The organism is Limnobacter sp. G6BE5S, assembly GCF_058448965.1.
This window is the reverse complement of sequence record NZ_JBZFLM010000005.1, coordinates 1-57671: the sequence shown is the minus strand read 5'-3', so window position 1 is coordinate 57671 and position 57671 is coordinate 1. Positions and strand designations below refer to the sequence as shown.

53 protein-coding genes, 1 other RNA gene and 1 pseudogene (1 of these 55 running past the window's edge) are annotated in these 57671 nt (G+C 52.7%); 13 read left to right on the top strand and 42 right to left on the bottom strand.

The window, feature by feature from the left end:
- Both ACVL1J_RS10035 and ACVL1J_RS10030 read left to right on the top strand, forming a co-directional pair.
- Positions 1–252, top strand: partial view of a hypothetical protein gene (locus ACVL1J_RS10035; protein WP_341236549.1) — the final stretch only. The gene continues 792 nt to the left of window position 1, outside the view; the window shows 252 of its 1044 coding nt (coding positions 793–1044); the start codon falls outside the window, past its left edge; its stop codon occupies positions 250–252.
- Positions 253–508: 256 nt separating this feature from the next.
- The gene (locus ACVL1J_RS10030; RefSeq protein WP_491665330.1) at positions 509–1123 is read left to right on the top strand and encodes a hypothetical protein; all 615 of its coding nucleotides are present in this window, start codon (positions 509–511) and stop codon (positions 1121–1123) included.
- Here the strand turns inward: ACVL1J_RS10030 and ACVL1J_RS10025 are convergent.
- From ACVL1J_RS10025 to ACVL1J_RS10000, 6 genes are all read right to left on the bottom strand, one after another.
- Positions 1104–1586 carry an Hcp family type VI secretion system effector gene (locus tag ACVL1J_RS10025; RefSeq protein WP_159572603.1) on the bottom strand — a complete coding sequence of 161 codons (483 nt, stop codon included), beginning with the start codon at positions 1584–1586 and terminating at the stop codon, positions 1104–1106. The genes ACVL1J_RS10030 and ACVL1J_RS10025 overlap by 20 nt on opposite strands.
- A 169-nt stretch (positions 1587–1755) precedes the next feature.
- On the bottom strand, positions 1756–2955 hold the full coding sequence (locus tag ACVL1J_RS10020) for a ribonucleotide-diphosphate reductase subunit beta (RefSeq protein ID WP_159572534.1): 1200 nt from the start codon (positions 2953–2955) through the stop codon (positions 1756–1758).
- A 118-nt stretch (positions 2956–3073) separates the two neighbouring features.
- Positions 3074–5998, bottom strand: coding sequence for a ribonucleoside-diphosphate reductase subunit alpha (locus tag ACVL1J_RS10015; protein WP_341236551.1), 2925 nt, complete (start codon positions 5996–5998; stop codon positions 3074–3076).
- A 227-nt stretch (positions 5999–6225) separates the two neighbouring features.
- Positions 6226–6789, bottom strand: coding sequence for a 1,6-anhydro-N-acetylmuramyl-L-alanine amidase AmpD (gene ampD, locus ACVL1J_RS10010; RefSeq protein WP_341236552.1), 564 nt, complete (start codon positions 6787–6789; stop codon positions 6226–6228).
- Between the two features lie 17 nt (positions 6790–6806).
- Positions 6807–7064 carry a PP0621 family protein gene (locus ACVL1J_RS10005; protein ID WP_138519428.1) on the bottom strand — a complete coding sequence of 86 codons (258 nt, stop codon included), beginning with the start codon at positions 7062–7064 and terminating at the stop codon, positions 6807–6809.
- Positions 7064–7903, bottom strand: coding sequence for a cytochrome C assembly family protein (locus ACVL1J_RS10000; RefSeq protein WP_341236553.1), 840 nt, complete (start codon positions 7901–7903; stop codon positions 7064–7066). The genes ACVL1J_RS10005 and ACVL1J_RS10000 overlap by 1 nt, the downstream gene beginning before the upstream one ends.
- A gap of 47 nt (positions 7904–7950) precedes the next feature.
- Here ACVL1J_RS10000 and ffh point away from each other — a divergent pair, with 47 nt between their 5' ends.
- Positions 7951–9348, top strand: a complete 1398-nt coding sequence (gene ffh, locus ACVL1J_RS09995) for a signal recognition particle protein (RefSeq protein WP_159572526.1) — start codon at positions 7951–7953, stop codon at positions 9346–9348.
- A 23-nt stretch (positions 9349–9371) separates the two neighbouring features.
- Here the strand turns inward: ffh and ACVL1J_RS09990 are convergent, their stop codons facing one another.
- Entirely contained in the window at positions 9372–10070 is a 699-nt protein-coding gene (locus ACVL1J_RS09990; RefSeq protein WP_236550911.1) for a lytic transglycosylase domain-containing protein, read from the bottom strand.
- A complete protein-coding gene (locus tag ACVL1J_RS09985) occupies positions 10039–11811 on the bottom strand; it encodes a proline--tRNA ligase (protein ID WP_159572522.1) in 1773 nt (590 codons plus the stop codon). Before ACVL1J_RS09985 ends, ACVL1J_RS09990 begins: the two co-directional genes overlap by 32 nt.
- A 140-nt stretch (positions 11812–11951) precedes the next feature.
- On the opposite strand from ACVL1J_RS09985, the gene ACVL1J_RS09980 reads away from it, so the two are divergent.
- The gene (locus tag ACVL1J_RS09980; protein ID WP_008250450.1) at positions 11952–12512 is read left to right on the top strand and encodes an RNA pyrophosphohydrolase; all 561 of its coding nucleotides are present in this window, start codon (positions 11952–11954) and stop codon (positions 12510–12512) included.
- A gap of 39 nt (positions 12513–12551) precedes the next feature.
- Here ACVL1J_RS09980 and ACVL1J_RS09975 read toward each other — a convergent pair whose 3' ends face one another.
- From ACVL1J_RS09975 to rplU, 5 genes are all read right to left on the bottom strand, one after another.
- On the bottom strand, positions 12552–13406 hold the full coding sequence (locus ACVL1J_RS09975; RefSeq protein ID WP_341236554.1) for an alpha/beta fold hydrolase: 855 nt from the start codon (positions 13404–13406) through the stop codon (positions 12552–12554).
- A gap of 19 nt (positions 13407–13425) precedes the next feature.
- A complete protein-coding gene (gene proB / locus ACVL1J_RS09970; protein WP_159572514.1) occupies positions 13426–14547 on the bottom strand; it encodes a glutamate 5-kinase in 1122 nt (373 codons plus the stop codon).
- A gap of 5 nt (positions 14548–14552) precedes the next feature.
- Positions 14553–15668: an Obg family GTPase CgtA gene (gene cgtA, locus ACVL1J_RS09965; RefSeq protein WP_159572512.1), complete on the bottom strand. Its 1116-nt coding sequence runs from the start codon at positions 15666–15668 to the stop codon at positions 14553–14555.
- Between the two features lie 132 nt (positions 15669–15800).
- Positions 15801–16061, bottom strand: a complete 261-nt coding sequence (gene rpmA, locus ACVL1J_RS09960; RefSeq protein WP_008250442.1) for a 50S ribosomal protein L27 — start codon at positions 16059–16061, stop codon at positions 15801–15803.
- A gap of 16 nt (positions 16062–16077) precedes the next feature.
- Entirely contained in the window at positions 16078–16389 is a 312-nt protein-coding gene (gene rplU / locus ACVL1J_RS09955; RefSeq protein WP_130558484.1) for a 50S ribosomal protein L21, read from the bottom strand.
- A 215-nt stretch (positions 16390–16604) separates the two neighbouring features.
- On the opposite strand from rplU, the gene ACVL1J_RS09950 reads away from it, so the two are divergent.
- The 6 genes from ACVL1J_RS09950 (at position 16605) to zapD (ending at position 23013) form a co-directional block, all read left to right on the top strand.
- Positions 16605–17597, top strand: coding sequence for a polyprenyl synthetase family protein (locus ACVL1J_RS09950; RefSeq protein ID WP_341236555.1), 993 nt, complete (start codon positions 16605–16607; stop codon positions 17595–17597).
- Positions 17598–17704: 107 nt separating this feature from the next.
- A complete protein-coding gene (gene pilB / locus ACVL1J_RS09945; RefSeq protein WP_341236556.1) occupies positions 17705–19402 on the top strand; it encodes a type IV-A pilus assembly ATPase PilB in 1698 nt (565 codons plus the stop codon).
- A 20-nt stretch (positions 19403–19422) separates the two neighbouring features.
- On the top strand, positions 19423–20661 hold the full coding sequence (locus ACVL1J_RS09940) for a type II secretion system F family protein (RefSeq protein WP_341236557.1): 1239 nt from the start codon (positions 19423–19425) through the stop codon (positions 20659–20661).
- Entirely contained in the window at positions 20658–21497 is an 840-nt protein-coding gene (locus tag ACVL1J_RS09935) for a prepilin peptidase (protein ID WP_341236558.1), read from the top strand. The genes ACVL1J_RS09940 and ACVL1J_RS09935 overlap by 4 nt, the downstream gene beginning before the upstream one ends.
- Before the next feature lie 7 nt (positions 21498–21504).
- A complete protein-coding gene (gene coaE / locus ACVL1J_RS09930; RefSeq protein WP_341236559.1) occupies positions 21505–22131 on the top strand; it encodes a dephospho-CoA kinase in 627 nt (208 codons plus the stop codon).
- 120 nt (positions 22132–22251) lie between these two features.
- Entirely contained in the window at positions 22252–23013 is a 762-nt protein-coding gene (gene zapD, locus ACVL1J_RS09925) for a cell division protein ZapD (protein ID WP_371717467.1), read from the top strand.
- Positions 23014–23022: 9 nt separating this feature from the next.
- On the opposite strand, the gene ACVL1J_RS09920 is transcribed toward zapD, so the two are convergent.
- The 5 genes from ACVL1J_RS09920 to ACVL1J_RS09900 form a co-directional block, all read right to left on the bottom strand.
- Positions 23023–23970 carry a Nudix family hydrolase gene (locus ACVL1J_RS09920; RefSeq protein WP_159572498.1) on the bottom strand — a complete coding sequence of 316 codons (948 nt, stop codon included), beginning with the start codon at positions 23968–23970 and terminating at the stop codon, positions 23023–23025.
- Between the two features lie 20 nt (positions 23971–23990).
- Entirely contained in the window at positions 23991–24857 is an 867-nt protein-coding gene (locus tag ACVL1J_RS09915; RefSeq protein WP_159572496.1) for an ATP-binding protein, read from the bottom strand.
- A 13-nt stretch (positions 24858–24870) separates the two neighbouring features.
- Positions 24871–26100: a bifunctional glutamate N-acetyltransferase/amino-acid acetyltransferase ArgJ gene (gene argJ / locus ACVL1J_RS09910; RefSeq protein WP_341236560.1), complete on the bottom strand. Its 1230-nt coding sequence runs from the start codon at positions 26098–26100 to the stop codon at positions 24871–24873.
- A 36-nt stretch (positions 26101–26136) separates the two neighbouring features.
- On the bottom strand, positions 26137–28902 hold the full coding sequence (gene secA, locus ACVL1J_RS09905; RefSeq protein ID WP_341236561.1) for a preprotein translocase subunit SecA: 2766 nt from the start codon (positions 28900–28902) through the stop codon (positions 26137–26139).
- 100 nt (positions 28903–29002) lie between these two features.
- Positions 29003–29980 carry a M23 family metallopeptidase gene (locus ACVL1J_RS09900; protein WP_159572490.1) on the bottom strand — a complete coding sequence of 326 codons (978 nt, stop codon included), beginning with the start codon at positions 29978–29980 and terminating at the stop codon, positions 29003–29005.
- Positions 29981–30092: 112 nt separating this feature from the next.
- On the opposite strand from ACVL1J_RS09900, the gene ACVL1J_RS09895 reads away from it, so the two are divergent.
- On the top strand, positions 30093–30500 hold the full coding sequence (locus tag ACVL1J_RS09895) for a hypothetical protein (protein WP_159572488.1): 408 nt from the start codon (positions 30093–30095) through the stop codon (positions 30498–30500).
- A 65-nt stretch (positions 30501–30565) separates the two neighbouring features.
- On the opposite strand, the gene lpxC is transcribed toward ACVL1J_RS09895, so the two are convergent.
- The 21 genes and pseudogenes from lpxC to ACVL1J_RS09790 form a co-directional block, all read right to left on the bottom strand.
- Positions 30566–31486 carry a UDP-3-O-acyl-N-acetylglucosamine deacetylase gene (gene lpxC / locus ACVL1J_RS09890; RefSeq protein ID WP_341236562.1) on the bottom strand — a complete coding sequence of 307 codons (921 nt, stop codon included), beginning with the start codon at positions 31484–31486 and terminating at the stop codon, positions 30566–30568.
- A 146-nt stretch (positions 31487–31632) separates the two neighbouring features.
- Positions 31633–32136 (bottom strand): peroxiredoxin, encoded by a 504-nt coding sequence (locus ACVL1J_RS09885; RefSeq protein WP_159572484.1) that lies wholly within the window; start codon positions 32134–32136, stop codon positions 31633–31635.
- Positions 32137–32319: 183 nt separating this feature from the next.
- The gene (gene ftsZ / locus ACVL1J_RS09880; protein ID WP_159572482.1) at positions 32320–33489 is read right to left on the bottom strand and encodes a cell division protein FtsZ; all 1170 of its coding nucleotides are present in this window, start codon (positions 33487–33489) and stop codon (positions 32320–32322) included.
- 64 nt (positions 33490–33553) lie between these two features.
- Entirely contained in the window at positions 33554–34786 is a 1233-nt protein-coding gene (ftsA, locus tag ACVL1J_RS09875; RefSeq protein ID WP_138519404.1) for a cell division protein FtsA, read from the bottom strand.
- Between the two features lie 25 nt (positions 34787–34811).
- The gene (locus ACVL1J_RS09870) at positions 34812–35591 is read right to left on the bottom strand and encodes a cell division protein FtsQ/DivIB (RefSeq protein WP_159572480.1); all 780 of its coding nucleotides are present in this window, start codon (positions 35589–35591) and stop codon (positions 34812–34814) included.
- Positions 35592–36563: a D-alanine--D-alanine ligase gene (locus tag ACVL1J_RS09865; protein WP_159572478.1), complete on the bottom strand. Its 972-nt coding sequence runs from the start codon at positions 36561–36563 to the stop codon at positions 35592–35594.
- Positions 36560–37960, bottom strand: coding sequence for a UDP-N-acetylmuramate--L-alanine ligase (murC, locus tag ACVL1J_RS09860; protein ID WP_341236563.1), 1401 nt, complete (start codon positions 37958–37960; stop codon positions 36560–36562). The genes ACVL1J_RS09865 and murC overlap by 4 nt, the downstream gene beginning before the upstream one ends.
- Positions 37957–39030 carry an undecaprenyldiphospho-muramoylpentapeptide beta-N-acetylglucosaminyltransferase gene (gene murG, locus ACVL1J_RS09855; RefSeq protein ID WP_159572476.1) on the bottom strand — a complete coding sequence of 358 codons (1074 nt, stop codon included), beginning with the start codon at positions 39028–39030 and terminating at the stop codon, positions 37957–37959. The genes murC and murG overlap by 4 nt, the downstream gene beginning before the upstream one ends.
- On the bottom strand, positions 39027–40250 hold the full coding sequence (gene ftsW / locus ACVL1J_RS09850) for a putative lipid II flippase FtsW (RefSeq protein ID WP_371717465.1): 1224 nt from the start codon (positions 40248–40250) through the stop codon (positions 39027–39029). Before ftsW ends, murG begins: the two co-directional genes overlap by 4 nt.
- 29 nt (positions 40251–40279) lie before the next feature.
- Positions 40280–41755, bottom strand: a complete 1476-nt coding sequence (gene murD, locus ACVL1J_RS09845; RefSeq protein ID WP_341236564.1) for a UDP-N-acetylmuramoyl-L-alanine--D-glutamate ligase — start codon at positions 41753–41755, stop codon at positions 40280–40282.
- A 16-nt stretch (positions 41756–41771) separates the two neighbouring features.
- The gene (mraY, locus tag ACVL1J_RS09840; RefSeq protein WP_008250398.1) at positions 41772–42926 is read right to left on the bottom strand and encodes a phospho-N-acetylmuramoyl-pentapeptide-transferase; all 1155 of its coding nucleotides are present in this window, start codon (positions 42924–42926) and stop codon (positions 41772–41774) included.
- The gene (locus tag ACVL1J_RS09835; protein ID WP_341236565.1) at positions 42916–44310 is read right to left on the bottom strand and encodes a UDP-N-acetylmuramoyl-tripeptide--D-alanyl-D-alanine ligase; all 1395 of its coding nucleotides are present in this window, start codon (positions 44308–44310) and stop codon (positions 42916–42918) included. Before ACVL1J_RS09835 ends, mraY begins: the two co-directional genes overlap by 11 nt.
- Positions 44303–45799: a UDP-N-acetylmuramoyl-L-alanyl-D-glutamate--2,6-diaminopimelate ligase gene (locus ACVL1J_RS09830; RefSeq protein WP_491665329.1), complete on the bottom strand. Its 1497-nt coding sequence runs from the start codon at positions 45797–45799 to the stop codon at positions 44303–44305. Before ACVL1J_RS09830 ends, ACVL1J_RS09835 begins: the two co-directional genes overlap by 8 nt.
- Entirely contained in the window at positions 45796–47514 is a 1719-nt protein-coding gene (locus tag ACVL1J_RS09825; RefSeq protein ID WP_341236577.1) for a peptidoglycan D,D-transpeptidase FtsI family protein, read from the bottom strand. The genes ACVL1J_RS09830 and ACVL1J_RS09825 overlap by 4 nt, the downstream gene beginning before the upstream one ends.
- Before the next feature lie 34 nt (positions 47515–47548).
- The gene (gene ftsL / locus ACVL1J_RS09820) at positions 47549–47830 is read right to left on the bottom strand and encodes a cell division protein FtsL (RefSeq protein ID WP_341236567.1); all 282 of its coding nucleotides are present in this window, start codon (positions 47828–47830) and stop codon (positions 47549–47551) included.
- Positions 47818–48789 carry a 16S rRNA (cytosine(1402)-N(4))-methyltransferase RsmH gene (rsmH, locus tag ACVL1J_RS09815; RefSeq protein ID WP_341236568.1) on the bottom strand — a complete coding sequence of 324 codons (972 nt, stop codon included), beginning with the start codon at positions 48787–48789 and terminating at the stop codon, positions 47818–47820. Before rsmH ends, ftsL begins: the two co-directional genes overlap by 13 nt.
- Before the next feature lie 2 nt (positions 48790–48791).
- Entirely contained in the window at positions 48792–49220 is a 429-nt protein-coding gene (gene mraZ, locus ACVL1J_RS09810; protein WP_159572460.1) for a division/cell wall cluster transcriptional repressor MraZ, read from the bottom strand.
- A 228-nt stretch (positions 49221–49448) separates the two neighbouring features.
- An RNA gene (gene rnpB / locus ACVL1J_RS09805) (RNase P RNA component class A) lies at positions 49449–49851 on the bottom strand.
- Between the two features lie 131 nt (positions 49852–49982).
- Positions 49983–50684, bottom strand: a pseudogene (locus ACVL1J_RS09800) (DUF3025 domain-containing protein); the annotation flags it as partial.
- Positions 50681–51802 (bottom strand): dihydroorotase, encoded by a 1122-nt coding sequence (gene pyrC, locus ACVL1J_RS09795; RefSeq protein ID WP_341236570.1) that lies wholly within the window; start codon positions 51800–51802, stop codon positions 50681–50683. The gene pyrC and the pseudogene ACVL1J_RS09800, both read right to left, overlap by 4 nt.
- Before the next feature lie 63 nt (positions 51803–51865).
- Positions 51866–53212: a glycerate kinase type-2 family protein gene (locus ACVL1J_RS09790; RefSeq protein ID WP_341236571.1), complete on the bottom strand. Its 1347-nt coding sequence runs from the start codon at positions 53210–53212 to the stop codon at positions 51866–51868.
- Positions 53213–53264: 52 nt separating this feature from the next.
- Here ACVL1J_RS09790 and ACVL1J_RS09785 point away from each other — a divergent pair, with 52 nt between their 5' ends.
- Positions 53265–54068 (top strand): class II glutamine amidotransferase, encoded by an 804-nt coding sequence (locus tag ACVL1J_RS09785; protein WP_341236572.1) that lies wholly within the window; start codon positions 53265–53267, stop codon positions 54066–54068.
- Here the strand turns inward: ACVL1J_RS09785 and ACVL1J_RS09780 are convergent.
- The gene (locus ACVL1J_RS09780) at positions 54063–55154 is read right to left on the bottom strand and encodes an aminopeptidase (protein ID WP_341236573.1); all 1092 of its coding nucleotides are present in this window, start codon (positions 55152–55154) and stop codon (positions 54063–54065) included. The genes ACVL1J_RS09785 and ACVL1J_RS09780 overlap by 6 nt on opposite strands.
- Before the next feature lie 106 nt (positions 55155–55260).
- Between ACVL1J_RS09780 and ACVL1J_RS09775 the strand changes: the two genes are divergently transcribed.
- Positions 55261–56442, top strand: coding sequence for a M20 aminoacylase family protein (locus ACVL1J_RS09775; protein WP_341236574.1), 1182 nt, complete (start codon positions 55261–55263; stop codon positions 56440–56442).
- Between the two features lies 1 nt (position 56443).
- Here ACVL1J_RS09775 and ACVL1J_RS09770 read toward each other — a convergent pair whose 3' ends face one another.
- Both ACVL1J_RS09770 and ACVL1J_RS09765 read right to left on the bottom strand, forming a co-directional pair.
- Positions 56444–57400 (bottom strand): transglutaminase domain-containing protein, encoded by a 957-nt coding sequence (locus tag ACVL1J_RS09770; protein WP_491665328.1) that lies wholly within the window; start codon positions 57398–57400, stop codon positions 56444–56446.
- The coding region (locus tag ACVL1J_RS09765) for a hypothetical protein (RefSeq protein WP_491665327.1) at positions 57381–57671 on the bottom strand (291 nt) is incomplete at its 5' end. The genes ACVL1J_RS09765 and ACVL1J_RS09770, both read right to left, overlap by 20 nt.

Here is a 57671-nt window from a genome sequence, read left to right as displayed (position 1 = left end):
TTGGACCAGCGATTCAACTTCACACAGTTTGGAGTTGATTCGGCCACAAACCAAACAGGAAACCTGATTTCCATGGCGGGTGGAGCAACAGCTATGGCGTTGGCTGTATTTATAGCGCCGGCAGCTGTGGCAGGGGCCCCGCTTGTACTGTTGGGGTTATTTGGTTCTGTGGTTGCCGGTGTCGTCTACAGCCTCTCTGGGGCGGACAAACAGGTAAACAAAGCGGCAAAAGACGCATTAGGGGTTAAATAAAGTGTTTACCGGTCGAGTAACTCGCAATCAGTTTTTTATATCCATTTTGCTATTCAGCTCACTTCTTTGGCTTGCCTTGGCATTCCCTATGCGCCATGCACTCAGCCATTCTTGGGGGCTTCTTGTTGCAGGCTTTCCGATAGTGCTGATTCTTTACTCAGGATGGGCTTATCACTTTCTGTTCAGATCAAGCCTATCCCCGAGGGTATACATCGTCGAGTCACTCATTGGAATTGTCAGTTACGCACCATTCACCATGCAACCCGATCTGCTGTTTGCTACAGCGAGTTCGCTATCTGCGACGCAAAACATCCCAACATTCTTCAATTCAATCTTTGCCGTGATGATTTTGTTGATCAGTTTCTTTTGGGCATACCGTAACGCCCATCATCACATACCCAGAGTTGGAAGTGGCAGCTCCACTGAGGCATCTTGGCTAACACTGGATCTGGACCTAGACGAACACGCCTTTCTTTCGCCGCCAGGCATGAAACGACTAACCCCCTTGTTTACCGCATTCTCCGCCCTCGGTGGCACACTGTTATTGCTGGCACTCGTGGATGTTGGCGACGTAAACAGCGACACACAGAAGGCTCTTATTGTCAGAACGTGCTCTATGGCAATCACGATTATTATCTATTCACTATTGGGTGCTTCATTGGCAGAGGCTCTCTGTCTGATTAAAATTGAAAAACACCAAGCCAAAGGGCCACTCCGGGTGTATGACTTCGATGAGCGCCTTAAATGGCGCCACGACTACGTGAAATATCACCTCCCCGCCCCAATCCGCAAACTGAACCTGCGCTTGTTCAATCAACATGTGGGGGCGTATGAACGCCTCCAGAACGAAGTTAAATCTTCACGCACTTAATGCAATTGAACCCGGCGGTGACAGCAGCGCCACCCGTGCCATCGCCGTTCTGCGGTTTGTATTCTTCCGTGTATTCCGTGAACGCAAAGGTGACCACTTCAAGGTCGCCATCGTCGCCAGCACCCAGCGAAATATCAATGTCGCTCACGATCACATCTTTGAAAGTAATGCGCAAATATTCCAAAGGCACAAGGCCCGACTTCCTTTTGGTCAATACCATGGTGTCGTAAAGCTGACCCACACAAGTTTGCGCGTGCAGCGTTGGGGAAGCCCGGTCAACCCGCTTTTCTACACGCAATCCTTTCACCTCAGCACGGCCTGCCGGGGCCAACACGCCACCGTTTGCCGCCACCGCCACATGCATACCCCAACGTGCTGTTAACAGCTCCATTTCGCCCGCATGCTTTAAGTCAACCGACTCACCTTTCACATTGCCCAATTTCAAAAACAGATCTGCTGACATGGCGTACCACTCTCAAGAATTTAAATAATCAAGAAGTGTAGTCAACCAGGCATAGAGGGTAGAAATTTACATTTCCGTCACCCACACAGGGTGATGCATTACAGGCCCAATAAAAAAAGCAGCCCGAAGGCTGCTTTCTTTTAGATCACTGCATGTATAACCGAGAAAATTAATCCCAGCTCAACGCACCACCGGTTTGGTACTCAGTCACACGGCGCTCGAAGAAGTTGGTTTCTTTCTTCAAGTCCATCATTTCGCTCATCCATGGGAATGGGTTGTTTGCGCCTTCGTACAAGGTGCCCAAGCCAATCTGGTTGGAACGACGGTTACAAATAAACTTCATGTATTCCATAAACTGGGCAGAATTCAGGCCCAACACGCCGCGTGGCATGGTGTCTACGGCGTAGGCGTGTTCAAGTTCAACAGCCTTGCGGAACATGGCCTTGATTTCTTCCTTGAATTCCGGAGTCCACAGGTGTGGGTTTTCCAGCTTCACGGTGTTGATCAAGTCGATACCGAATGTGCAGTGTGCCGATTCGTCGCGCAAAATGTACTGGAACTGCTCAGCAGCACCAATCATCTTGTTCTGGCGACCCAGCGCCAGAATTTGCACAAAGCCCACGTAGAAGAACATGCCTTCCATCACGCATGCAAAAGCGATCAGGCTTTTCAGCAATGTTTGGTCTGCTTCCAGCGTGCCGGTTTTAAATGAAGGATCGGTCAACACATCAATGAAAGGCAGCAGAAAATCGTCTTTCGCCTTGATGCAGGAAATCTCGTTGTAAGCGTTGAAGGTTTCAGCTTCTGGAATACCCAGGCTTTCAACGATGTACTGGTAAGCGTGGGTGTGAATGGCTTCATCAAACGCTTGGCGCAGCAAGAACTGGCGGCACTCGGGCGCTGTAATGTGGCGGTAGGTACCCAGCACAATGTTGTTGGCAGCCAGTGAATCGGCTGTTACAAAAAAGCCCAGGTTGCGCTTCACAATAAGGCGCTCGTCTTCGGTCAAACCATTGGGGTCTTTCCAAAGCGCAATATCGCGGTCCATATTGATTTCTTGCGGCATCCAATGGTTGGCGCACTGGCTCAGGTACTTTTCCCAAGCCCACTTGTACTTGAACGGCACCAACTGGTTCACATCGGTTGTGCCGTTGATCACGCGCTTGTCGGCTGCGTTCACGCGGCCTGCTTTTGCACCTTCAGCTGCGGGTTGTTGCACCGGGCGTGCAGCTTGCTGGTACAAGCCTTGGCTTGCTGGCGCTGCGAAACCGGAAGCCACAGAACCCATGGCTGGCGCAACAGACACAGCAGGCTTGGCTGCTGCTGTTTTGCCCATGGCTGAATCAAATTCATCGTCCCAAGACAGCATATTTTCTAACTCCTTAACCAATACACTGTATAAAGTCACAGTGCCATTATGTTCATTTTTATGGTGTTGGGCAAGTCTTGGTAACCTGCCCAACTCGCTGGTCTAAATTATTGGCCTTTTATTGGCACGCTTCGCATTCATCGAAACCTGCATCGCCAGGGCGCATGGTGCACACTTTGCCTTCAATTTCCTGCTCGGGCAGGTTGGGCACCAAACCGGTGGCTGGGGCCGACGTAAACGCTGCAGATGCACCACCTTCGGCATTCACTGAATTCAGCTCACCGCCTGCCAAGGTTGATTTCTCGGCGTGCGTGGCACCAATGGTGCGTAGGTAATACGTGGTTTTCAAACCGCGCAACCAAGCCAACTTGTACGTGTCGTCCAAACGCTTGCCGCTTACGCCAGCCATGTAAATGTTCAAGCTTTGGCCTTGGTCAATCCACTTCTGGCGACGGGCTGCGGCTTCAACCAACCAGCGTGGGTCCATCTCGAAAGCGGTTGCATACAGGCGCTTCAGGTCTTCCGGAATGCGGTCGATCTTCATCACTGAGCCGTCGAAATATTTCAGGTCAGAAATCATCACTTCGTCCCAAATGCCCAGGCGCTTCAAATCGCGCACCAGGTGTTCGTTCACGATGGTGAATTCACCTGAGAGATTCGACTTCACATACAGGTTCTGGAATGTGGGCTCAATGGAAGCCGCCACACCAATAATGTTCGAAATGGTGGCAGTGGGCGCAATGGCCACGCAGTTGGAGTTGCGCATGCCGTGCTGTTTGATGCGAGCACGCAGTGCATCCCAATCCATGCGGCTGCTTGTATCCACTTCCACGTAACCGCCACGCTCTTCTTCCAGCAGCTTCAGTGAATCCAAAGGCATGATGCCCTTGTCCCACAACGAACCCTTGAAGGTGCTGTAGGCACCACGTTCGGCAGCCAGTTCTGTAGATGCTTCGTAAGCGTAGTAGCAAATGGCTTCCATGCTTTCATCGGCAAATTCAACTGCGTCACGTGAAGCATAGGGTTTGCGCATCATGTGCAGCGCATCCTGGAAACCCATCATGCCCATGCCCACGGGGCGGTGGCGCAGGTTGGAATTACGCGCCTTGGCCACAGCGTAGTAGTTGATGTCGATCACGTTGTCCAGCATGCGCATGGCAACGCCCACAGTTTTCTGCAGCTTGTCGTGGTCCAGCACCAGCTCGCCGTTTTCGGCAGGCTTCAGGTGGCGGGTCAGGTTCACCGAACCCAAGTTACACACTGCAATTTCGTTCTCGTTGGTGTTCAGTGTAATTTCTGTACACAGGTTCGACGAGTGCACCACGCCCACGTGTTGCTGGGGGCTACGAATGTTGCAAGGGTCTTTGAACGTGATCCATGGGTGGCCGGTTTCAAACAACATGGAGAGAATTTTTCTCCACAGCTTGGCCGCTTCCACGGTCTTGAACAATTTCAAGTCGCCACGTGCAGCTTTTTCTTCGTAACCCACATAGGCTTTCTCGAAGGCTTTGCCGTACAGGTCGTGCAGATCAGGTGCGTCCGATGGGCTGAACAAGGTCCAGTTACCGCCTTCCATTACGCGCTTCATGAACAGGTCGGGAATCCAGTTCGCGGTGTTCATGTCGTGTGTGCGGCGGCGATCATCGCCCGTGTTCTTGCGCAGTTCCAGGAATTCTTCAATGTCCAGGTGCCAGGTTTCCAGGTAGGCACATACAGCGCCCTTGCGCTTGCCACCTTGGTTCACTGCCACTGCGGTGTCGTTCACCACTTTCAGGAATGGCACCACACCTTGTGACTTGCCATTGGTGCCCTTAATGTGACTGCCCAAGGCGCGCACGGGTGTCCAGTCGTTGCCCAAGCCGCCAGCGAACTTGGAAAGCAATGCGTTTTCCTTGATGCCTTCATAGATGTCATCCAGGTCGTCACCAATAGTGGTGAGGTAGCAGGAAGACAACTGCGAGCGAATGGTGCCGCTGTTAAACAGAGTTGGAGTCGAACTCATGAAGTCGAATGTCGACAGCACTTCATAAAACTCGATGGCACGTGCTTCACGATCTACTTCGTTCAGAGCCAAGCCCATGGCCACGCGCATGTAAAACGCCTGTGGCATTTCAATGCGGGTACCTTCCACGTGCAAGAAGTAACGGTCGTACAGGGTTTGCAGGCCAAGGTAATCGAACTGCAAGTCGCGTTCGTACTTCAGGGCTGCGCCCAGTTTCTTCATGTCGAACTGGGCCAGGCGGTTGTCCAGCAAGCCGGCAGCAATGCCCTTCTTGATGAATTGCGGGAAGTACTCGGGGTACACCTGCGCCATTTCGTCTTGCGCAATTTCGCGGCCAATAATTTCGCGGCGAATCGTGTGCAGCAACAGGCGGGAAGTGACCAATGTGTAGCTGGGTTCGTTCTCGATCATGGCGCGAGAGGCCAAAATCGCAGACTTGAACACTTCGTCGATTTTCACGCCGTCGTACAAATTCTTCAGGGTTTCTTTCTGAAGGTGTGCAACGTCAATTTCATTCAGGCCAACCGCAGCGCTTTCAATCAACGCTTTCAGCGCTTCAACATCGAGTGGGCGCTTCATGTCGCCATCGATCACGTTCAGCGCATGCTGCTCAGCTTGTTCAACTTGCTTGGCTGCACGTTCCTGTGTACGGCGCTCGCGGTACAACACGTAGGCGCGGGCCACTTCGGCTTCGCCTGAACGCATCAGGGCCAGTTCAACCTGATCCTGAATGTCTTCAATGTGGAAAATGCCACCAGAAGGCTGGCGACGCACCAGTGCGTTTACCACGCCGCTGGTCATCTGCTCAACCAGCTCGCGAATGCGGGCAGAGGCTGCGCCTTGGCCACCATTCACAGCCAAAAAGGCTTTTGTCATGGCCACAGCAATTTTGCTGGGCTCGAAACCAACCACGGCACCATTTCGGCGAATAATTTTGTAGTTTGCATACGCGCTGTCGACCACCGGCGCTGCGTTTGCAGGCTTGGCTGTAGACGTCGGCAAGTTTGTCGCCAAATCAGTGGATTCCTGGCTGGTTAGCATGCATCTTTCTCCTGGAATAATCTTTTCTTGAGGGTTTGTTTTTGTAGCGGAGGTAAAACCGGCAACCACTATATCTTGTGTTTTGTATGTGGCTTGGAACTAATTGTAGTGGTCGAAACACGATTTGGCAAACACTTTCTTATCCCCAACTTGTGCACAGAGTTATCCCCTGTGAACAACTTGTGGACAAGCTCTGGATAACTGCAGTGCAACAAAAAAACGGCCTTTTAAAGGCCGTTAATCTGAAGTTCGTAGGTGTTTGATTTGCGTAGACCTTTCCAGTCGAAGAAGGGTCCTGGATCGGTTTTTCGGGTAGGGGCTATCTCGCTGTGCGCCATTGCATATTTCAGTGGATAACGTGCTTGCAACTCCAAAGCCAGGCGCTTCAAGCTGGCGTACTGCGCCCCCTCGAATGGGGTGTAAATGTCACCCAGCAATTCAATGCCAATTGAAAAATGATTGAAATTGCTGCGGTACATGGCCGAGGAAATTCCGGCATGCCATGCACGTTTCTCACACGACACAAATTGGGTAATGGACCCGTCCCGATCAATCAGGAAATGCGAGGAAACATGCAGGCCGATTAGCTCACCGAACGAGGGGTGCGCATGGCAATCGAGCCGATTCAGAAACAGGTCGGTAATTAACGAGGTGTCGCGCCCACGCTCGGGCAGGCTAATACAGTGAACAACCAAGGTGTCGATCACTGTACCCATTGGCCGGGCATCCTGATTGGGACTTTGCAGGCGGTGAACCCAGTCTTCCTCTATCCAGCCCTCATCAAGCCACATGGCATGCCCCTTCGGTGTCAGTGAACTTTTTCCCCAGCCGCTTTGGCATGCTCCATGCCGCAATAAAAACGACCCTGCATCATCACGCCTTCCGACATGGGGCTGTATGCGCCGCAGTGTTGGCAAGGCATGATCTCTTCCTGTTTTTTACGGCCAAGATTGCCTTTTTGTTGAGTGTTCACACTGGGTTTTTCACCCAATTGTTTGCGCTGCCAGCTTTTGAAAAGAATCCAGGCCACCAATGCCAAGCCCAGAAAAAACAGAATACGCCCCATCAAACTGCCCTTTTCAAAATAAATTCGAGTACAAACTGGGTGCCGAAATACGCAAGTACCAACACGGCATAACTGCCCAAACACCAGCGCAAAGCGACCTTGCCGCGCCAGCCAAACACCACGCGCCCGCCCAGTAACACGGCAAATGAGCACCATGAAATGATGGCAAACAGGGTTTTGTGATCAAAACGCCAACTGCTGCCGCTCCATTCCTCAGAAAAGAGAAAACCGGTAATCAAGGTCAGCGAGAGTAAAACAAAGCCCGCCCACAATTGCCGGAACAAAATGGACTCCATGGTGAGCAAAGAAGGCAACTGATCCAGAAGGCGCTCACGCACCATGCGGTTTTCCTGAGTACTGGCAACTGGCTGATGCAGGGCTTTTTCCTGAAAAGCCATCACCACCCCATGGGCGGCAGCAATGCCCAGCAAGCTATAGGCAGCAAGCGCAATGAGCAGGTGCAGCTGAAACAAATGGTCTCCAGCCATGCGAATGGCGGCATCTTCACCCATCCACAAGGGCAGCAAAAAGACCACCGCACAAAGCGGAAACACAATTAATTCAAGTAAGGGCACTCGGTTGAAAAAACTTTCAACAAAGGCCACCAGCGAGGCCAGCCAGGCCACACACATCAAACCCAGCACAAAGCCGAAGTGCATGCCATCGGCTTGAAACAACAGGGAGCCCAGCAAATAACCCGACACCAACAGCGCCAAGGCCACCAACGCACGGTTCAGCCCGGCAGGTGCTGACCATTTGCCGAAAACGTTCAGCGCCGCCAATCCACCGGAGGCAGACAGCAGGGGCACTGCGAGCGCGTACAATATTGTGTTGTTCATACCAATCAGTTTACTCGATTCATAGCACGAGTCAGGGGCACCACACGATGTTTGAAAACCTCTCCGATCGCCTAACGCGCGTTGTCAAAAATATCAAAGGCGAGGCCCGCATTACCGAGGCCAACACGCAGGAAATGTTGCGTGAAGTTCGCCTTGCGCTGCTTGAGGCCGATGTGGCCCTGCCCGTGGTCAAAGAATTCATCAATCAGGTGAAGGAACAGGCGTTGGGCGAGGAGGTCTTGAACAGCCTGACCCCCGGCCAGGCGCTGGTGGGTATTGTTCACAAACAGCTAATCAAGCTGATCGGCGAGAAAACCGAAGAGATCAACCTGGCAGCCCAGCCACCGGTGGTCATTTTGATGGCGGGTTTGCAAGGTGCGGGTAAAACCACCACCACCGGCAAACTGGCCAAGTACCTGAAAGACAACCTGAAAAAGAAAGTGCTGACGGTGTCGGCCGACGTGTACCGCCCCGCCGCGATTGAGCAGCTAAAAACGGTCAGCGCGCAGGCAGGTGCCGAGTTTTTTCCTTCCGACATCACTCAAAAACCAGTCGATATTGCGCTGGCCGCGCTAAACCACGCCAAACGCCAGTTCTTTGATGTACTGATCCTGGACACGGCAGGCCGCTTGGGCATTGATGAAGCCATGATGAACGAAATCAAGGCCTTGCATGCGGCGGTAAACCCCACGGAAACCTTGTTTGTAATCGACGCCATGTTGGGCCAGGACGCAGCCAACACCGCCAAGGCCTTCAATGAAACCCTGCCCCTGACCGGTGTGGTGCTGACCAAAATGGACGGCGACGCACGCGGCGGTGCAGCTTTGTCGGTTCGCCAAATTACAGGCAAACCCATCAAATTCATGGGCGTGGGCGAGAAGCTGACCGGCTTTGAGAAGTTTCACCCCGACCGCGTGGCGGGCCGAATTCTGGGCATGGGCGACATTGTTTCCCTGGTGGAAGAAGCCAAAAAAGGCATTGACCAGCACGAAGCAGAAAAACTCGCCAAGAAACTAAAAAGCGGCAAGGCATTTGACCTGAACGACTTTCTGGCGCAAATCAGCCAAATGCGCAACATGGGTGGCCTGCAAGGCCTGATGGACAAGCTGCCCAGCCAGTTGATGAAAGGCGCAGGCGACGTAGACGCCACCGCCGCAGAAAAACAGATGAAGCGCACCGAAGCCATTATTTTCTCCATGACCATTCAGGAACGCACCAAACCAGACATTTTAAAAGCCTCCCGCAAGCGTCGCATTGCCGCCGGTGCGGGCGTGCAAGTTCAGGAAGTGAACCGCCTGCTAAAACAGTTTGAGCAAATGCGCGACATGATGAAGAGCATGCAGAAAGGCGGGCTTGCCAAATTGATGAAGAAAATGGGTGGCGGCGGCAAAGGCGGCTTTCCTGGTGGCGGCATGCCGCCGGGCGGTGGATTTCCCGGCATGTGATCAACTGCGGATTCAAGCTCAGCTCAAAAGTCACCCGCAATACGCGGTGCTGACTTCGGCGGTTCAACATAGCTGTAACCCCAGTTGCGGTCCAGCCGGTCGTACACCAGATTCGGGTAAGTCATTTTCCCAAGGCTGCCGTTGTAGCGCCCCAGCGCCCTGTCCAAGTCGCCTTTTTCAATGTCCAGGTAATGGCGCAGGATAAGGCAGCCATAACGGATATTCACCCGTGGTTCAAACAATTCCCGAGAACCTCCCCGCGACAACACATCGGTCCAGAAGGGCATCACCTGCATCAAGCCGATCGCCCCCGCGTGACTTACCGCATCTGCACGGAAGTTACTTTCCACTTCAATCAAGGCGAAAATAATTTGGGGGTCAATACCAACTCGCTGCGCTTCATAGCGAATCGTTTTAATCAGTTCTGTGCGCTCAGCAAAATCAGGCACTCTGCGCGCCAGGCGGCGCGACATTTCTGCCATCCAGTCAATGCGGTGGCTTACAGATTCAAAAATTGGACGGGGTGCAGCAGGAGCACTTAAGGCCGTGCGAAGTGCCAGACGCACATGGTCTGCCATGGGTTCATATTGCTGGCTGGCCAAAACAGGCGACCAAACCCCGACCAAAGCCAATACAAACCCAAGCAACACGAATACCCGGCGGGCAATATGCGCCAGCCGGGCCAAAGGATTACAAACTGACTTGCCTGTTGGCAAGCTCAACGCGCAACTGCTCAAAAATTTCCCCAACTTCGACATCGCGTTTTTCAACCTTGCCATCGCGCGATTGAAACTCCACTTTGCCTTCTTTCAAGCCACGGTCACCCAAAGTAACCCGCAGCGGCACACCAATCAACTCCCAATCTGCAAACATCACGCCGGGGCGCTCATCGCGATCGTCCAGCATCACATCCACACCCGCGTCCTTCAATTGCTGATACAGCTTGTCGGCCTCGGCTTTTACTTCTTCGCTCTTTCTGTAACCAATTGGGCACAACACCACTTCAAATGGGGCAATGCTGATTGGCCAAATAATACCGCGATCGTCGAAATTCTGCTCAATGGCCGCACCCAGAATGCGGGTGACACCGATGCCATAACAGCCCATTTCAATCACGGCAGGCTTGCCGTTTTCTTCCAGAAATTTGGCCTGCAAAGCTTCGGAATACTTGGTGCCCAAATAAAATACATGGCCCACTTCAATACCGCGGCACAGAGCCAGCACCCCCTTGCCGTCGGGCGAGGCATCGCCTTCCACCACATTGCGAATATCGGCCACTTCGGGCTCAAGCAAATCACGGCCCCAGTTCACACCTGCATAGTGGTAGTCTGCTGCGTTGGCGCCGCACACAAAATCACCCATGGCGGCTACGCTGCGGTCGGCAACCACGCGTACATCGCCACTCAGGCCCACGGGGCCCAGGTAACCAGGCTTGGTGCCAAAAACAGCCACAATTTCAGCCTCGGTGGCCAGCCGCAATTCTTGTACACCGGCCAGCTTGCCCAGCTTGATGTCGTTCACTTCGTGATCGCCGCGCACCAAGGCCAATATAATTTGTACCTTTTTGACCGGCTTGGTTTCATTTTTATCAAGTGCCTTGTCTTCCCACTCGTTGGCAAACACCACGCTTTTCACCGTGGCAGCCAGCGGCAAACCAAGTTGAGCGGCCACAGCCTCGCATGTAGAGTTCCCCGGTGTGTGCACTTTCTCCATGGCCTTGCTTGCAGCTGGGCGCTGGGCCGTACACACGGCCTCGGCCAACTCCACGTTGGCGGCATAGTCTGAACTCGGGCAGTACGCAATCGCGTCTTCGCCGGTGTCTGCAATCACGTGGAATTCATGGCTGCGGTTTCCACCAATTGAACCAGTGTCGGCATTCACTGCCCGGAAATTCAGACCCAAGCGAGTAAAAATACGGCGGTAAGCGTCGTACATCACGTCGTAGGTTTTAAGCGCAGCTTCCTGATTGCGATCGAATGAATAAGCGTCTTTCATCACGAATTCTCGACCACGCATCACACCGAAGCGGGGGCGGATTTCGTCGCGGAATTTCGTCTGGATTTGATACAGGTTCAAGGGCAGCTGGCGATAGCTTTTCACTTCCTTGCGAACCACGTCGGTAATCACTTCTTCGTGCGTGGGGCCGATCACGTAGTCGCGGTCGTGGCGGTCTTTCATGCGCAGCAGCTCAGGGCCGTACTTTTCCCAGCGTCCACTTTCCTGCCACAACTCGGCGGGCTGCACTGCTGGCATTAACAACTCCAGGGCACCGGCACGGTTCATTTCTTCCCGAACAATGTTTTCAACCTTGCGGATAGAACGCAAGCCCACGGGCATGTAGGTGTAAATGCCGCCCGCCAAACGCTTGATCATGCCAGCCCGCATCATCAGTTGGTGGCTGATCACTTCCGCATCAGCGGGGGCTTCTTTCAGGGTATTCAAAAAAAACTGGGTGGCGCGCATTTGCAAAAAACTCGTGAGTAATGAATTGGTTAGAACTGCGATTGTACTTTTATCCGCCCGCAGCGCGGATACCCTAGGTGTACAAACGCAGGCTGGTGCTTATAATGACTGTGAATTGTAAAGAAATCTGCGGGGCGCGTATGCTTGATAAAGAAGGCTACCGTCCCAACGTCGGCATTATTTTGACCAATTCCCGAAAGCAAGTCTTTTGGGGTAAGCGAATTCGTGAACATTCCTGGCAATTTCCGCAGGGCGGAATTAAGCATGGTGAATCGCCTGAACAAGCCATGTACCGGGAACTCCACGAAGAAGTTGGCTTGTTGCCAGAACATGTTGAAATTATAGGAAGAACCAGGAATTGGCTGCGGTACACCGTGCCCGATCACTGGATTCGACGGGAATGGCGCGGAAGCTACAAAGGCCAGAAACAAATCTGGTTTTTGTTGAAATTGGTTGGAAGGGATTGTGATGTCAGCCTGCGGGCCACAGAACACCCCGAATTTGATGCCTGGCGTTGGAACGAGTATTGGGTTCCACTTGAAAACGTAATTGATTTCAAACGGGAAGTGTACAAACAAGCATTGGGAGAGTTGGCCAAGCTGCTGTTTTCCAGAAATGACCCAAGGCGACTGCCTAGGGGCGATCACTGGGAACCTGCCGTAAAAACCGAGGAAACCCAAGAAAAACCTGAGTCGACATAAAAAAACGCGAACCACCTGGTTCGCGTTTTTTTTAAGGGCTCAGCACAATAGTGGTTTCAACGCAGCCAACACGGCAGTGGCGTCTTCAAGATGAGGGTAATGCCCCAAACCAGCCAGTCGAATGGTTTGTTTGCCAGGCACCAATTCTTCAAACCGCTGCACCATGTGTTCGCCGGAAATTGGGTCTTCAACGCCATCGATCAAGGTGAAAGGCATGTCGGCCTTTTGCAAAGCCTGCACCCAACGGTCACGATTTTCGCGCCTCTCGCGCATGTACTGAATCAACAGGTGCATGCACAAATTGCCTTTTTTGTGGGCCATTAATGTCCAGGCAGCGTCAATGTCAGCATCGCTCAAACCCTCGGAACACACGCTGCGCAAGCTGGCTGCCAGCTTTTCTTTTTTCATCAGCCGGGTGAACACAAAACCCATCGGGCTGAGCAACAGCTTCTGAACCAGAATGGCACGGTGAGTTTCTGGAAAAAGCCCGCCATTGAACATCACCACACGCTCCAGCCTGAAGCCCAACTGGCCTTCTGCATGGCGGGCCAGAATTTCTTGCCCCACAGTGTCACCCACGTCATGGGTAATCATCGTGCATGCGGAAATGCGTTTGCTTTTTAGCAGGGCTTCGGCAATGTCAGCCTGGTTAAAAATGGAGTGCTGCCAAGTACGGGGTTTGTCGGAATACCCATAACCCAGCATGTCGAAGGCAATTAAGCGATGTGATTCAGCCAGTTCAGGCCACATTAAATGGAAGTCGTAGCTGGCAGTTGGAAAGCCATGAATCAACAACAGCACTGGCTTGTTGGCCGCGCCGGTGTCTTGCACAAAGATAGAGTGGCCTTTCCAGTCAAAAAACTGCCCGCTGCTTTTCCACATCGACAGTTCCATAGGCGCACTCCAATTCGTGTTAGGCCAATATCACCATGTTGTCGCGGTGAATCAGCTCGGGTTCGTCCAAATAACCAAGGATGGACTCTATCGCGCTGGTGGGCTGCTTGGCAATTTTTTTAACCTCGGCAGCAGAATAATTAACCAGGCCACGTGCCACTTCCTCGCCTTCAGGGCTTAAGCATGCCACCACATCGCCGCGCTGGAAATTGCCCTGGCAACCCGTTACGCCAATTGGCAGCAGGCTACCCTTTTTCTTGCGCAAGGCCTCGGCTGCGCCTGCATCCAGCAACAGCGAGCCCTTCAATTTCAAATGGTCGGCCATCCACTGCTTGCGGGCGGCCAAGCGGCCCAAAGGCGCTTTCAGATAGGTACCCACAGGCTCGCCTTTCATCAGGCGCACCAGCACATTGGGTTCATGGCCGCTGGCAATCACCGTGGCTGCGCCGCTTCGTGCTGCACGTTTGGCTGCCAGAATTTTGGTAATCATGCCGCCTGTGCCCACGTTGCTACCGGCACCACCTGCCATTTTTTCAAGTTCAGGATTGCCCGCAGTTTCCTCAACAATGAACTTTGCATCCGGATTCTTGCGGGGGTCGGCGCTGTACAAGCCCACTTGGTCAGTCAAAATGACCAGGGTATCGGCTTCGACCAGGTTGGTGACCAGTGCACCCAAGGTGTCGTTGTCACCAAAACGGATTTCGTCTGTGACCACCGTGTCGTTTTCATTAATGATAGGTACAACCTTGTGACCCAACAAAGAGTACAGCGTGGACCGCGCATTCAGGTAACGTTCGCGGTCGGCCAAATCGGCGTGGGTCAGTAGCACCTGCGCGCACACCAAACCGTGTTCCGCAAAGCCAATCTCGTAGGCGTGCACCAAACCCATTTGCCCCACCGCCGCAGCGGCTTGAAGTTCGTGAATTTCGCGTGGGCGCTTGGCCCACTTCAAGCGTTTCATTCCCTCGGCAATTGCGCCAGATGAAACCAACACCACCTCACAACCTTGATTGGTTAGCTCAGCAATTTGAGCTGCCCAGGCGCGAATGGACTCCATGTCCACACCCTCGCCATTCTTGGTAACAAGGGAGCTGCCCACTTTGACTACTACACGTTGATTTGCCAGAGATTTCCCTGCCACGGAAGTTACTCCTGATCGTCGCCAGTTTTTTCGGGATTGATGAGTGTACCTGTGCTTTCGCGGAAACGCGCATCGGGCTCGGGCGGAAATTCCACCTGCATTTGCTGCACCAGGTTTTCGTAAACCGAGCGCATCAGGTTGGCCGTGTTTTCGCCGGTCAAGCTGGAAATGGGGTGAACCTGACCTTGCCATCCCGTTTTCTTCTGATAACGCTTCACAAAATCGTCAATTTTCGCTTTGCGGTCTTCTTCCGCAATCATGTCGATTTTATTCAACACCAACCAGCGGGGCTTGGCCCACAGGTCTTCATCGTACTTGCGCAACTCTTCTACAATGGCTGCAGCCTCATGCACTGGGTCTACGTTTTCGTCGAACGGGGCCAAATCCACCAGGTGCAACAGCACGCGCGTGCGGCTTAGGTGCTTCAAAAACTGGTGACCCAGGCCTGCGCCTTCCGCTGCCCCTTCAATCAAACCCGGCACGTCAGCAATTACAAAGCTTTGCGCATGGCCAATGCGCACCACGCCCAGGTTGGGGTGCAAAGTGGTAAATGGATAATCTGCAATTTTTGGCCGTGCATTCGATACCGCAGCAATCAAGGTCGACTTGCCTGCATTGGGCATGCCCAGCAGGCCCACATCGGCCAGCACTTTCAACTCGAGCTTGTAGCGGGCTGAATCGCCGTCTTTGCCTTTGGTGAACTGGCGCGGTGCGCGGTTCACACTGCTTTTGAAGTGGATATTGCCCAGGCCGCCATCGCCGCCCTTGGCAATCAACACTTGCTGACCGTGCTCGGTCAAATCAGCAACAACCAAGCCTGTTTCAGCATTCACAATCGTGGTACCTACAGGCATTTTCAACACAACGTCCAGGCCAGCCGCACCATAGCAATCGGACCCACGACCATTTTCACCGCCTTTGGCGCGGTGCTGTTTGGAAAAACGGTAATCAATCAAGGTGTTGAGGTTGCGATCAGCCTCGGCAAATACGCTGCCGCCTTTGCCGCCGTCACCACCATCAGGGCCGCCCTTGGGAATGAATTTTTCACGACGAAAGCTGCCCGAGCCATTGCCGCCCTTGCCTGCAAACACCTCAATTGTTGCTTCGTCGATGAATTTCATGCCTTGTCCCGAAAATTGTGCTGCTGAGTTTGCTTGTTTACTTAAAACTTGAATGTACTTGACCCAAAACGAAAATAGCCCTGCAATGCAGGGCTATTGGACCAAGCACGGTGTGCGGTGCAAACGAAGATATTAGCCTTCGTTGACCACGCTCACAGTTTTGCGACGCAAGGCGCCTTTCACTGAGAACTGCACCTGACCATCAGTCAGGGCGAACAATGTGTGATCTTTGCCCATGCCGACGTTGTCGCCAGCATGAAAACGTGTACCGCGTTGGCGAATGATAATGCCGCCGGCGTTGATCGCCTGACCGCCAAACACCTTCACGCCCAGTCGCTTGGCTTCTGAGTCACGTCCGTTGCGCGTAGAGCCGCCGCCTTTCTTACTTGCCATGAGTCATTCTCCTCTATCAAGCGTTGATGGCTTGGATCTGGATTTGAGTGTAGTTCTGGCGATGGCCTTGACGCTTTTGGTAGTGCTTGCGACGACGCATCTTGAAGATCTTCACTTTATCGTGACGACCGTGTGCCAAAACAACTGCCTTGACCGAAGCCCCTTGAACCAGTGGAGTGCCCACTTTAACTGTGTCACCGCTACCAACGGCAAGCACTTCGTCCAGAGAGATTTCTTGGCCAATGTCAGCAGGTATCTGTTCTACTTTAAGTTTTTCACCAGCGATAACTTTGTATTGTTTACCACCGGTTTTTATGACCGCGTACATAGTTGACCCTTAAATTTAACCAAAGTCTTTAATCAAACTTTCAAAGATTTGAACCCGAAAAAATTCGGATAGCCCGCAATTATGCTCGGAAAATTCAATGATGTCAAAGCCTTGTGCGCAAAGTTGGTACATTCTGTAAACCCTGTGCGGCTTTTCGCAAACACCCTCAAGTACAATATGCGCAACGCAATTAACCTACATATGCCTCAAAACCCATGCCTAGCCCTGCGCCCAGTGTGAAAAGTGTGTTGCTGCCCATTGCAGCCGACATGCAACAACTTGATCAAATCATTCGCACCAGCCTGCATTCCGAGGTTAGCCTGATCAACCAGATCAGCGACTACATCATCAACGCAGGCGGAAAGCGTTTGCGGCCAGCATTGGTTATTCTGACAGCCCGCGCCTTGGGTGCCAACCCCCTACAAATGTCGCAAGCCATTGAATTGGCAGCAATCGTTGAATTCATCCACACAGCCACCCTGCTGCACGATGACGTGGTCGATGAGTCCGATATGCGCCGCGGTCGCCTGACTGCGAATGCAGAATATGGAAACTCTGCCGCCGTGCTGGTGGGCGACTTCCTGTACTCCCGCTCGTTTCAAATGATGGTCAAGATCGGCCTGATGGACGTGATGGACGTGCTCTCGGAAGCCACGAACACGATTGCCGAGGGTGAAGTGCTCCAGTTGCTCAACTGCAAAGACCCGGACGTGACCGAAGCCCGGTACATGCAGGTCATTGACTTCAAAACCGCCAAGCTTTTTGAGGCTTCTTGCCGGCTGGCTGGCATTGTGACCGGCCAGAACACTGAAACCACCGCGAATTTAGGTCGCTTCGGCGCCGAAGTGGGCAGCGCTTTTCAACTGATCGACGATGTACTGGATTACGCTGGCGAAAGTGCCGCCCTGGGCAAAAATGTAGGCGATGACCTGCGTGAAGGCAAACCCACCCTGCCCCTGATTCACGCCATGCAACATGCAGCGCCACAAGTGCAGGCTCAAATTCGGGATGCCATTGCCAACGGTGGAACCCAGGATGTCAGCGCAATCATGGCGAGCATTGAACAGACCGGCTCGCTGAATTACACCCGACACAAGGCGCATGCACTGGCCGAATCAGCCAAAATCCGATTGGGTACCTTGGCACCGAACCCGTACACCGAAGCGCTGACCCTGTTGTGCGACGTTGCGGTGAATCGCAACACCTGACTGGCACAAAAACATCCGCCTAGGTGATTGATAAGTACATACTGAATACGCATAGTTGGGCAATACAGCTGTTGATCCAAACCGTTCACTTTCAAGGACCTTGATCTATGAGCATCAGTAGTGCAGTTGTCAAAAGCTCGGGACTTGTACGGGCATTGACCGCCAAAGGAATTCTGGACAGCGCGCAGCTTGAGCAATTGACCGCTGAAGAAGCCCAAGGCAGATCGGTCGCGGAATGGATTGTGAGCAATGGCGTGGTAAGCGCGGAGTTGCTTGCCAGCACGGTCGCCCAGCATTTCGGTTACCCATTGCTCGACTTGAGCCAGTTTGACGATTCTCGTGAAGGGCTTGAAACAGATTTGATTCAGGCCGAGAAAGGGCTTGAAGCTTTTGTACTGAATCGTCGCCACGGATCACTCAGCGTGGCCATGGCCGACCCCACCGACCTAAGTACGATTCAGCAACTGAAATTCCGCACCCAACTGCAGGTGGAGCCCGTGGTGGTTGAATACGACAAGCTACTGAGCCGGATTGAGAAAAACGACCCCTCACAGGGCATGGACGAAAGCTTGCTGACCGAAGTTGAATCCGATGCCGGCAATTCAAACAACGAAGAAACTTCGCCCGATGTGGACGACGCGCCAATTGTGCGATTTGTTCAACGCGTGCTCAGCGATGCCCTGAAGAAAGGCGCTTCAGACATTCACTTTGAACCCTACGAGAAAAGTTACCGGGTTCGATTCCGAATCGACGGCCTGCTTCAGGAAACGTCCCAGCCACCACTGGCTGCCAAATCAAAGATCGCAGCTCGAATCAAAATCATGAGCCGCTTGAACACCACCGAAACACGGGTCCCTCAGGACGGTCGCATTCGACTCACCTTGGGCGCCGATGAGCGCAAAATCGATTTCCGGGTTAGCACCCTGCCCACCCTGTTCGGTGAAAAAATTGTGATGCGCCTGCTCGACTCGAGCAAGTCACTGTTAAAACTAGAACAACTCGGCTTTGAGAACACCCAGCGCGCCGCAGTCGAAAAGGCACTGGCAAAACCACATGGCATGATTCTGGTCACAGGCCCCACCGGCAGTGGCAAAACCGTGTCGCTGTACACCTTCCTGCAAATGTTGAACCATGACTCGATCAACATCAGCACCGTAGAAGACCCCGCCGAAATCAACCTGCCCGGAATTAATCAGGTCAACATCAACGAACGAATTGGCTTGACCTTTGCAAAGGCCCTGCGCGCCTTGCTCCGCCAGGATCCCGATGTGATCATGGTTGGCGAAATCCGCGATCTCGAAACCGCTGACATCTCGATCAAGGCTTCTCAAACAGGCCACAAGGTGCTCTCAACCTTGCACACCAACGACGCCGTGTCGTCCATCATCCGCCTGAAAAACATGGGCGTTGAAACCTTCAACATTGCCTCCTCGGTCAGCCTGATCATTGCGCAGCGCCTGGTGCGCAAACTGTGCAATTGCAAATCCCCGCACCCGCTTGGGCTTCAAGCGTTGACCACCTCTGGCCTGTTAAAAGAGGTCCCCCAAGAGGATTGGACACCCTTCTGCGCGGTGGGCTGCGAGGCCTGCAATGGCACAGGATACTCAGGTCGCACCGGGATTTACGAAGTGCTGCCTGTGTCCGAAGCCATGCAGGAACTCATTATTTCGGGTGCCTCTGCACTTGACATGGAGCGCCTGGCTCGCCAAGAGGGCATTGCCAGCATGAGCGAATCGGGCGTTGCCAAGGTTCGCTTGGGCATCACCAGCATTGAGGAAATTCTGAGCGCGACAAAAGCCGATTAATCTGCTTGCGAGCGCGCACAATGAATGCAAACCTGAGAGAAAAATCCCCTTCCGGGGAACTGCTTTTTCTGTGGACGGAGAAACCCAAAGGCAAGGCACAAAAGGCCCGGTCAGGTGAAATCAGAGCGAAATCAATTGACCACGCCCGCTACCAACTCAGCCGGCAGGGGGTCAAGGCCAGTTCGCTTCGAAAAGCCAAACCCTACACAGGCAGCAATATTCAACTGGTCATGGTGGCCTCTTTTGTCAGGCAACTGGCCGTAATGATCCAGTCGGGCGTACCCCTGGGGCAAAGCCTCGGTTTGATTGCTGGCGGCATGACCAGCAAATCCAAACGAGCCATTCAAACTGTGGTTAGAGCCATTCGCGCCGACGTAGAAAGCGGCTTGAAACTGAGCGAAGCCATGCGCAAGCATCCCCGCTGTTTCGACAATTTGTTCTGCAACACACTGGCCGCGGGTGAAAATGCCGGTGAACTGGATACAGCATTGGGTCGCTTGGCCACCCACATTGAAAAAACCTTGCGCATTCGGCAAAAGGTTCGCAAGGCAATGATCTACCCAAGCATTGTGGTGCTGGTGGCCATTGGGGTCACCGTGGGCATGTTGCTGTTTGTGCTGCCCTCGTTCAAGTCCATTTACTCCCAGTTCAACGCCGAACTGCCTTTGCTCACCACCATCTTGTTGAAAGCCTCCGACTTTCTTCAGGAATACGGATTGATTGTGCTCGGCGCTTTGGTACTGGGAATATACAGCCTGTTACAAATGTACCGTCGCAATCAAAGATTCAAGAACGCCATGGACATTCTTCTGTTGCGCATGCCGCTTATCGGCGATCTGATGAAAACAGCGGTCCATGCCCGCTGGACACGCACGTTTGCCACTTTGAGCGCATCGGGCGTGCCGATTACCTCTGCATTGGAGTCGGTGGCCAGCGTGTCTCAGATTCAAAGTTTTCAGGACGCCACCCTTGAAATACGACAAGCCGTGGCCTCGGGCGCCCGGGTTTCAGACAGCATGGAAGGCAGTCGGCTTTTTCCGCCAGAATCCATCCAGATGATTCGCATTGGCGAAGAATCAGGAAGAATGGACTCGATGCTGGAACGCTTGGCCAATCAGTACGAGACCAACCTGGATGACAAAGTGGATACACTGTCCACCGTGATGGAGCCCATGATTATGTGCATTATTGGCATACTGGTGGGCGTGCTGATTGTGGGCATGTACATGCCGATCTTCAATATGGGAGACATTGTTTGACCTCACTGAATGGTTTGGAGCCCGCCCAATGGCTGGCGCTTAGCGCACTGTTGGGACTGTGTATCGGGTCGTTGCTCAATGTAGTGGCCCACCGATTACCCATCATGATGCAACGCGCATGGGACGCAGACCTTGCCGAGGCTCAAGGTCGCGAGCCCGAGGAATTTCCGCGCTTCAACCTGTTTCTGCCCGCATCCCATTGCCCCGCCTGCAAAACCCCACTGAAGGCCTGGCACAACATTCCGGTGCTTTCTTACCTGTTGTTGCGTGGCAAATGTGGCCATTGCTCAAGCCAAATCTCCATGCGCTACCCAGTGGTTGAACTGTTGTGTGGCGGCCTCTTCCTGGCGATTGCCTGGCTCAATCCTCCCGGCGTTGTGGGCCTTGCCCTTATGGTGTTTGCGGCCAGCTTGTTGGTATTGGCGCTTATCGACCTTGATACTTACCTGTTACCAGACAGCATTACCCTACCCTTGTTGTGGGCCGGTTTGCTGTTCAACCTTTTCTTCGCATTTGTGCCGCTGGCCAGCGCCGTATCGGGTGCGGCACTGGGCTACCTTGTTTTGTGGCTGATTTATCAGCTGTTCAAGCTGGCAACCGGCAAAGAAGGCATGGGCTACGGCGATTTCAAATTACTGGCAGCGATCGGTGCCTGGCTGGGCGTTACGTCGCTGTTCAGCGTGGTGTTGTTTGCCTCGGTTTCGGGCATTGTGTTTGGCCTGATCATTCAAACCATTCGCGGAAAGAAAAAAACCGACGCATTTCCCTTTGGCCCCTGCCTGGTGATGGGCGCGTTGGCGTGGATGGCAGGCTTTGACCTGACCAAATGGATTTAAGCAAACCATGCACATCGCCTTAAAAAAACCCAAACAACTGGTAGTTGGCCTGACAGGTGGAATCGGTTCAGGGAAAACAGCGGTTTCCGACCGGCTTCAAGCACTGGGGGCCACGGTCATCGACACCGATGAAATCGCCCACAGCCTGACAAAAACGGGGGGACTGGCCATACCCGACATACAACGCGCATTTGGCAACGAGGCCCTGCGTCCCGATGGCAGCATGAACCGAGACCACATGCGGGCATTGGTGTTCAAAGAACCAGAAAAGCGCCAGGCGCTTGAAAAAATTCTTCACCCAAAAATTCGCCAGCTTGTTCAACAACAACTCGACGCGGGTGCCCCCATGTACTTTGTATTGGTGGTGCCACTGCTGTTTGAGAAAGGCGGCTGGGGTGAGCTAATGGACGAAATTGTCGTGGTGGACTGCCCTGTAGAGAAACAAGTTCAACGCGTCATTCAACGCAATGGCTGGCCGGAAGCTCAGGTGCGCGCGGTCATGCAAAACCAGGCCACACGAGAGACACGACTGGCGGGAGCAACGCAGGTGATCGAAAACAAAGGCGAGCTACCCGAATTGATCGAAAAAATCGACTTTATGCACCAAAAATTAATAAAAAAAGCGCAAAAGTGACCTTGCTATTTGCATGAAAACCACAGGTGCGCCACAATCACACCTGATGTTCCTTTTAATTGCGATGGCTCGGTGACTCAAGTTACAGACGAACAACAGACCACCAATCAGGTCACTCAAATCACCACTTACGAGTTTCCACTCAACGAGAGAATTCGTACGCTGTTGCGCCTTGAAGATTTATTCGCCAAGTTTGGCTTTTTCATGTCTCAAGACCATCGCCTGGACCATCACACCGCGCTGCTCACCCTGTTTGAAATCATTGAAGTAGGCTCAAGAGCCGACTTGAAAAGCGATTTGCTTCAAGAACTTGACCGGCAACGCGCATCGCTGGTGCAATTTCGTGGCCACCCAGGTGTTGACCGCAACATGCTCGAAGAAACGCTCGCGAGCATTGATTCAACCGCGACTCAGCTAAACCAATGCAATGGCAGGCTTGGCTATCACCTGCGTGACAACGAGTTCCTCATGATTATTCGCAGCCGTTGCTCCATACCAGGCGGTGTTTGCGAATTTGATTTGCCTGGCTACCACCGCTGGCAATCCCGATCTGCCCAGGCACGCCGAGTCGACATGGAGGCTTGGTTTGAACCCATGCGTCCCCTGGCCAAAGCTATTGAGTTGGTATTGAAAATACTGCGCCACAGCGGTGAAATGAGTGCGGTCACGGCCGAGCAAGGAAACTACACGCAACAAATGAGCGGCAAAACATTTCAGCTGTTACGGGTTGATTTACCTAGCGAGCTTGAAGTTGTGCCCGAGTTCAGCGCCAACAAATACATGCTGTGGATTCGCTTCAATATTCCGAACGCCAACGGGGTCAGCAAAAACAACCCCTACCTGGAACCGATCGAACTCAAAATCAGACTGTGTAATTTGTAATGCCAAGCCCTAAGCCTTGAACTGACTTAGCATGGCAATACCGTGCGCGCCGTGCAAACGGGCGTCGCACATATCTTCCCAACCCAAACCACCAATTGCAAACACCGGCAAACGCGCAGCTTGAGCCATTTCAAGAAATTGTGCCCAGCCCAAACCAGGCTGCCCAGGATGCGAAGCGGTTTGCTTCACTGCACCCAACACGGCGTAACTCAAGCCACGATCGAAGGCAATTCGCAGACTGTCTGCATCATGCACAGACGCACCGGCACATTGCAAATCCTGAAACTGACCGGACAGCAAATGCGCTTGCGTCAAATGCAGCGGGCATGGCAAGTTATCCAGATGTTCTCGGAGGTTTAACCAGGTATCGGAATTCAACAGCATCGCCTGCCCGGTTTTCTGACACAGGCTGTAACAGTGTTCAAATGCCTGAATCAGAACATCCCCGTTCAGCTGCTTCTCCCGAAATTGAACATAAACTGGCACCCTGTTGACGCTCAAGGCTTGTTCCAACCGTTTGACACAAGCCTCGAACCCAGCCTCGTAATTGCTCAACGCCATTGCCGTGGGCTGAGCCAATTTAGGCAAAAGGGGTTCGGTCGCAGGCAAAATCGGGGAAAGATCTGAACTGTCAAGGCTGGCCCAAGTGAATTGCTGCTGCTCAAGCGATTTGGGTGTGCCTTCAAAACGCCACACGCGGTACAAATGCAAACGCACATTGGCGTGCTCGTAATCGTGTTCAATGCGGAACCACGGGCCACCTTCCTTCGCGGTGATGTCCAGTTCTTCCTTTAACTCACGTACAAGGGCTTGCCACACTGTTTCATCAGGCTCAACCTTGCCACCGGGGAACTCCCAGTAACCGGCATAAGGCTTTCCTTCTGGCCGACAACCCCACAGCACCTGGCCTTTGGCATTGAAGACCACGGCCACAGCAACGTCGATTCTGGGTTTCAAGTGCATACCCTCAACTCGGCTCACAAACCTTTGGAGCCTGCCCAGTGCTTGGCAAACTGGTAAGCCAGACGACCGCTGCGGCTGCCGCGCTCAATGGTCCAGCGAAGCGCGATATGACGAGCTTCGTCGGTGTATGGCATGTTGAAATGCTCCAGCCACACTTGCACAGCCGCCAGGTATTCATCCTGGTTGAATGCATGAAATGAAACCCACACACCAAAACGGTCGGACAAAGAAACCTTTTCTTCAATGCCCTCGGCTGGGCGAATTTCGCCGTTGTCCAAGTGTTGGGTTTGAAGGTTGTCTTTCATCATTTGCGGCAGCAAATGGCGGCGGTTGGACGTGGCGTAGATCAGTACGTTGTCGGAAGTACCGGCAATCGAACCGTCCAGCACGCTTTTCAATGCTTTGTAACCAGCCTCACCTTCCTCGAAAGAAAGATCGTCGCAAAACACAATGAAGCGTTCAGGCCGGCCATTGACCAAATCCACCACGTCTTGCAAAAACAGTAGATCAGACTTGTCCACTTCGATCAGCCGCAAACCCTGTGGTGCATAGCGGCTCAACATGGCACGCACCAAACTGGATTTGCCTGTGCCACGCGCACCAGTCAACAACACATTGTTGGCGGGCAGGCCTTTCACAAACTGATGGGTGTTCTGGTCGACCTTTTCTAGCTGCGGGCCAATATTCTTGAGCACAGCGGCATCCAACGATTCGACTGTTTTTACAGGCTCAAGGCGCAATTGACCGGCCCGGTGGTGCAAGCGGAATGCCGTGGAGGCATTCCAGTTATTCGGGGCTTTCATCACCCCCTGTTCCAAGGCCTGGGCGATTCGGCCAAGTTGCTCAAGAATGGCCTTGCTATCGTTGTGTTGGGTGCTCATGGTTCAGCCGCGCTTAACTGCGGTAGTCCGCATTGATGGTGACGTACTCATGCGAAAAATCGGTAGTCCACACCGTGGTACTGGCATCGCCACGCCCCAACTGAACACGCACGGTAATTTCAGCGTCGTTCATCACGGCCTGGCCTTGCTCTTCCCGGTAGTCCGGATGGCGACCGCCATTTTGGGCCACATACACATCGCCCAAATAAAGTTGAATTTTGGTTTGATCCAGATCATCAATGCCTGCATACCCTACCGCTGCCAAAATGCGACCAAGGTTGGGGTCCGATGCAAAGAATGCGGTTTTCACCAAGGGCGAATGGCCAATTGCATAGGCCACTTTCAAGGCTTCGTCTTCGTTACCGGCCTGCTCCACCTTCACCGTAATGAATTTGGTGGCGCCTTCACCATCGCGCACAATCGCCTGGGCCAGCTTGATCGATTCAGCTTTTAATGCTTCGAACACGGCTGCAGCTTCGGGCTCATTGCCGGTTTGAATATTCACTGCCTTGCTTTTACCCGTGGCAATGACCACAAAACTGTCGTTGGTGGACGTATCGCCATCGATTGTAATTCGATTGAACGAGGCATCTGCCATCGCAGTGGTCCACTTTTCCAGCACAGGCTGTGCAACGGTCGCATCGGTGGCCAAATAGCCCAGCATGGTCGCCATATTGGGGCGGATCATGCCAGCCCCTTTGGACACACCGGTGATTGAAATTTCACCGGAACCCACTTTCAATTTGCGGCTGCTTGCCTTGGGCAATGTGTCGGTGGTCATGATGGCTGTAGCTGCATCCAGCCAATCGGCTTTGCCCAAACCGGCAACGGCTTGATCAATGCCCAGCAGCAAACGGTCCATCGGCAGGTTTTCAAGAATAACCCCGGTTGAAAACACCAACACCTGCTCGGGCTGCACACCCAGCAATTCAGCCACTTTGGCGGTGGTTGCACGCGCATCAGCCAATCCACGTTCACCCGTGCCTGCATTGGCACAGCCGGTGTTCACCACCAGGGCACGAATGCCTTTGCCAGCCTTCAAATTGGCTTGACACACCTGCACAGGAGCCGCGCAAAAACGGTTTTTTGTAAACACCCCCGCCACGCTGCTGCCTTCGGCCACACGCACGACCAACACATCCTTTCGGTTGGGCTTGCGAATTTGGGCCATGGCATAACCCATGTCCAGCCCGGCAACGGGGAACAGTGATTCAGCTAAGGGTACATTCAAATTCACGGGCATGGCGGTCAGCTCCCTGGCACGTTGACTTCAATACAATTAGGCAATTTTTCCGTGGCACTGCTTGTACTTCCTGCCTGAACCACACGGGCAAGGGTCGTTGCGGCCCACTTTTTCACTCACGCGGCGTGGCACGTTGGCGGGAGCTGCTGCCCCCTGTTCATCACCTGCCGAGGCATCCTCATCATCGCTTGTTACTTCGGCGTGCTGATACTGAACCTTGTCCAAATGGGACGACGCTTGCTGCTCCAACTGCTGCTCAGCCTGCTGAACCTGTTCGGCGGATTGAACACGCACGGTGAGCAGCACTTTGGCCACTTCATCGCGTACGCGATTCAGCAAAGCACCAAACAACTCGAAGGCTTCACGCTTGTATTCCTGTTTGGGGTTTTTCTGGGCATAGCCGCGCAAGTGAATACCCTGACGCAGGTAATCCAGTGCAGCCAAATGTTCGCGCCAATGCGTATCAATGCTTTGCAACAACAATGTTTTTTCAAACTTGGCAAAGGAATCCACACCGACCAACTGAACTTTGGCTTCGTAAATTTCATCGGCCATTTGAAGAATTCGCTTCAGGAAGTCTTCATCCGAGCTTTTCGCATCCTCTTCCAGCCATTTGCGCAAGGTGGCTTCCAGGTGATACTCATTGCGCAGCACGGTCTCCAAGCCTTCCAGATCCCATTGCTCTTCTACGGACTCTTCAGGGATGTACTCGCGGAAGACTGCCTCCAAAGCGCCGTGGCGCAGGTTGCCAATGGTTTCGCGAATTTCAGCAGATTCCAGAATTTCATTGCGCTGCGTATAAATAATCTTGCGCTGTTCATTCGAGACGTCGTCATATTCGAGCAATTGCTTGCGAATATCAAAGTTGCGGCCTTCAACTTTGCGTTGGGCCGACTCAATGGAACGGGACACAATGCCCGCTTCAATCGCTTCACCTTCTGGCAGCTTCAGTCGTTCCATGATGGCGCGTACGCGGTCACCCGCAAAAATACGCAGCAACTGATCTTCCATCGACAAGTAAAAACGTGAAGAACCGGCGTCGCCTTGGCGACCGGCACGACCACGCAACTGGTTGTCAATTCGACGGCTTTCGTGGCGCTCGCAACCAATAATATGCAAGCCGCCCGAGGTCAACACAGCCTCATTGCGAAGCTTCCATTCGGCGCGTGATTTCTCGATCAAGGCGGGCTTGGCAGCTTCGTCAATTTCGGGATTGTTTTCAATGCCTGCAAGCTCACGTTCCAGGTTACCGCCCAGCACAATGTCGGTACCACGACCCGCCATGTTGGTTGCAATGGTAATGGCTTTGGGACGCCCTGCCTGGGCCACAATCTCGGCCTCTCGCTCGTGTTGCTTGGCATTCAGCACATTGTGGGGCAACTTCTCTTTTTCGAGGAAACTGGCGATCAGCTCGGAATTCTCGATGGAGGTGGTACCCACCAACACAGGTTGGCCACGCTCGTAGCAGTCCTTGATGTCTTCAAGAATTGCGTTGTATTTTTCACGGGCGCTTTTGTAGATTTTGTCTTGTGAATCTTTGCGCTGAATAGGGCGGTGTGTTGGAATCAGTACAGTTTCCAGGCCGTAAATGGACTGGAATTCAAACGCTTCTGTGTCGGCTGTACCGGTCATACCAGACAGCTTCTTGTACATGCGGAAGTAATTCTGGAACGTGATTGAGGCCAGCGTTTGGTTCTCGGCCTGAATACGAACGCCTTCCTTGGCTTCCACGGCCTGGTGCAAGCCGTCGGACCAACGGCGACCTGGCATCAAGCGACCGGTGAATTCGTCAACGATGATTACTTCGCCGTTCTGGACCACATAGTGCTGGTCTTTGTGGAACAGATTGTGGGCTCGCAACGCAGCCATCACATGGTGCATCAATGAAATATTGGCCGCATCGTAAAGGCTGGCACCTTCTGGCAACAATCCCATCTGGGTCAGAATTTGCTCAGCCTTCTCGTGGCCAGTCTCGCTCACCTGGATTTGGTGACCTTTCTCATCGACATAAAAGTCACCCGGCACTTCCTCTTCGCCAGGCTTTTGCTCGCTTTGCATGCGCACCAATTGCTTCGGCAAGCCGTCCAGCTTGCGGTACATCTCGGTGTGATCATCGGCTGGGCCCGAGATGATCAAGGGCGTGCGAGCCTCATCGATCAAAATTGAATCCACCTCGTCGACGATCGCGTAGTTCAGCCCACGCTGCACACGCTCGCCAACGCTGTAGACCATATTGTCGCGCAGGTAATCAAAACCGAATTCGTTGTTGGTACCGTAGGTGATGTCCGATGCGTATGCAGTCTGCTTTTGGTCATGCGGCATTCTTGACAGGTTGCAACCCACGCTCAAGCCCAGAAAGCCGTACAGCTTGCCCATCCAGGCAGCATCGCGAGAGGCCAGGTAATCGTTCACGGTGATCACGTGAACACCTTTGCCCTCCAGCGCGTTGAGGTAGGCTGGCAAGGTCGCCACCAGTGTTTTACCCTCACCGGTGCGCATTTCTGAAATTTTGCCTTGATGCAGGGCCATACCGCCGATCAGCTGCACATCGAAGTGCCGCATGCCGAACACCCGCACGCTGGCTTCGCGCACAACGGCGAAGGCTTCAGGCAACAGGCTCTCCAGCGCATCGCCCTTGGCCAGGCGCTCTTTGAATTCGGCAGTTTTTGCGCGCAAGGCCTCGTCGCTCAAAGCCTGAACGGTTGGCTCTAGTGCATTGATTTGGTTGACGGTTTTACGGTAGGTTTTCAACAACCGTTCATTGCGGCTGCCAAAAAGCTTTTTCAGAGTGTCTGTGATCATAATGTCGGCTGGTTCGACCCTTTGGGGGCCAGAAAGTCAATCGACCGGGTTTTGGGTCCGGTCGATTCCAAAAACAGCCTAGAAGTTTAGCACGCGAAGCTTAGTCCAGCGGGCCTGCAGCGCTTTCCGAGAATAAGCCGTTCAAGGCAGCAACAGTTGAAGGGCCAGGACGGGGAAGGCCATTCTTTTCAAGAAACTTATTCGGATTTTGAGGTACACCATCGACACGCACCTCAAAGTGCAGGTGGGGGCCTGTAGATCGGCCTGTACTGCCAACCAACGCAATTTTTTGCCCAAGTCGCACGATGTCTCCGGGCTTGACCAACAGCTTGGAAGCGTGTGCATAACGGGTGGTAGTTTTGTTGTTGTGTTCAATTTCTACCATGTTGCCGTAACCCGGATGCCATTTGGCTTCGACCACCACACCGGCAGCAGCAGCCAGAATGGGCGTTCCGGTCGGGGCAATGAAATCAATGCCTTCGTGGGTAGAGCGGCGCCCGGTGAAAGGATCAATCCGGTTACCAAAGTTACTGACAGCGATGGTGTCGGTGAGCGGGGATTCATTGGGAACACTGAGGAATTTTACGCGGGCAGTCTGAAGGTCCGTATCAATAATGCTGAATACATCGGCCTGTCGTTCAATTTGGCTGGCAACATCTGAAATGGCTGTTTTAACCTCCCGGTAATTCAACGACTTTTCATCTTTTTGCTGCAGACCACCCTGGCCCAGTTGCTCTGTGAGGGTCACCTTGGTGTCAAGTCCATTGGACTTCAACAATCGAACGCTAACAGCATCCAGACGCGCAAGTTGGGCTCGCATCTCGGCGAGGCGAATGGCCATGGCATCAAGCGGGCTTCCGGTATCCGCCACATCATGGTGCTTGGCCAATTGGCGCGTGTATACAATGTCTTGAACGACGGGAATACTTTCGCCGAAGCGCGCAGCCAAATACAGGCCGGCGGCCATGAACGACCCCGCCAACATAACCAGCAAAACAAGCAACAAAGCAACGTGGCTGGTCTTTATACTGAGTACACTGGTGCGAGAGAAAGGACCCCGCATAAGAATTAACTGCATGTATAACCTCCTCAATCCGCGTAGCGAACCGAATTCACCCGTTTTTAACGGGTTTTAGTGAGAACACCCGGTGAAACCAAAGCATTCCGCATTATCTCCCTTGGCAAGCCTGATGCAGGAACCACAAACAAGCTCGTTAATCACCCAAGCGGCGCAATCGCGTCGACTTGAGAAGATTATTCACACTTGGCCCACGCTTCGTGGCGTGACCTTCAGTGTTGGACCAATCAAAAAAGACAAACTAAAAATTTTCGTGTCGACCCCGGCGGCGCTGACGCGCCTGAGGCAATCCTTACCCAGCCTGATTCAGCATCTGCAGGGCTCGGGCATGAATATAAACGAAATTCAGCTTCAAATACAAACCAACCCTTTGACATCGAAGCAGTTGGAGCGTCGCCCAAAAAGGGCTGTTTTCTCGGATGCCGCTAGAAAAGCGTGGCTAGACCTTGAAAACCGGCTTGGGGATTCGCCTTTGAAAGCGGCTACTCAAGCACTGAACAAACATCACAAATTCAAGTAATTTCTGGAATGTATCCCAAAACCACCAGATTTTGTTGAGATTAATACTATTTTACATTCGGACATTTAGGCAACTGCCCAATCTGCCCTAAATACAGTAGGTGTTTCCCTGACACTTTCGAAGGTCACCACTTCAAACGCAGAGGGGTCTTTAATCAGGGCTCGAATCAACTGATTGTTTAGACCATGGCCGGATCGATACGCCTGGTACTCGCCGATAATGGGGTGCCCAATCACATAGAGATCGCCGATTGCGTCCAATACCTTGTGTTTCACGAACTCGTCGTCGTAACGCAAACCGTCCGAATTCAGGATTCGGTATTCGTCCATCACAATCGCGTTGTCCAAATTACCCCCAAGGGCCAGGCCAAGATTACGCAAGGTTTCGACGTCTTGTGTGAAACCAAAGGTTCGCGCCCGAGCGATGTCCCGGGTAAATGATGTGCTGGAGAAGTCGATTTCAACCATTTGCCCGGTTTTATCGATCGCGGGGTGACCAAAATCAATTTCAAATTTCAGGCGGAAACCATCGTAGGGCGTCAAGCTGGCATATTTCAGGCTTGCGCCCTCGCCTTCCCGCACTTCCACGGCTTTCTTCACACGGATGAATTTTTTCAAGGCGGACTGTTCAACCAATCCGGCTTGCTGAATGAGAAAAACAAACGAAATGGCACTGCCATCCATAATGGGCACTTCAACCGCCGTGAGATCAATGTAGGCGTTATCAACGCCCAAACCACACAGGGCGGACATCAAATGCTCGATGGTTGAAACCTTGGCGCCGTCCTTTTCAAGCGTGGAGGCCATGCGCGTGTCGCCAATCGCCAGGGCATTAACCGGGAAGTCCACGGGCTCTGGCAGATCAACGCGCCTGAACACAATACCCGTGTCAGGTGGCGCAGGTCGCAGCGTCATGGTCACCCGCTTGCCAGAATGCAAGCCGATTCCCGTGGCGCTCAACACTTGTTTTAAGGTTCTCTGTTTCACTCAACTTTCCTTGAATTGTCACGGAAGTGTAACCACCCGTTTAGGTCAACCCAAGATTTTTTATGGAGGTCAAACTCCAATTAGGGTTAAAAAGGAGTAAAAGTGTCGCAAAATTGCACGATTTACCCCGTTTCTACAGTTATTTCTTAAATTTGCGACAACAGCTTTTCAGCAGTACTGTTCTCGAAAACACCGGGTGCTTCCAGATTGAATTGGGTTACCACGCCATCTTTTACCAGCATGGAATAGCGATTGGATCGAATTCCCATGCCGCGAGCAGTCAGGTCCAGCTCCAGGCCAATTTTCTTGGTGAGTTCAGCAGATCCGTCGGCCAACATGCGTACTTTGCCTTCTGCACCCATGGACTTGCCCCACATGCCCATCACAAACGCGTCGTTCACGGAAATGCACCAAATTTCATCAACGCCCTTTGCTTTGAATGCGTCGAAATTCTGGATAAAACCAGGCACATGCTTCGCAGAACAGGTTGGCGTGTAAGCGCCGGGCAAAGCGAGAATCGCAACCGTTTTACCGGCCAACTCTTTTTCCACTTCAAATTTGTTGGGTCCTAAAGCACACCCTTCGGTTTCCTCGTGGAAAAACTCATACACCGTTGCGTTGGGCAGTTTGTCACCGATCTTGATTGTCATTTTAATGCTTCTCCTAAAACCTCAAAAATACACCACACAAGCGACCCTGAGTAGATCGCGGATTTGCAGTCTTCGGCAAAACTGCAAACTTCACCCGCGAACTACCGAGGGTGTTGATAGGACATTCACTTTCCGAAAATGTTCTCGAAAAACTGATCGCTTGCGTTGAATACTGTGCCGCGTTTAGTCCGCTTGACGGCGCAAAAATGCGGGAATATCAAACCGGTCCATGCCACTGTCCTGCAAAGCTTGTACACGTGATGCAGCATTGTCGCGCGGATTGCGGAACACAGCCGGTATGGCGTAATCCGTTTCACCTTGCTGACCGCTGACCGCATCAAACGTACCGGTGCGTGCCATGGGTTGATACTGCTCGGCCTGCACCAAAGTCGGCTTGGCTACCTTGCGGCCCAAACCTGTAGCAACCACTGTGACACGCAAATCGTCACCCATGGTTTCATCGTAGGCGGTACCGAAAATCACCGTTGCATCTTCCGCAGCATAGGCACGAATGATGTTCATGACTTCCTTGGTTTCTTTCAGCTTCAGGCTCTTGCTCGAAGTGATGTTGACCAACACGCCACGAGCACCCGACAAATCGACACCTTCCAACAATGGCGATGCAATGGCTTGCTCGGCCGCTTCACGCGCGCGCTCAGGGCCGTTGGCGGTGGCTGTACCCATCATGGCCTTACCCACTTCCGACATGATGGTTTTCACATCTTCGAAGTCGACGTTCACGTTGCCTTCTACGTTGATGATTTCAGCAATACCCGCGCAGGCGTTGTGCAACACATCGTCGGCTGCAATAAAGCAGTCTTCTTGTGTGGCATCGTCGCCAACCACTTCGAGTAGCTTTTCGTTCAGCACAATAATCAGTGAATTCACTTTGCTGGACAGCTTTTCAAGACCTTCTTCTGCGGCCTTGCAACGCTTGTTGCCTTCAAACTCAAAAGGCTTGGTCACAACAGCCACCGTCAGAATACCCAGCTCCTGAGCTACCTCAGCAACCACAGGTGCAGCACCAGTACCTGTACCACCGCCCATGCCTGCCGTGATGAACACCATGTGCGCGCCACGCAGTGCATCGCGAATGCGGTCACGGTCTTCTTCAGCAGCCTGACGGCCAGCCTCGGGTTTTGCGCCCGCACCCAAACCAGTTTTACCCAGCTGAATGAGCACATTGGCTTTGGTTTTGGCCAAGGCCTGTGCATCGGTGTTGGCGCAAATGAATTCGACGTTTTGTACGCCTTGCGCAATCATGTGGGCCACCGCGTTACCGCCTGCGCCGCCTACACCTACAACCTTAATGACAGTCCCTTGAGTTTCTGTCTCGAGAATTTCAAATGACATGGTGTTTGCCTCCTATCTAGCAAAAATTGAACATCGCCGAAAAAATTAAAGTTAAAAACTACGATTAAAAATTACCTAAAAACCACTCTTTCATTTTCTGTACTGTCTGCTTCAAGCCACCGCCTTGTGACGCCACACGGCGACCACGCAAATGCTGCGCGCGTGCCTCGTGGAGCAAACCCATGGCTGTTGCAAAACGTGGTGTGCGAACCATGTCAGCCAAACCACCTGCGTAATCGGGCACGCCAATACGCACGGGCTTCATGAAAATATCTTCACCAAGTTCTGCAATACCAGGCATCAAACTGGTGCCACCGGTCAACACAACACCAGAGGACAACAATTCTTCGTAACCCGATTCACGCAACACTTGCTGCACCATCAAGAACAACTCTTCAAGACGCGGTTCGATGACAGCAGCCAGCGCTTGTTTTGATAAAGTTCGTGGATCACGCTCGCCAATACCGGGTACATCAATTTTGGCGTGTGGGTCGGCCAGCACTTGCTTGGCCACACCATGGCGAATCTTGATTTCTTCTGCATCGGGTGTGGGTGTGCGCAGTGCCATTGCAATGTCATTGGTGATTTGATCGCCCGCAATTGGAATGACTGCTGTGTGGCGAATTGCGCCGCCAGTGAACACCGCGATGTCGGTGGTACCACCGCCAATATCAATCAGCACCACGCCCAATTCTTTTTCATCTTCGGTCAACACAGCCATGCTGGAGGCCAGCGGTTGCAGCATCAGGTCTTGCACCTCAAGGCCGCAGCGGCGAACACACTTCACGATGTTTTGTGCAGCAGACACTGCCCCCGTCACAATGTGCACTCGGGTTTCCAGCCGAACGCCACTCATGCCCAGTGGCTCGCGCACATCCTCTTGCCCGTCGACAATAAATTCCTGTGGCAACACATGCAGAATTTGCTGATCGGTTGGAATGTTCACTGCCTTGGCGGTTTCAATGACGCGCGCCACATCAGCCTGGGTCACTTCGCGTTCTTTAATCGCAACCATGCCCGACGAGTTGAAACTGCGAATGTGACTACCCGCAATTCCTGTGAGCACAGTTTTAATTTTGCAATCCGCCATCAACTCGGCTTCTTCCAAAGCCTGTTGAATGGAATGCACGGTGGACTCAATATTGACCACCACACCTTTTTTCAATCCTCGCGATTCATGTTGCGCCACGCCAATGACTTCGAAGCGGCCATCTGGCAACAGCTCCGCAACCATGGCCACAACTTTCGCAGTGCCAATGTCCAGCCCAACTATCAAATCTTTTGGCTCTTTGTTCATGGTGCCTAGTTTCAGTATTTCAAATTCAGTTCAATTTCACGCTTGAAGCGCCTGCGGGTTTTGAAACCGCCAAACGCTCGCCCTTTACTGCAACACCCCTTGGATAGCGCAGATCGATTCTTTCCACTGCGGCCATCACCTGGCTTGTAATTTTTGGATAAACCGCCAGCAGTCGATCCAATTTCTGTTCAATGCTGAAATTCTCTTGGGCTCGCCCCAGTTCGATGGTGATGCCAGTGTCGGTTTCTATTGACCAGGCATAACGATCGGATAACTCCACACGTGAAGGCCACATGCCCAGCGTTTTCAGTTTTTCGATACTTGACACATACATTTTGGAGACGAGTAATTCGCTACCTGCAGGCCCATTCAACACAGCCAGCTGCTGGTCTTCCGCCACCTCGGCCAGGTTGGCGGAGAACACTTCACCATAGGTGTTGACCAGTCGTGTTTCACCCCACAAAGCAAGTGGCGTGTGGCCTTGAATTTGTATGCGCAAACCACTGGGCCAGGTACGCTGCACAACTGCCTTGCGAACCCATGGCTGAGCCTCGACTTGTTCACGCACTTTTTGCAAATTGGCCGAGAAAAAAGTACCTTCAATTTTCGGCAACACATTGGCCTTGAATCCGATCAAGTTCACGCGCTCTACGTCACCCATCAACTCGACGCGCTTTAGCTCGAATACCGGGCGCTGTATTAACCACTGAATACACGCGTAGCCCAGCAACACCAAAGCCAGCGCTGAGAACAGCCCGGCAATAATGCTCATGAGTTTGTCGTCGTTCCAGATGGCGCCCAGCATTTAGCGTGTACCCCCCACGTTCAATCCAGATGCTTTCAATCGCGCACTGGCGGCAATTTGCATCACAAGATCGTCGTACTCCACACCGCTGGCTCGTGCGCTCATGGGCACCAGTGAGTGGTCCGTCATGCCTGGCGATGTATTCATCTCAAGCAACCAAGGCTTTCCACTTTCATCAACCAATACATCTGCACGGCCCCAGCCTGCACAGCCCAACACTTGGTATGCCTTTACACAAAGGGCTTGTACTTCCAATTCAAAAGCGGCATCCAGCCCACTCGGACAGAAATACTTGGTTTCGTTGCCAATGTATTTGTTGTGGTAGTCGTAGTTGCCATCGGGGGCCTGAATGCGAATCACGGGTAGCGCATGCGCACCAGCACCTTCGCCCATCACAGGAACGGTCAACTCTTGCCCGCTCACAAACTTCTCGGCAAGCACATTCGGGTCGTACTTGTAAGCCAGCTCAAAGGCGGCTTGAAGTTGATCTGCTGTTTTTACTTTGGTCAAACCCAGGGTTGAACCTTCCTGCGCTGGTTTTACAATCAAGGGCAAGCCCAAGCGTTGCACCACTTCATTCACATTGAAGCCAGGCTCAAGGCGAACGTAATCAGGTGTAGCCAAGCCTTGGCTGATCCATGCTGCTTTGGTCAGGATTTTGTCCATGGACAAAGCCGATGCAGTGACACCACTACCGGTGTATGGAATGTTCAACCACTCCAGCACGCCTTGAATTGTGCCGTCTTCACCGAAACGGCCGTGCAGGGAAATCACCGCGCGATCAAATCCACCCTGCGCCAGTTCCACCATGCTGCGTTCAGCAGGGTCAAAACCATGCGCATCGACGCCGTTGCGCTGCAAGGCGGCCAACACCATGCTGCCCGACTTCAGCGACACTTCCCGTTCAGCCGAGCGGCCCCCAAACAGCACCACGACTTTCCCCAGACTTTTTGCATCCACGCGAGCACTCATGGTTTGCCTCCTTGAGCGTTGGCCACCAAACGGCTGGGCAAGGCGCCGATTGAGCCAGCGCCCATGGTGATCACCAAATCGCCATCTCGGGCAATATTCAAAATCGTACTTTCCATCTCATTCATGTCTTCTACAAATACGGGTTCAGTTCGTCCGGCTACACGCACGGCACGGGCCAGTGATCGACCATCTGCAGCAACAATCGGTGCTTCACCGGCGGAATAAACCTCGGACAAAATCACGAGGTCGGGTGTGCCCAACACTTTTACGAAGTCCTCGAAACAATCGCGAGTACGTGTGTATCGGTGAGGCTGGAAGGCAAGCACCAAGCGCTTGTCAGGGTAGGCACCACGCGCGGCCGCGAGTGTAGCAGCCATTTCAACGGGGTGATGACCATAGTCGTCGACCATCAGGAAGTGGCCTCCCTCTTTGGCGGCCACTTCGCCGTAATGCTGAAAGCGACGGCCAACCCCATTGAATTTTTCCAGGGCAGCGACAATTGCTTCATCGGAAACACCAATTTCCGTGGCCACAGCGATTGCAGCGAGCGAATTGCGCACGTTGTGGTCGCCAGGCAAATTCAATGTAATGTCGAGCGGCGCCTCATCTTCACGTAGCACCGTAAACTTCATTTGCCCTTGGCAGGCTTGTACATTCACCGCCCGAATTTGCGCCTGCTCCGACAGCCCATAAGTCACGATGGTCTTGGAGACAAACGGCATGATTTCGCGTACGCAAGGGTCGTCGACACACACCGCCGCCACACCATAAAAAGGCAAACGCTGAGTGAACTCGACGAAGGCTTGCTTCAGACGTGCGAAGTCGTGCCCATAGGTTTCCATGTGGTCGGCATCAATGTTGGTAATCACTGCGATCACAGGCATCAAGTTCAAAAACGAGGCATCCGATTCGTCAGCTTCAACCACCATGAATTCGCCTGTACCCAATTTGGCATTGGCACCCGCCGAGTTCAAACGCCCACCAATCACAAAGGTGGGGTCAAGCTTGCCTTCAGCCAAAATACTGGCCACCAAACTGGTGGTGGTGGTTTTACCGTGCGTTCCTGCAACAGCAATGCCCTGTTTCAAGCGCATCAATTCCGCCAGCATCACGGCCCGGGGTACTACAGGCACTCGCGCGGCGCGCGCGGCCAATACTTCCGGGTTGCTGCCGCCCACGGCTGTAGAGGTGACTACTGCATCTGCACCAGCAATGTTTTCGCGTTCATGCCCGGTGAATACCTTGGCACCCAATTTGGCCAGTCGTTGAGTGACGGCTGAATCGGACAAATCTGAACCACTGACCTTGTATCCAAGGTTGATCAATACCTCGGCAATTCCGCTCATGCCAGAACCGCCAATACCAACAAAGTGCACGTGTTTGACTTTGTGTTTCATACCTTCGCAACCTGTTCAATGTAATCCGCCACTTCTTGAGTGGCTTGTGGTTTGGCAAGAGCCCTTGCTCGCTCCGCTTGCGCCTGGCAGTCGCCCCGGCTGGTTTGCTGCATCCAGTTGGCCAGCCAGGTGGCATCCAGTTCATGTTGCTGGCGCAACCATGCGGCGTTTTCTTTCACCAGAAAACCTGCATTGTGCGTTTGGTGATCATCCACCGCGTGCGGAAAAGGAACAAACAGGGCAGCAACACCAATGGCAGCCACTTCAGCCACGGTCATGGCACCGGCCCTGCAAATAACCACATCCGCATGGGCCATGGCACCTGCAACATCATCAATAAAAGCAACTTGCTGAGCAGTCACACCGGCTTTCTCGTAGTTGTCGCGCAAGGCGGGTAAATTCTTTTCACCGGCTTGGTGTACCACCTCGGGCCGATTATCAGCAGGCAGCAAAGCCAAGGCCTTGGGTACAACATCGTTCAAGGCTTGCGCGCCCAAACTTCCACCCAGCACCAATAATTTAAGTGGGCCTGTGCGCCCCTTAAAACGCGCAGCTGGCTCGGGCTGGCTGTAGATCATTTCGCGCACTGGGTTACCCACCCAGTTCGAGTTGGGCAAGGCATAGGGAAAGGCAACCAGATTGCGGTCTGCCAGTTTCGCCAACACTTTGTTGGTCAGGCCTGCCACCGAGTTCTGCTCATGCACCACCAATGGAATATTGAACAGGCTGGCCATCATACCCAGTGGAAAGGCCACGTATCCGCCCATGCCCAACACCACAGACGGCTTGGTTCGACGAAGGATTTGCACGGAAGTCCAGAAAGCACGGAGCAGTTTCAGCGGCATCAACACCTGTTGCAAAAGCCCCTTGCCGCGAAAGCCGGAGAACACCAAGGTGTTCAATTCAACACCGTGCGCAGGCACCAGTCGACCTTCCATGGCCTGGGGGTTTCCAGCCCACTGAACCTGCCAGCCGCGCGCCTTCAATTCGGAAGCCACACTCAAGCCAGGAAAAATATGACCACCAGTTCCACCTGCAGCAATCAATGCCAATCTCTGCGCCTTGCTCATGCGGCACCTCCCCGCATCATGGTTCGGTTTTCATGATCAATTCGAAGCACAAGAGCCAGGGACGCACAGGTCACCAAGATTGCAGAACCGCCGTAACTCATCAATGGCAATGTCAATCCCTTGGTCGGCAGTACGCCCAAGTTCACGCCCATATTGATAAAGCACTGAACAGCAATCCAGATACCCACACCCTTGGCCACCAAGCCAGAGAACGTGCGCTCCAGTGCGATCGCTTGGGCACCCACCGCGAAGCATCGCTTAACGATGTACATAAACAGCAGAATGACGATTGTCACACCTACAAATCCGAGTTCTTCACCGATCACTGCGAGCAGAAAATCGGTGTGTGCCTCGGGCAGATAATGCAGTTTTTCCACACTGCCACCCAGTCCGACTCCAAGCACTTCGCCCCGCCCGAACGCAATGAGGGAGTGCGACAGTTGATACGCTTTATTCAAGGCGTTGTCGCCTTCCCAGGGATCGAGGTAGGCCAACAAACGCGCACGACGATAATCGCTGAATGCAATCAACATGGCGAATGCGCCACTCAGGGCAAAGAGGACACCAAAAAATACGCGGGCGTTAATGCCCCCCAAAAACAAAATTCCAAATACCACCGTAACAATCACAATGAAGGCGCCCATGTCAGGCTCAAGCAAGAGCAGCATGCCCACCAGGAACATGGCCATGAACATGGGGAACAACACCTTTCCAAAACGTTGCATGTAAGCCTGCTTGCGCACGGTGTAATCGGCTGCGTAAATAATCGCGCACATTTTCATCAATTCAGAGGGCTGAATATTCAGTACATACAACGACAGCCAACGCCTTGCACCATTCACTTCCTTGCCAATGCCTGGAATCAACACGAGTACCAGCAATGCGATGCAGCACAGAAAGACCAGTGGCGCCAGATCTTGCCAGGTTTTCATCGGAATCTGAAATACACAGAACGCCGCTGCAAACGCGACGGCAATGGACACGGCATGTCGAACCAAGAAGTGAGTGGTTTGATAATTGGCGTATTTGTTGGAATCAGGCAAAGCCACCGTGGCTGAATACACCATCACGAGGCCGAGAAACAACAAGGCCAACACGGCCCAGATCAATCCTTGATCAATGGCCTGGGATACTGCGAACCCACGATTGACCCGATACATGGACGAAGACGACATGCCACCGCCCGCAGCCGTGGCAGGAATCAGGCTTTTGAATTGCATGCTGTTCTGGTCTTTCTTGCCCCACTTGCCTAGCATGGTTGCCCCCTGTCAGCCGCAATGGCTCGAACAGCATCCACAAACACCTCGGCACGGTGCACATAATTCTTGAACATATCCAGGCTTGCACAGGCGGGACTCAGCAGAACGCAATCGCCTTCTCTTGCCTTGCTGGCTGCCAGCTCAACAGCCTGTTCCAGAGTGCTTGCTTTTTCACAGGGCACTTGCGCGGCTGCAAGCGCGTTCAAGATGTTGTCGGCGTCTTTTCCGATCAACACGACATGTTTGCAATAATTGGCCACGGGTTGTATCAACGGCGAAAAGTCCTGCCCTTTGCCGTCGCCCCCTGCGATCAATACCGTGGATTTGGCAAGCCCATTCAATGCTGCCACGGTGGCACCCACATTGGTGCCTTTGCTGTCGTCAAAATAATCAACGCCATTGATCTGAACCACGTGTTGAACACGGTGCGGCTCGCCCTGATAACTGCGCAAACCATGCAACAATTTGGCCATGGGCATGCCCAACCCCTGGCACAGTGCCAAGGCAGCCAGTGCGTTGCCCGCATTGTGCAAACCAACAACCTGAAGCGCTTCGGTCGGCATCAACAGCTTTTGGCTGGGCTCAACCTCCTCTTGCTTCCTGCGCCGGTTAGATACCGGGGTTTCCTGATCGCCCACCAACTGGGTCAACCACAACATACCGCCTTCCCGAATCAAGCCAAAATCGTTGGCATGAACAGGCGCACTCGTTCCAAAAGTGATTGCTTGTGTACCAGCAGGCAATGTGGCGCTGGCTACCAACGCATCATCGCGATTCAGCACACACACGCCACCAGCCGAGAAAATCCTGAATTTGTCCTCGGCGTATTCCTGCATGTCAGGATGCCAGTCAAGATGATCTTGCGAAATATTGAGCACCGTCGATGCGTCAAACATCAAACGCTTTGTCCAATGCAACTGGAAACTTGATAACTCGAGTACCCACACATCGGGCAAATCGCCTGCTTCCAATTGTTCACGCAAAGCATCCATGGCAGCCGGGCTGATGTTGCCGGCAGCCACCGCTTTTTTCCCAGCAAATTGCGCCAAACACTCAACCATCCGCGTGGTGGTGGTTTTGCCGTTTGTCCCTGTAATACCCACTACCTGCGGCTTGTAGCCCCGCTCTTGTTGCAAGGCCTCCAGCGCATCAGCAAACAGATCAAGTTCAGAATCTACCACCGTGCCATGCAATTCAGCCTGCGCGAGAACAGCCACCATCAATGGGTGAGAAGGCGGCAAGCCTGGCGACACCACCACACGATTGAAGTCCCAGTTCAAATCCGCAACAGAATTAAATACTTGCACATCGGACTGCATGGTTTGCAGCTCCTGCAAGCCAGGGGGCGTTTCTCGCGTGTCAATGACGGTCAGCCGGGCACCTTGCGCAAGCGCCCAGCGCGCGCAAGCCAAGCCCGACTCTCCGAGCCCGACTTGCAAAACCGACTGATCAAGAAGCAAATTCATTTATTCCAACTCAATTTCAACGTAGTTTCAAAGTCGACAAACCAATCAGTACAAGAATCATCGTGATAATCCAGAACCTCACGACAACCTGGGTTTCTTTCCAGCCACTGAGTTCATAGTGGTGATGCAGTGGCGCCATTCGGAATACCCGTTTCCCGCCGCTGTATTTGAAGTAAAGCACCTGGATCATGACCGAAAGAGTTTCAGCCACGAACACACCACCCATAATGAACAACACCACTTCCTGACGAACAATGACAGCCACTGTCCCCAAGGCGCCACCCAGTGCGAGTGCCCCGACATCGCCCATGAAAACCTGAGCGGGGTATGCATTGAACCAAAGAAAAGCCAAACCAGCCCCGGCTATGGCGGCGAGAAATACCGCCAGTTCGCCAGCGCCGGGAATGTAAGGAAGTAGCAGGTATTTTGAGTAAACCGCGTTACCGGCTACATAAGCAAAAATTGCCAAAGCAGAGGCGACCATTACAGTTGGCATGATCGCCAGGCCGTCCAAACCGTCGGTCAAATTCACGGCATTGCTGGTGCCCACGATGACAAAGTAGGTCAGTGCAATGAATCCCCAAACGCCCAATGGGTAACTGATGGATTTGAAGAAAGGAACAATCAGGTCTGCATTGTTCGGCAAATGCATGGAGAAGCCGCTTTCAACCCAGGCTACAAAAATATCCAGCACCTCTTGTCCGCTTTGGGCAGACACCGCGAATGCCAGATAAAACGCACAAATCAGGCCGACTACACTTTGCCAAAAGTATTTCCATTTTGCAGGCAAACCCTTGGGGTTGCGGTAGACCACCTTGCGGTAGTCATCCACCCAACCAATCCAGCCAAAACCGAAGGTCACCAACATGACCACCCACACAAAGCGGTTTGAGAGGTCTGCCCACAACAAAGTTGAGATACCGATACCGATCAGCACCAGCGCCCCCCCCATGGTTGGCGTTCCTGCTTTGGCCAAATGTGTTTGCGGACCATCGTCACGCACTGACTGCCCAATTTTGTACTGAGTCAGCTTTCGTATCACCATCGGCCCAGCCACCAAACCCACCAACAACGCGGTGGCGCATGCCAACACGGCACGCAAGGTCAGGTAATTGAAAACACCAAATGCGCGAATATCTTGCGCAAGCCACTGGGTAAGTTCAAGAAGCATGGTTAGCCTCCCCGGAGTGATGTTGAACCAGCGCTTGAACAACACGCTCCATTTTCATGAAACGGGAGCCTTTGACCAGCACAGACCAATGACCTTGCTTTGTTGTATTCATTGTGTTTTCTATCAAGGTTTCTATGTTTTTAAAATGCACCGCGCCGTCACCAAACGCAGACACAGAGTGCACAGTCGCTTCGCCCAATCCGTACAATCGCTTTACACCTGCCTGTTTTGCAAAGAGACCCACTTCGGCATGGTATTCATCCGACTGATTGCCTACCTCGCCCATATCACCCAGCACCAGCAGAGTATTTCCAGCCTGCTGGCTGAGCACCTTGCTGGCTGCATTCACAGAATCGGGATTGGCGTTGTAGCTGTCATTAATCAGTAGAAGCGAGGGGCTGTTCAATGCAATCTGCAAGCGTCCGCTCACCGGCTGAAATGAATTCAAACCCGCTTGTATGGCGTCAGTGGAGCAGCCAGCCGCATGGGCAGCAGCAGCGGCTCCTGCTGCATTTGCAAAATTGTGCTCACCGATAAAACCGGGCCGCAGCTCAAGAAATTTGTCTAGCACTTTCAGCACTGCAGAAGATTGGTCATTGCCACTGACTGCGGGCAACAATTCAAAATCAGCGTCATGTCCGAAACGCAAAACGCTTTTACCGGTTGACTGCGCTTGCCAACAGTCATCGAACTCGTTGCTCACCGGAAACACAGCACAACCTTCCGGCGACAGGTGGGTAAATGCACTACCGTTTTCTTGGGCCACAGCCAGCACGGTTTTCATAAACTCCTGATGTTCACGCTGCGCATTCGTCAACAACACGACATCAGGCTTCACCAGGCTCGAAAGATAAGCAATCTCGCCCGGGTGATTCATACCCATTTCAATCACGGCCATTTGATGATGGCGTCGTAATTTCAATAAGGTTTGCGGCACGCCAATTTCATTATTCAAATTGCCAGCGGTCACCAACACCTGCTCTTCACCACACTGCGCCTTACAAATACTGCCCAACATTTCCTTGCTGGTTGTCTTCCCGTTGCTGCCCACCACGGCAAACACTTTCAATTCAAATTGCCTTCTCCATGCGCTCGCCAAAGCACCCAAGGCAAGGCGTGTATCGCTGACCACAAACTGGGCAATCGGCAAATCAAGTACGCGGCTTGTTACTAGCGCAGCCGCGCCCGAATCTATCACTTGTGCTGCGAAATCATGAGCATCGAATCGCTCACCAATCAGACACACGAACAGATCACCTTTGGCAACCTGGCGACTGTCGGTTTGAATCAATCGAACAACGCCCTGCACCGCGGGTGCAGGCTGAGTCAACTGGCTACTCAAAGCAGCCGCAACGTGTTCAAAAGCCCAATTCAGCTCAAGCATGGGCACCTCGCTTGCCAAGCACAGCCAAAGCGCACTGCGCATCGGAATGCGCAATAACCTGTGTGCCAATCGTTTGGGTACTTTCGTGCCCTTTGCCTGCCAACAAAACCACGTCTTGCGCATTGGCGTTGCGAATTGCAAACTCAATCGCTACAGGCCGATCTGCCTCAACATGAACTTTGCCCATTTCCGCTTGCGCAATACCCGCACAAATTTCCTGAAGAATACTTTCTGGTTTTTCACTGCGCGGATTGTCCGAGGTCAGCACCACTGAATCGGCATTGGCTGCGGCCACAGCACCCATCAAAGAACGCTTGCTGCGGTCACGATCGCCACCGCACCCGAATACCACCCAAAGCTTGCCCTTCCGCTTGTTGACAAAGGGACGAAGCGCCAGCAGTGTTTTTTCCAAAGCGTCCGGCGTGTGCGCGTAGTCAACCACCACCGCAGGTCGACCTTCAATATGCTGCATGCGTCCAGGCGCGGGTGTTACCACGCTCAAAGCATCTTTCACCTGGCTTGCATCGTAGCCAAGTCGCACCAATGTGGCGAACACCAAGGCCATGTTGTCGGCATTAAATTCACCAATGATTGGTGTATCAATCTGAGTACTAACGCCATTGAATTTCAACTCAATGCGCTGACCCTTCTCTTGGTGGGCAACATTCAAGATCTGACACTCGGCGGAATCCGCATGCCCCACAGCAGTGCAATCAATATTTCGCCCCTGAACATGCGCGAGAAATTCCCGGCCGAAAGAATCATCTGAATTGACCACAGCCAATCGTAGAGTCGGCCAACTGGCAAGAATCATTTTGGAGCGACCGTAAGCCGCCATATCGCCGTGGTAATCCAGGTGATCCTGCGACAAATTGGTAAACAGCGCCACATCAATACTTACACACGCCAACCGTCGCTGCTCGAGCCCAATCGATGAAGCTTCAATGCAAACGGTATCAAAACCTTCTCGACGCAATTCATGGAGCAAATGATGAACACCGACCACGTCAGGTGTGGTTAGGCCCGTGTGCGCTTTCAAGTGATCAGGCTCGCCATATCCCAACGTGCCGATTACTGCCGCCTTTTTACCCAGACGGCCCAAGGCTTGTGCCAGCCAACGGGTTACCGTCGTTTTCCCGTTGGTGCCAGTCGCCGCAATAATCGTCATGGCATCACTGGGGGTTTCGTAATAACCAAAAGCCAGGTCAGCCAGCATTGTTTTCAGGTGCAACACGGGCAACACACTGGCGCTTTGATAAGCTCGCTGATCATCGTAATCAACCAACACCAAACCGCAACGCTGCTCAAGCAACAAATCATCGGCCAAATTGCGCGGGTCAAATTTTTCGCCTGGCACCGCGAGAAAGACATCGCGAGGCCCAGTCAAACGACGATGGTCTGTCACCAAGCCCGAGCAATCTGCATAAAATCCACGCTCGTGAAGCTCAGCCAAGACTTCTGACACCGAATGCAGGTAGGCGCTGATCATAGGCGACTCCCTGCTGCGCTTGGCGCAGCAACAAACTTGCGCAATTGTTCTGTTGACTCAATCGCATCTGGCTGCACATTCAAACGCGTCAGCACGCTTTTCGTAATCACCGAGAAAACCGGTGCAGCAACAAGGCCACCGTAATACACGCCGCCCTTGGGCTCATCCACCATAATGGCCACGATCACGCGCGGATCAGAAACCGGCGCCAAGCCAACATATGAGGACACATACTTGTTAACGTAACGACCGCCCTCTTGTTTGTGTGCAGTGCCTGTTTTACCCGCCACGCGGTAGCCTTGCACCTGCGCCTTGGGGGCCGTGCCCTCGGGGCCAGAGGCAAGCTCTAGCATGTGCAACATGCTATCCGCCACTTTCGCATCAACCACACGATGAGACAGCACAGGATCTTGCGGCCCACGCTTGATCAACGAGGCCGGAACGAAATTCCCCTTGTTTGCAAAAATGGTGTAGGACTGCGCCAACTGAATCAAGGACACGGAAATACCGTGCCCGTATGACATGGTGGCCTGCTCAATGGGTCGCCATTTGTTCCAGGGGCGTACACGGCCAGCCACGGCACCAGGAAACGCAATGGATGGAGTCTGCCCAAATCCAAGCAGATTAAAAAAGTCCCACAGATCTTTTCTCTCCAGCTCAAGCACAATTTTGGATGTACCTACGTTGCTGGATTTCTGAATGATTTCTTCAACAGTGATAACACCGTGCGGCTTGGTGTCATTAATCGTTGCCGGCCCGATCGACATGCGTCCATTGCCAGTGTCAATTTTTGTACTCGCCTTTACCTTTCCCTGATCCATTGCGAGCGCCACACCAAAAGGCTTCAGAGTGGAGCCTGGCTCAAACATGTCAGTGAAGACCCGATTACGCAATTTTTCCCCATGCAACTGCCCCCTGTTGTTGGGGTCGTACGTGGGAATATTGGCCATGGCCAGCAACTCGCCGGTTTTTGCATCCAGCACCACTGCCGCAGCAGCCTTCGCCTTGTGTTGCTCCACTGCTTTTTTCAATTCAGACAACACGATGTACTGCACATCCGCATCCACAGACAAGACCAAATCCTGTCCATTGACGGGAGGGCGCAATTCGCGAATATCTTCAATCACATTGCCCAAACGATCACGCAACACATTTCGCTCGCCATCTTCACCTGTCAGTCGATCATTGAACGCAAGTTCAACACCCTCCTGACCTTTGTCTTCAATGCTGGTGAAGCCCACCAAGTGGGCCATGGTCTCGCCCTGTGGGTAATAACGCTTGCTTTCAGTCACAAATCCCAAGCCCGGAATCTTCAAGGCTTTGGCTTTCGCTGCAACATCGGAATCCACTTGCCGATCCAGGTAAACGAACGCGCGCTTGCTGTCTTTGCGCATCTGAGCAATCATTCGATCAGGCTTCAAACCCAATACCGCAGCCAGTTTACGCAAACTCTCATCTTTCGCGTCACCAATTCGGCGGCCGTCATACCACACAGCTTGGGCTGGAACGCTTTGCGCCAACACCACCATGTTTCGATCCAGCAAACTTCCTCGATTGGCTTGTAGCGGTAAGGTGCGCTCAAGTCGCTTCGCACCCTGCTCCTGCAAAAAGTCGTTCGACATGATTTGCAGGTAGGCTGCGCGCGCAATCAATCCACTAAATGCCAGAAAGATGCACACCAAAACAAAACGCGATCGCCAGGCTGGCAATCGCATCTCCAATAGTTCTGACCCACCGAAACGGACAGCTTTACTCACGTTGAAAGCCCCCCTCCAGCTGCATGAACACAACAGACCCGGGTACAGGCGGACTCATATTCAGGCGCGTTCGTGCAACTTCGTCAACACGTTCACCTTTGGCCAGTGCCACTTGCTGCAATTGCAAACGCGAGAAGGCAACTTCAATCTGGTGCTCAGCCTGTTGCTCCTGACCCAGTGCCACAAACAAAGTGCGTGCAGCATGCTGCTGCTCAACCACCAACATGGCGCAAAAAATAACCAAAGTCAGCAACAGAATATTCAAGCGCCCCATGCTTTGCCTCCGACAGGAACACGATCCGCCAACTCAGCCAACTTCTCAGCCACACGCAATACCGACGAACGCGAACGAGGATTCAACTCACACTCTTCTTTGGTGGGCTTGATCCGATCCAGCTTTTTCATCAATGGCGTGGGCTCAGGCAATGGCAATTTCCGCAGCCGTGCGTCCTGCTGCGACTTTGGATTCGCCAGCTTCTCAATGAACTGTTTAGCAATTCGATCTTCCAGCGAGTGGAAACTGATCACCGCCAGCCTACCCCCCACCTTCAATCTCTTGAATGCCGCAGTTAAACCTTGTTCGAGCTGCGCAAGCTCCTGGTTGACGTGAATCCGTAAAGCCTGAAAGGTGCGCGTTGCAGGGTCCTGGCCCGGCTCCCGCGTGCGAACTGCCCCTGCCACGATCTGGGCAAGGTCGAGTGTTGTAGTGATCGACCGCTCCGCGCGGCGAGCAACAATCGCTGTTGCAATCTGAACAGCAAACCGTTCTTCCCCATAATTCTTTATCACCTCTTTGATTTCCCGGGCATCAGCCCGAGCAAGAAAATCGGCCGCTGACTCTCCAGTCTGCGGATCCATGCGCATGTCCAACGGACCATCTCTACGGAAGCTGAATCCCCGCTCGGCTTGATCAATTTGGGGTGACGACACGCCGATGTCCATCAACACCCCGTCCACCTGATCAATACCAAGCGAATCAAGCGCCAACTCAAGATCAGCAAACGCGCTGCGAACACCTTGAAAACGAGAGTCTTTGATTTCACTCATGGCTTGTACCGCCTGGGGATCCCGATCAAGGGCAATGAGCCGCCCCCTGTCAGAAAGGCGATCAAGCAAAGCGCGGCTGTGCCCACCTCGCCCGAAGGTGCAATCCAGATAGACGCCATCAGGCTTGTGCAACAGCGCCTCAACCGTGGGCTGAAGAAGCACGGGGATGTGTTCATCGATACCCACCTTCAGAAACTGAATTCGTTCAGTGATTCAGGCATGCCCGCAGCAATTGCCTTTTCCTCTTCCACCTTCAACAACGTGGAATCCCAGATCTCGAAGTGACTACCCATTCCCAACAACATCACTTCCTTGCTCAGTGAAGCGGCTTCACGCAATTCTGGCGACACGAGAATGCGGCCTGCTGAATCGACTTCAACATCGGTGGCGAAGCCCAGGAAAATACGTTGCCAAGGACGGGCAGACATGGGCCAAGCGGCAATTTTTTCTCGATGCTGCTCCCAAATCGGGCGCGGAAACATCAACAAACAGCCGTTGGGGTGTTTTGTAAGCGTCAAGGCTCCCTCGCACTGCGTTTGCAGCGCATCACGATGCTTCTGTGGCACATTCATGCGCCCTTTTGCATCCATGGATAAGGAAGAACTGCCTTGATACACGCGAATTAATTTCCCACAAAATCACACAAATCCCCACGAATCACCACTTTACGCATTATGAAATGGGTGGTCAAGCAGTTCTCTCGAGAAAACGCTTTGCAACCAAGGACTTAGAAGCACTTTAAAGAAATTAATTAGGAAAAAACAGTTGAAAAAATAAGGGCATAAAGACAATACTGAAAGTAATGTCTTAAGAAATATCGAGGGATTAAATCTTGATGAAGGGAAGTAGAAAGCGCGCCTGTAAGCCGGATTCTGTTCAATGGCTTTGCAGCCAAAGTGACAATCATTCCTCTAGGCTGAACATTGCTGCTCAGCTCAAGCCACCTACCCGCGCGCTCGGGGAGCGCCGTTGGCGCATAAAGCGCCTGCGCGCCTATTTGGTGTTGCTCCAAGTGGGGTTTACCTAGCCAGCCTTGTCGCCAAGTCTGCGGGGGTCTCTTACACCTCCGGTTCGCCCTTGCCTGTGAAAGTTACCTTTCCATCGGCGGTGTGTTTTCTGTTGCACTTTCCGTCGCTTTCAGTCTTGTTGACAAAACCTATGACGCCTGGTCGTTAACCAGCACCGTGCTCACTGGAGTCCGGACTTTCCTCTCCCTGAAATTCAGGCAGCGACTGTCCGACGCACTTTCCGAGAACAAGTGTAGACCCATCCCAAACAAAAGCCAATCTTTCATGAGATGAAGAAACCTGACGTGTTGGCTTCGCGCGATAAACAGTCGGGTCTTCATAAAAGCCGGGCACATCGGAATCCTGAAACCAACCAGGCACACCCATCACCGGCAAAGGACTCAAATTGCCCGGGCCACGAAGTTGCTCAACCACCAACAACGCCAATCTTTGCAACTCAGCCGAACTTAAATCGAGTGAGGGCACCTGGACCGGTATCACCTTGGCACACAAACCTTTGTGAGCCTTGTGCATGGAGTCGAGCAAACCGTGCCCCAGCAAAAGCACCTTGGCGCGATCGTGCCATTTCTCTCGCTGATCAAGCAGCAAAGTTTTCCAGTCGTGGTTCACCAGGGCATTGCACAGCGAAAACTCCGTGGTCAAAAAAAGTGCACCGCTTTCGTCAAACAAAGTCAGGGCATCCCGCAAACGGCTTCGACCATTTGCAGAGAAGTCCACCGCAATATTTTCAGAGTAATTGGCGTCTTCAATGTGACGTGAATTGATCAGCTGCTTTACTTGGGGAAAAGCCAACCACACTTGACCGTTGTACCAGTCATGGGAAAGATCCCGCGTAGGAATTTCACCGCTTTGAACAAACCGCTCATATTCAAGCGCCCCCAAATTATCTGTTGAGTGCTGAAATCGGGGAAGCGCATGAACAGACCGATCCCGTTGATGATTCAAAAGACGCGAAACATCACCCGCTCGATCGATGTGAAAACAGAAACTGGCACTGTCCCCACCGTAAGGCCAAAGCCACGGGTTGACACTCGAAGTTTCCACCACACTCATCGAAGTCGCGTGACTGTCCAGTCAAGCACCTCGCCGGCCCTCAAGGGCACAATGCCGCTTTCGGTCAGAAACGGCAGCCTCTGAGGCACTTCAAACGGCTTGCGTTGCAGTTCAAACGCCCCCTCGTTCACAGGCAGACCGTAAAATGCCGGACCATTCAAACTACAAAATTTTTCGAACAGTTCGCTGTTCTCCAACGCACCAACCTGTTCAAACGCCTCTGCGTACATGGCCATTGCATAAGGTGCTGAATAACAGCCCGCGCAACCGCAAGACATTTCTTTCAAATGCTTGGCATGTGGTGCACTGTCTGTTCCTAAAAAAAACTGGGGCAAACCACTTGTCGCTGCGCTCAGCAAGGCCTTGCGATGCACCTCACGCTTCAACACGGGCAAACAGTACCAATGTGGCTGCAACCCCCCCTTGAATAAAGCGTTGCGGTTGTACAGCAAGTGTTGCGGTGTAATGGTTGCTGCAAGAAGCAACCTGCCTTGCGCGTCACGCCCTGAATTCTCTGTCACAAAGGTAGCCGCCTGCTCTGTGGTGATGTGTTCAAAGACCACCCGCAAATTAGGAAACTGTCGGCGCAATGGCCTCATGACCGTTTCAACAAATGCAGCCTCGCGATCAAACACATCCACATTGATGTCCGTCACCTCACCGTGGACCAACAAAGGCAAACCATGAAGCTCCATCGCCTGCAACACAGCACCACACTGACCCAACAGGTCCGACACACCCGCTTCTGAATTCGTTGTAGCCCCGGCTGGGTACAACTTCACTGCCTTGACCACCCCACTGCCCGCAGCCTTCTCAATTTCCTGCGGGCTGGTGGCGCCAGTCAGATAAAGCACCATCAGTGGCTCAAACTGGCGCATGACGTCTTGGTCCTGAACGCTATAGCCGCCGGTCAGGCAGGCCTTTTCCACAGCATCAAGAATTCTCTGGCGATAGGCTACGGCTTGGTCCACCGTGGTAACCGGCGGCTTCAAATTGGGCATGACAATCGCGCGTCGGAAATTCAGCGCAGTGGCCGCAACCACATGTTCAAGGGCCTCCCCGTCGCGAAGGTGCAAATGCCAGTCATCGGGCGGGGCAATCTGAATGGTCTGAATCATGAGAGGGCGGTGAAAGTTGACAACGTTTTTGTATTTTACCTCACGCGGATTGTTCTAAATTTCTCAGGGCTTGCCGATCAAGATAATCCTCAAATCATTCACATTGGTCATTGTTGGCCCGGTCGTCAACAAGCGATCCAGTCGCTTGAAATAGTCGTAACTGGTGTGCTGGTCCAAATGCAACTGCGGTGCAAGCTTGGCAGCCTTGCTGCGCTGTTGATCACCAGGCAACATCAATGCGCCGGCATGGCCACCAATTCCATCGATACCATCGGTGTCTGCGGCAATTGCGGCAACCTCAACTGTTGAATTCAAGTCACGAAGGTAAAAAGCCAAGGCCAACAAAAACTCAGAATTACGACCACCTCGAGCCTGCCTCAACTGGGTGTCATTCAGGGTTACCGTACACTCGCCACCACTGATAATAGCCAGCGGCGCTGCAGGCCAACCACCTTGACCCGTCGCAGCCTGCCTGGCAATGGCTGCATGTACCTGCGCTACATTTCGGGCCTCCCCCTCCAGGGTATCCCCAAGGTTCAGCACTTTGTACCCTTTTCCTTCAAGATGATGGGTCACCGCATTCAGTGACTTCAAATTGCTGGCCAGCAAGTGTGTTTTCACTTTACGAAAAACCAGCGAGCTTCGTTTTGGCGTATCCGGCACCGCCTCCCTCAACCCTTTCTCCAGGTACTTTGTGATGGAATGAGGCACCTGCACTGCCCAACGCTTGATTACCTCGATTGCGTCATGAAAAGTACTCTCATCGGGACTGAAGGGACCCGACGCGATCGATGAGGGATCATCTCCCGGAACATCGGATATCAACAACTGAAATACCGGCGCACGGCAAACCTGAGCCAACTGACCACCCAGCGTTTGTGTCACGTGTTTTCGAACAATATTCATCTCATCAATCGGCGCTCCGCATGCCAACAAGGCACGGTTCAACTGCTGCAAATCGACAAAAGGAATGTCACGCACGGGCACGCTCAACAAACTGGAACCACCCCCCGAGACCAGAGCGATCACGGCATCGCTGGAAGGCACTTCCGAAATTGCTTTGTGCAATCGTCGCGCAGCCCGCTGCCCATCTTCATCCGGCACTGGATGCGCAGCCTGCACCACTTCAATGGTCGAAGTTTTTACTTCATGACCACGTCGGGTTACGACAAACCCCTGTAGTTTTTCCGAAGTACCAGCCACACCTTCAAGCGCTTTGGCCATGGATGCAGCCGCCTTTCCCGCGCCAAATACCCAGACGCGCTCCCGCTCTGGCGCCAACTGACTTAACCAAGGCCTGATCTGTTCTTGCCAGGCCTCTTGCAAGGCCTGTTCAGGCTGAGCAGCCAAAACTCCAACATTAAAAACCTCTGTTAAAAGGTCTTTGTAAAAATCATCCTTCTCAGACATGAAAAGTCTCTTAAAATAAAAATTAATTAATCAACAATTTACCAATTAAACCATGTGTCAATTGCTCGGCATGAACTGCAACACGCCAACCGACATCCAATTTTCATTCGAAGGCTTTGCCAAACGCGGCGGCCTGACGGATGAACATGCCGACGGCTGGGGAATCGCATTTTTTGAAGGCTCTGCCGCGAGATGCTTTATTGATCATCGCCCCGCCTTCGATTCGCCAGTCGCAGAATTAATCCGGAACTACCCGATTCGCTCCTACAACGTCATATCCCATATTCGCAAGGCAACCGTCGGACAGGTCAAGCTGCAAAACTGCCATCCATTCATTCGCGAACTTTGGGGACAGGCCTGGGTATTCGCTCACAACGGCGACTTAAAAGAATTCAACCCAACGCTACAGGGCGACTTTTTGCCCATAGGAGAAACTGACAGCGAACTCGCCTTCTGCCTATTGCTGCAAACCCTGAAGAATGAATTCGGCTATCGCACGGCAGAGAATCGCCCCAGCGTTGCCGAAATAGATGCCGTGCTTCGCCCCGTGTGTGCTCAAATTTCAAAGCACGGTACATTCAATATGCTGTTATCCAATGGCCACGCCATGTACACGCACTGCTCAACCAAACTTGAATACATTGTCCGCGCACATCCATTCAAGGCCGCACATTTGGTTGACTGCGACATTCAAGTCGACTTTGGGGCCGTGACCACACAAAACGACCGGGTTGCTGTTATTGCAACCGCCGCACTCACCAACGATGAAGTGTGGACACCTTTTACACCCCAGTCATTTCTGGTCTTCGAAGACGGTCGACCCGTCTTGGAAAACGGGCTCGCCCTGTCTTCATGAGCACTGAAAACCGTAGGACAAAGGAAGACCACGCTCTAGCTCATCCAGCAGTTTTTCACGTTGCTCAAGGGGTAAATCACCCAAGGCCCCTGTTGCCTCATAAAATCGCCCGAAACTTTGACCACACAGAATATGCAACGCTTTAAACGCAGGCACATATTGCGTGTACAGGCCAGACACACCCAACTTCGCATTGTTTAAATCCTCGGCCATAAACCGGTCATAACCACTCCAGCCGCCCCAGGATGCTTTCAACTGGGCATAATCAGCATGCAACTGATCGAAACGCTTTTGCTTCAAAATCAACACCTGCTGTTTGTCCTTGCCCTGACTATTCCGATAAATCTGCTCCAGGTCATTGCGGGTTTGCGCCAACATCTGTCTAAAGGCATTTCTGCGTGAGTCGAACGTGTCATATTGCAATTTCAGAGTCTCTCGGCCCGGCTGGGCGAGCCATGCATTCACACCCAATTCCTCCACAGCAGTCGCAAAACTCTCGTTGAACATCGTGTCATTGGCAATGTAAACCACCTGGTGTGCAAGCTCATGAAACACCAGCCGGGCCAACTCACCCGCAGGATAATTCACGAAAGTATTGAGAACAGGGTCTGGCGTAAAGCCCAAGGTTGAATAGGCCGGCACACCCAGAACCGCAACATCCAGACCTTGCTCGCGCAGAACACTTGCCAGTTCGACTGCATCGGATTCCGAGTAAAACCCCTTGTAAGAAATACAGCCGATCAAAGGAAAACACCAGGTCTCCAGAGTCAAACTGTCTGGCTGAGAGGCAACCACATTCCACACGGCATACGCACGATTCAAATCAGCGTAAGTTCTGTAGCTGCGATTATCGGGAAGTCCAAGACTGTCGACAGAAAACCCCCGAATCTCTTGCACATACTGCAATTGAGTACGCAGCTTCTCCGGAACATCTGGCCTGGACAAGACCTCGTCAATGTTTTCCGCAGCCGCCAAAACACTCAAATGCCCTGCAGTCGCTTGCCAAAAATAGGCTCCAGTGCTGCAAGCGCCCAATAAAAACGCACACCCCAACGCCAACCCCAAAAATGCACGCCGCAGAATCATTCGCACCAAACCTACTTTGAAGAACACCCATAGTAAAGCACGGTGATTGCCACGATGGAGAAAACCTGCGATTCTTATTGCCTGTACCAAAACAGCGAAGTTTGTTGTGAATCCGAGCAAAATTGAATCCTGGGTAAATACCCGTCGAGACATCCACGCCCATCCCGAATTGCGTTACGAAGAAAACCGTACTGCAGAGATCGTCGCGAAACGCCTTATTGAACTGGGTTATGAAGTAGCGACAGGCGTTGGTCAAACAGGCGTTGTAGGCCTGATACACGGCAAGCGGGGATCAGGAAAAATGGTTGGTCTGCGTGCTGACATGGACGCGCTACCCATTCAAGAACGTAACGAATTTCCGCATGCGTCGCGTCATCCCGGGAAAATGCATGCCTGCGGTCATGATGGCCACGTGGCCATGCTGTTGGGCGCAGCTCAGGAAATCGCCGAAAACACGAACTTCAAGGGCAGCGTGGCCCTCATTTTTCAACCGGCAGAAGAAGGCGGAGCCGGCGCCCAGCGCATGATCGACGATGGTCTTTTTGATCGATATCCTGTTGATGCGGTGTTTGCCATGCACAATTGGCCGGGGCTGAAAGAAGGAGAGTTTGCAGCGCACTCTGGCGCGGTTATGGCCTCGAGCAATGAGTTTTCAGTGAAAATTCAAGCCAAAGGTGCGCATGCCGCCATGCCTGATCTCGGCGTCGATCCAGTGGTAATCGCCGCACAACTTATCCTCGCATTTCAAACCATCATTAGCCGCACATGCAAGCCGGTTGATCCCGCAGTGTTGTCTGTCACGCAAATTAAGGCAGGCGAAGCAATCAATGTCATACCTGACCATGCAATCTTGCAGGGCACCGTACGTACGTTCAGCATTGAAACGCTGGACTTGATTGAACAGCACATGAGAAAAATCAGCACAGACCTTTGTGCAGCTTTTGGTGCTTCTGCGGAAATGACATTTGAACGCAAATACCCACCCACAATCAATTCAGCCGACATGGCTGAACTGGCGAAAAACGCTTTAAATAAAGTGCCCGAGGTCTCGATGGTGCATTCCAGTCTTCCGCCCACAATGGGCGCAGAAGATTTCGCATTCATGCTGCAGCACAAACCCGGCGCCTACCTGTGGATCGGCAACGGCGACGGCGGCCACCGCACGCATGGCCATGGCATTGGCCCATGTACATTGCACAACCCCACCTATGATTTCAACGACAAAATACTGCCGCTCGGCGTCAAAGCCTGGTTGGCAATTACGCACGATTTCCTGGGAAGCGACTGACTTATTTCACTCGGTAACCCAATAAAGCCTCAAACTCATGCTGCTTTGGGCGACGCCCCATCAAAAGCAATTCCCCTTGATCTGGCACCACAGTCAATGAATAGACCTTGCTACTCTTCTTGAGTGGCACCCATGACCTGCCTTGAACCAGCATCATTTCTTCGAAAACCGCGGATTCAATCACAAAATGCTGTTTTACCCGTTCAAGCACACCGTTCACAGGGGCCGACATCACTCGCAACACCCCAGGTGTGGAATCAAAAGTAGACACAAGAATCAAGCGGGAAGCTCTGCGCGCTGCGTCGAGTATCAGTTGGGGATCCATGCCCACAGCCGCTGCGTACAAGGCATCCTCCGGCAGCTTGGAAAACAGCGTTTGATCAAGGGAAAATACCTGCTGATAACCCAGTTCATCTGCTTGGTCATAATGGCTTAGCATTGCTTTTTCTGCCGGCAGAAGAAAGAACAGATCACTGTGCTCCGAACGGAATCCTTGTTGACCTACATAACCAGCCCCCCAGGTAGCGTCCACAACATTCCAGACACCATTTATTTTGACAGCATTCCAAACGTGATTGACCGGTTTCCCCATCCGCATCGCGGTTGCCGGCCCACCTTTCACCAATCCGTAAATGGTCTTGACCTCAAGGCCTGCCATATTCATCAAACGATGTGTGACATTGGCATACACAGCACAACTACCGCCGCCTAGCTTGTGAAGCGTTTCAAGTGGGTACTGGGAGGGGTCACCAATTCGACGGGCAAGCCGAGCATCATGTTTAAAATGGTGGGTAACCCACCGGTAGATTAACCACGCTTTCTCCTCATCATTCGATGCGGCTGAAAGTAGTGCATGCAATCTGGACTCAAGGTGCGGTATTCGCTTGGCAAGTGTTTGCTGGAAATGAGCATTAAGCTGCTGATGACGAGAGCCCTCTTCAAGCGCATGTGAAGCCAATGGGAAAATCAACAAGAGCAAACACACAAGACGAGACCAACAGCCAGAAAGACAATTCAACTTCAATTCCAAAAGAAACAAAGGGAAAGCAGGAAAGATATAGGAATTGATACAGGTAGATACGAGACAGGAATATCTTCCAGACAAACAGGTTCGTTCTGGAAAGTATAGAGAAGAAATAAAAAACCCCGCCTCGTATTGAGAGCGGGGTTTTTTGGTATTGGAGAGCCTGACGATGTCCTACTTTCACATGCGAATGCACACTATCATC

Bases quoted from the DNA above. Each gene is read 5' to 3' on its own strand.
- ACVL1J_RS10030 (WP_491665330.1), top strand. From the start codon at position 509: ATGCAACCCGATCTGCTGTTTGCTACAGCGAGTTCGCTATCTGCGACG.
- ACVL1J_RS10025 (WP_159572603.1), bottom strand. From the start codon at position 1,586: ATGTCAGCAGATCTGTTTTTGAAATTGGGCAATGTGAAAGGTGAGTCG.
- ACVL1J_RS10020 (WP_159572534.1), bottom strand. From the start codon at position 2,955: ATGCTGTCTTGGGACGATGAATTTGATTCAGCCATGGGCAAAACAGCA.
- ACVL1J_RS10015 (WP_341236551.1), bottom strand. From the start codon at position 5,998: ATGCTAACCAGCCAGGAATCCACTGATTTGGCGACAAACTTGCCGACG.
- ampD (WP_341236552.1), bottom strand. From the start codon at position 6,789: ATGTGGCTTGATGAGGGCTGGATAGAGGAAGACTGGGTTCACCGCCTG.
- ACVL1J_RS10005 (WP_138519428.1), bottom strand. From the start codon at position 7,064: ATGGGGCGTATTCTGTTTTTTCTGGGCTTGGCATTGGTGGCCTGGATT.
- ACVL1J_RS10000 (WP_341236553.1), bottom strand. From the start codon at position 7,903: ATGAACAACACAATATTGTACGCGCTCGCAGTGCCCCTGCTGTCTGCC.
- ffh (WP_159572526.1), top strand. From the start codon at position 7,951: ATGTTTGAAAACCTCTCCGATCGCCTAACGCGCGTTGTCAAAAATATC.
- ACVL1J_RS09985 (WP_159572522.1), bottom strand. From the start codon at position 11,811: ATGCGCGCCACCCAGTTTTTTTTGAATACCCTGAAAGAAGCCCCCGCT.
- ACVL1J_RS09980 (WP_008250450.1), top strand. From the start codon at position 11,952: ATGCTTGATAAAGAAGGCTACCGTCCCAACGTCGGCATTATTTTGACC.
- ACVL1J_RS09975 (WP_341236554.1), bottom strand. From the start codon at position 13,406: ATGGAACTGTCGATGTGGAAAAGCAGCGGGCAGTTTTTTGACTGGAAA.
- cgtA (WP_159572512.1), bottom strand. From the start codon at position 15,668: ATGAAATTCATCGACGAAGCAACAATTGAGGTGTTTGCAGGCAAGGGC.
- rpmA (WP_008250442.1), bottom strand. From the start codon at position 16,061: ATGGCAAGTAAGAAAGGCGGCGGCTCTACGCGCAACGGACGTGACTCA.
- rplU (WP_130558484.1), bottom strand. From the start codon at position 16,389: ATGTACGCGGTCATAAAAACCGGTGGTAAACAATACAAAGTTATCGCT.
- ACVL1J_RS09950 (WP_341236555.1), top strand. From the start codon at position 16,605: ATGCCTAGCCCTGCGCCCAGTGTGAAAAGTGTGTTGCTGCCCATTGCA.
- pilB (WP_341236556.1), top strand. From the start codon at position 17,705: ATGAGCATCAGTAGTGCAGTTGTCAAAAGCTCGGGACTTGTACGGGCA.
- ACVL1J_RS09940 (WP_341236557.1), top strand. From the start codon at position 19,423: ATGAATGCAAACCTGAGAGAAAAATCCCCTTCCGGGGAACTGCTTTTT.
- coaE (WP_341236559.1), top strand. From the start codon at position 21,505: ATGCACATCGCCTTAAAAAAACCCAAACAACTGGTAGTTGGCCTGACA.
- ACVL1J_RS09915 (WP_159572496.1), bottom strand. From the start codon at position 24,857: ATGAGCACCCAACACAACGATAGCAAGGCCATTCTTGAGCAACTTGGC.
- argJ (WP_341236560.1), bottom strand. From the start codon at position 26,100: ATGCCCGTGAATTTGAATGTACCCTTAGCTGAATCACTGTTCCCCGTT.
- secA (WP_341236561.1), bottom strand. From the start codon at position 28,902: ATGATCACAGACACTCTGAAAAAGCTTTTTGGCAGCCGCAATGAACGG.
- ACVL1J_RS09900 (WP_159572490.1), bottom strand. From the start codon at position 29,980: ATGCAGTTAATTCTTATGCGGGGTCCTTTCTCTCGCACCAGTGTACTC.
- ACVL1J_RS09895 (WP_159572488.1), top strand. From the start codon at position 30,093: ATGCAGGAACCACAAACAAGCTCGTTAATCACCCAAGCGGCGCAATCG.
- ACVL1J_RS09885 (WP_159572484.1), bottom strand. From the start codon at position 32,136: ATGACAATCAAGATCGGTGACAAACTGCCCAACGCAACGGTGTATGAG.
- ftsZ (WP_159572482.1), bottom strand. From the start codon at position 33,489: ATGTCATTTGAAATTCTCGAGACAGAAACTCAAGGGACTGTCATTAAG.
- ftsA (WP_138519404.1), bottom strand. From the start codon at position 34,786: ATGAACAAAGAGCCAAAAGATTTGATAGTTGGGCTGGACATTGGCACT.
- ACVL1J_RS09870 (WP_159572480.1), bottom strand. From the start codon at position 35,591: ATGCTGGGCGCCATCTGGAACGACGACAAACTCATGAGCATTATTGCC.
- ACVL1J_RS09865 (WP_159572478.1), bottom strand. From the start codon at position 36,563: ATGAGTGCTCGCGTGGATGCAAAAAGTCTGGGGAAAGTCGTGGTGCTG.
- murC (WP_341236563.1), bottom strand. From the start codon at position 37,960: ATGAAACACAAAGTCAAACACGTGCACTTTGTTGGTATTGGCGGTTCT.
- murG (WP_159572476.1), bottom strand. From the start codon at position 39,030: ATGAGCAAGGCGCAGAGATTGGCATTGATTGCTGCAGGTGGAACTGGT.
- ftsW (WP_371717465.1), bottom strand. From the start codon at position 40,250: ATGCAATTCAAAAGCCTGATTCCTGCCACGGCTGCGGGCGGTGGCATG.
- murD (WP_341236564.1), bottom strand. From the start codon at position 41,755: ATGAATTTGCTTCTTGATCAGTCGGTTTTGCAAGTCGGGCTCGGAGAG.
- mraY (WP_008250398.1), bottom strand. From the start codon at position 42,926: ATGCTTCTTGAACTTACCCAGTGGCTTGCGCAAGATATTCGCGCATTT.
- ACVL1J_RS09835 (WP_341236565.1), bottom strand. From the start codon at position 44,310: ATGCTTGAGCTGAATTGGGCTTTTGAACACGTTGCGGCTGCTTTGAGT.
- ACVL1J_RS09830 (WP_491665329.1), bottom strand. From the start codon at position 45,799: ATGATCAGCGCCTACCTGCATTCGGTGTCAGAAGTCTTGGCTGAGCTT.
- ACVL1J_RS09825 (WP_341236577.1), bottom strand. From the start codon at position 47,514: ATGCGATTGCCAGCCTGGCGATCGCGTTTTGTTTTGGTGTGCATCTTT.
- ftsL (WP_341236567.1), bottom strand. From the start codon at position 47,830: ATGGGGCGCTTGAATATTCTGTTGCTGACTTTGGTTATTTTTTGCGCC.
- pyrC (WP_341236570.1), bottom strand. From the start codon at position 51,802: ATGATTCAGACCATTCAGATTGCCCCGCCCGATGACTGGCATTTGCAC.
- ACVL1J_RS09790 (WP_341236571.1), bottom strand. From the start codon at position 53,212: ATGTCTGAGAAGGATGATTTTTACAAAGACCTTTTAACAGAGGTTTTT.
- ACVL1J_RS09785 (WP_341236572.1), top strand. From the start codon at position 53,265: ATGTGTCAATTGCTCGGCATGAACTGCAACACGCCAACCGACATCCAA.
- ACVL1J_RS09780 (WP_341236573.1), bottom strand. From the start codon at position 55,154: ATGATTCTGCGGCGTGCATTTTTGGGGTTGGCGTTGGGGTGTGCGTTT.